The 55,488-nt window shown below is 68.9% G+C and carries 55 protein-coding genes and 1 tRNA gene (2 of these 56 cut by a window edge); 34 read left to right on the plus strand and 22 right to left on the minus strand.

Annotated elements, in window-relative coordinates:
* Positions 1–622, minus strand: partial view of a metallophosphoesterase gene (locus EVU97_RS07830; RefSeq protein WP_240730159.1) — the 5' portion only. The gene continues 524 nt to the left of window position 1, outside the view; the window shows 622 of its 1,146 coding nt (coding positions 1–622); its start codon is at positions 620–622; its stop codon lies beyond the left edge, outside the window.
* Positions 623–658: 36 nt separating this feature from the next.
* Between EVU97_RS07830 and EVU97_RS07835 the strand changes: the two genes are divergently transcribed.
* A complete protein-coding gene (locus EVU97_RS07835) occupies positions 659–1,114 on the plus strand; it encodes a GatB/YqeY domain-containing protein (protein WP_047312495.1) in 456 nt (151 codons plus the stop codon).
* A 67-nt stretch (positions 1,115–1,181) separates the two neighbouring features.
* On the opposite strand, the gene EVU97_RS07840 is transcribed toward EVU97_RS07835, so the two are convergent.
* Entirely contained in the window at positions 1,182–1,511 is a 330-nt protein-coding gene (locus EVU97_RS07840) for a WhiB family transcriptional regulator (protein WP_047312494.1), read from the minus strand.
* Between the two features lie 211 nt (positions 1,512–1,722).
* On the opposite strand from EVU97_RS07840, the gene EVU97_RS07845 reads away from it, so the two are divergent.
* The 5 genes from EVU97_RS07845 (at position 1,723) to EVU97_RS07865 (ending at position 6,487) form a co-directional block, all read left to right on the plus strand.
* A complete protein-coding gene (locus EVU97_RS07845) occupies positions 1,723–4,086 on the plus strand; it encodes a transglycosylase domain-containing protein (RefSeq protein ID WP_052947110.1) in 2,364 nt (787 codons plus the stop codon).
* A gap of 84 nt (positions 4,087–4,170) precedes the next feature.
* The gene (locus tag EVU97_RS07850; RefSeq protein ID WP_118914533.1) at positions 4,171–4,326 is read left to right on the plus strand and encodes a DUF4177 domain-containing protein; all 156 of its coding nucleotides are present in this window, start codon (positions 4,171–4,173) and stop codon (positions 4,324–4,326) included.
* A gap of 6 nt (positions 4,327–4,332) precedes the next feature.
* Positions 4,333–4,797, plus strand: coding sequence for a RidA family protein (locus EVU97_RS07855; protein WP_129664873.1), 465 nt, complete (start codon positions 4,333–4,335; stop codon positions 4,795–4,797).
* On the plus strand, positions 4,797–5,657 hold the full coding sequence (locus tag EVU97_RS07860) for an NUDIX domain-containing protein (RefSeq protein WP_129664875.1): 861 nt from the start codon (positions 4,797–4,799) through the stop codon (positions 5,655–5,657). Before EVU97_RS07855 ends, EVU97_RS07860 begins: the two co-directional genes overlap by 1 nt.
* A complete protein-coding gene (locus tag EVU97_RS07865; RefSeq protein WP_129664877.1) occupies positions 5,654–6,487 on the plus strand; it encodes an MBL fold metallo-hydrolase in 834 nt (277 codons plus the stop codon). Before EVU97_RS07860 ends, EVU97_RS07865 begins: the two co-directional genes overlap by 4 nt.
* Positions 6,488–6,566: 79 nt before the next feature.
* Here the strand turns inward: EVU97_RS07865 and EVU97_RS07870 are convergent, their stop codons facing one another.
* A complete protein-coding gene (locus EVU97_RS07870; RefSeq protein ID WP_047312491.1) occupies positions 6,567–7,244 on the minus strand; it encodes a Crp/Fnr family transcriptional regulator in 678 nt (225 codons plus the stop codon).
* A 129-nt stretch (positions 7,245–7,373) separates the two neighbouring features.
* Here EVU97_RS07870 and nth point away from each other — a divergent pair, with 129 nt between their 5' ends.
* Both nth and EVU97_RS07880 read left to right on the plus strand, forming a co-directional pair.
* Positions 7,374–8,246, plus strand: coding sequence for an endonuclease III (nth, locus tag EVU97_RS07875; RefSeq protein ID WP_129664879.1), 873 nt, complete (start codon positions 7,374–7,376; stop codon positions 8,244–8,246).
* Complete coding sequence (locus EVU97_RS07880) at positions 8,243–8,896, plus strand: CoA pyrophosphatase (RefSeq protein WP_129664881.1); 654 nt, start codon at positions 8,243–8,245, stop codon at positions 8,894–8,896. The genes nth and EVU97_RS07880 overlap by 4 nt, the downstream gene beginning before the upstream one ends.
* An 88-nt stretch (positions 8,897–8,984) precedes the next feature.
* Here EVU97_RS07880 and EVU97_RS07885 read toward each other — a convergent pair whose 3' ends face one another.
* From EVU97_RS07885 to acs, 3 genes are all read right to left on the minus strand, one after another.
* On the minus strand, positions 8,985–9,389 hold the full coding sequence (locus tag EVU97_RS07885) for a phage holin family protein (RefSeq protein WP_047312490.1): 405 nt from the start codon (positions 9,387–9,389) through the stop codon (positions 8,985–8,987).
* 135 nt (positions 9,390–9,524) lie between these two features.
* The gene (gene nhaA, locus EVU97_RS07890; RefSeq protein ID WP_129664883.1) at positions 9,525–10,901 is read right to left on the minus strand and encodes a Na+/H+ antiporter NhaA; all 1,377 of its coding nucleotides are present in this window, start codon (positions 10,899–10,901) and stop codon (positions 9,525–9,527) included.
* Between the two features lie 169 nt (positions 10,902–11,070).
* A complete protein-coding gene (gene acs / locus EVU97_RS07895; RefSeq protein ID WP_129664885.1) occupies positions 11,071–13,017 on the minus strand; it encodes an acetate--CoA ligase in 1,947 nt (648 codons plus the stop codon).
* Between the two features lie 154 nt (positions 13,018–13,171).
* Here acs and EVU97_RS07900 point away from each other — a divergent pair, with 154 nt between their 5' ends.
* The 8 genes from EVU97_RS07900 to EVU97_RS07935 all read left to right on the plus strand — a co-directional run bounded on the left by EVU97_RS07900 (position 13,172) and on the right by EVU97_RS07935 (position 18,750).
* A complete protein-coding gene (locus tag EVU97_RS07900; RefSeq protein WP_129664887.1) occupies positions 13,172–14,014 on the plus strand; it encodes a Fic family protein in 843 nt (280 codons plus the stop codon).
* A 381-nt stretch (positions 14,015–14,395) separates the two neighbouring features.
* Complete coding sequence (locus tag EVU97_RS07905; RefSeq protein WP_129664889.1) at positions 14,396–15,202, plus strand: hypothetical protein; 807 nt, start codon at positions 14,396–14,398, stop codon at positions 15,200–15,202.
* Positions 15,193–16,317, plus strand: coding sequence for a TadA family conjugal transfer-associated ATPase (locus EVU97_RS07910; protein WP_240730160.1), 1,125 nt, complete (start codon positions 15,193–15,195; stop codon positions 16,315–16,317). Before EVU97_RS07905 ends, EVU97_RS07910 begins: the two co-directional genes overlap by 10 nt.
* Positions 16,314–17,015: a type II secretion system F family protein gene (locus EVU97_RS07915; protein ID WP_129664891.1), complete on the plus strand. Its 702-nt coding sequence runs from the start codon at positions 16,314–16,316 to the stop codon at positions 17,013–17,015. The genes EVU97_RS07910 and EVU97_RS07915 overlap by 4 nt, the downstream gene beginning before the upstream one ends.
* A 119-nt stretch (positions 17,016–17,134) precedes the next feature.
* On the plus strand, positions 17,135–17,554 hold the full coding sequence (locus EVU97_RS07920) for a type II secretion system F family protein (protein WP_129664893.1): 420 nt from the start codon (positions 17,135–17,137) through the stop codon (positions 17,552–17,554).
* A 95-nt stretch (positions 17,555–17,649) separates the two neighbouring features.
* Positions 17,650–17,862, plus strand: coding sequence for a DUF4244 domain-containing protein (locus tag EVU97_RS07925; RefSeq protein ID WP_052947104.1), 213 nt, complete (start codon positions 17,650–17,652; stop codon positions 17,860–17,862).
* A 61-nt stretch (positions 17,863–17,923) separates the two neighbouring features.
* Positions 17,924–18,280, plus strand: a complete 357-nt coding sequence (locus EVU97_RS07930) for a TadE family type IV pilus minor pilin (RefSeq protein WP_129664895.1) — start codon at positions 17,924–17,926, stop codon at positions 18,278–18,280.
* A 71-nt stretch (positions 18,281–18,351) separates the two neighbouring features.
* Positions 18,352–18,750, plus strand: coding sequence for an Rv3654c family TadE-like protein (locus EVU97_RS07935; RefSeq protein WP_255417460.1), 399 nt, complete (start codon positions 18,352–18,354; stop codon positions 18,748–18,750).
* 113 nt (positions 18,751–18,863) lie between these two features.
* On the opposite strand, the gene EVU97_RS07940 is transcribed toward EVU97_RS07935, so the two are convergent.
* Positions 18,864–21,281, minus strand: coding sequence for a DEAD/DEAH box helicase (locus EVU97_RS07940; RefSeq protein WP_129664898.1), 2,418 nt, complete (start codon positions 21,279–21,281; stop codon positions 18,864–18,866).
* Between the two features lie 138 nt (positions 21,282–21,419).
* Between EVU97_RS07940 and EVU97_RS07945 the strand changes: the two genes are divergently transcribed.
* Together EVU97_RS07945 and EVU97_RS07950 are read left to right on the plus strand one after the other, a co-directional pair.
* Entirely contained in the window at positions 21,420–21,746 is a 327-nt protein-coding gene (locus tag EVU97_RS07945; RefSeq protein ID WP_052947129.1) for an STAS domain-containing protein, read from the plus strand.
* A 44-nt stretch (positions 21,747–21,790) separates the two neighbouring features.
* Positions 21,791–23,311: a methyltransferase gene (locus EVU97_RS07950; RefSeq protein WP_129664900.1), complete on the plus strand. Its 1,521-nt coding sequence runs from the start codon at positions 21,791–21,793 to the stop codon at positions 23,309–23,311.
* 84 nt (positions 23,312–23,395) lie between these two features.
* Here EVU97_RS07950 and EVU97_RS07955 read toward each other — a convergent pair whose 3' ends face one another.
* Together EVU97_RS07955 and EVU97_RS07960 are read right to left on the minus strand one after the other, a co-directional pair.
* Positions 23,396–24,052 (minus strand): hypothetical protein, encoded by a 657-nt coding sequence (locus EVU97_RS07955; protein WP_129664902.1) that lies wholly within the window; start codon positions 24,050–24,052, stop codon positions 23,396–23,398.
* A 217-nt stretch (positions 24,053–24,269) separates the two neighbouring features.
* Positions 24,270–25,085, minus strand: a complete 816-nt coding sequence (locus tag EVU97_RS07960; protein ID WP_047312483.1) for a dioxygenase — start codon at positions 25,083–25,085, stop codon at positions 24,270–24,272.
* A gap of 174 nt (positions 25,086–25,259) precedes the next feature.
* On the opposite strand from EVU97_RS07960, the gene topA reads away from it, so the two are divergent.
* Positions 25,260–28,085 (plus strand): type I DNA topoisomerase, encoded by a 2,826-nt coding sequence (gene topA / locus EVU97_RS07965; RefSeq protein ID WP_129664904.1) that lies wholly within the window; start codon positions 25,260–25,262, stop codon positions 28,083–28,085.
* A 74-nt stretch (positions 28,086–28,159) separates the two neighbouring features.
* On the opposite strand, the gene EVU97_RS07970 is transcribed toward topA, so the two are convergent.
* A complete protein-coding gene (locus EVU97_RS07970; protein WP_047312481.1) occupies positions 28,160–28,720 on the minus strand; it encodes a dienelactone hydrolase family protein in 561 nt (186 codons plus the stop codon).
* 56 nt (positions 28,721–28,776) lie between these two features.
* On the opposite strand from EVU97_RS07970, the gene EVU97_RS07975 reads away from it, so the two are divergent.
* From EVU97_RS07975 to EVU97_RS08005, 7 genes are all read left to right on the plus strand, one after another.
* Complete coding sequence (locus tag EVU97_RS07975; RefSeq protein WP_129664906.1) at positions 28,777–29,460, plus strand: hypothetical protein; 684 nt, start codon at positions 28,777–28,779, stop codon at positions 29,458–29,460.
* Entirely contained in the window at positions 29,444–30,049 is a 606-nt protein-coding gene (locus tag EVU97_RS07980; protein ID WP_129664908.1) for a hypothetical protein, read from the plus strand. Before EVU97_RS07975 ends, EVU97_RS07980 begins: the two co-directional genes overlap by 17 nt.
* 53 nt (positions 30,050–30,102) lie before the next feature.
* Entirely contained in the window at positions 30,103–30,894 is a 792-nt protein-coding gene (locus tag EVU97_RS07985; protein WP_129664910.1) for a MerR family transcriptional regulator, read from the plus strand.
* A gap of 193 nt (positions 30,895–31,087) precedes the next feature.
* Positions 31,088–31,789, plus strand: coding sequence for a dTMP kinase (tmk, locus tag EVU97_RS07990; RefSeq protein WP_129664912.1), 702 nt, complete (start codon positions 31,088–31,090; stop codon positions 31,787–31,789).
* Entirely contained in the window at positions 31,786–32,970 is a 1,185-nt protein-coding gene (locus EVU97_RS07995; protein ID WP_129664914.1) for a DNA polymerase III subunit delta', read from the plus strand. The genes tmk and EVU97_RS07995 overlap by 4 nt, the downstream gene beginning before the upstream one ends.
* A gap of 17 nt (positions 32,971–32,987) precedes the next feature.
* Entirely contained in the window at positions 32,988–34,541 is a 1,554-nt protein-coding gene (locus EVU97_RS08000) for an alpha/beta hydrolase (protein WP_129664916.1), read from the plus strand.
* 137 nt (positions 34,542–34,678) lie between these two features.
* A tRNA-Thr gene (locus EVU97_RS08005) sits at positions 34,679–34,752 on the plus strand.
* A gap of 78 nt (positions 34,753–34,830) precedes the next feature.
* On the opposite strand, the gene EVU97_RS08010 is transcribed toward EVU97_RS08005, so the two are convergent.
* The 9 genes from EVU97_RS08010 to EVU97_RS08050 all read right to left on the minus strand — a co-directional run bounded on the left by EVU97_RS08010 (position 34,831) and on the right by EVU97_RS08050 (position 43,523).
* Positions 34,831–35,481, minus strand: a complete 651-nt coding sequence (locus tag EVU97_RS08010; protein ID WP_129664918.1) for a LysE family translocator — start codon at positions 35,479–35,481, stop codon at positions 34,831–34,833.
* Between the two features lie 19 nt (positions 35,482–35,500).
* Positions 35,501–36,046 (minus strand): helix-turn-helix domain-containing protein, encoded by a 546-nt coding sequence (locus EVU97_RS08015; protein WP_129664920.1) that lies wholly within the window; start codon positions 36,044–36,046, stop codon positions 35,501–35,503.
* Between the two features lie 158 nt (positions 36,047–36,204).
* Entirely contained in the window at positions 36,205–37,923 is a 1,719-nt protein-coding gene (locus EVU97_RS08020; protein ID WP_129664922.1) for an AMP-binding protein, read from the minus strand.
* Between the two features lie 81 nt (positions 37,924–38,004).
* On the minus strand, positions 38,005–38,613 hold the full coding sequence (locus tag EVU97_RS08025; protein ID WP_129664924.1) for a response regulator transcription factor: 609 nt from the start codon (positions 38,611–38,613) through the stop codon (positions 38,005–38,007).
* Positions 38,610–39,770: a sensor histidine kinase gene (locus tag EVU97_RS08030; RefSeq protein WP_129664926.1), complete on the minus strand. Its 1,161-nt coding sequence runs from the start codon at positions 39,768–39,770 to the stop codon at positions 38,610–38,612. Before EVU97_RS08030 ends, EVU97_RS08025 begins: the two co-directional genes overlap by 4 nt.
* 38 nt (positions 39,771–39,808) lie before the next feature.
* The gene (locus EVU97_RS08035) at positions 39,809–40,618 is read right to left on the minus strand and encodes an ABC transporter permease (RefSeq protein WP_129664928.1); all 810 of its coding nucleotides are present in this window, start codon (positions 40,616–40,618) and stop codon (positions 39,809–39,811) included.
* Positions 40,615–41,571 (minus strand): ABC transporter ATP-binding protein, encoded by a 957-nt coding sequence (locus tag EVU97_RS08040; protein WP_129664930.1) that lies wholly within the window; start codon positions 41,569–41,571, stop codon positions 40,615–40,617. Before EVU97_RS08040 ends, EVU97_RS08035 begins: the two co-directional genes overlap by 4 nt.
* Before the next feature lie 146 nt (positions 41,572–41,717).
* Positions 41,718–42,479: a YoaK family protein gene (locus tag EVU97_RS08045; protein ID WP_129664932.1), complete on the minus strand. Its 762-nt coding sequence runs from the start codon at positions 42,477–42,479 to the stop codon at positions 41,718–41,720.
* 36 nt (positions 42,480–42,515) lie between these two features.
* On the minus strand, positions 42,516–43,523 hold the full coding sequence (locus EVU97_RS08050; RefSeq protein WP_240730162.1) for a bile acid:sodium symporter family protein: 1,008 nt from the start codon (positions 43,521–43,523) through the stop codon (positions 42,516–42,518).
* A gap of 128 nt (positions 43,524–43,651) precedes the next feature.
* Between EVU97_RS08050 and EVU97_RS08055 the strand changes: the two genes are divergently transcribed.
* Complete coding sequence (locus EVU97_RS08055) at positions 43,652–44,992, plus strand: nitrate/nitrite transporter (protein ID WP_129664934.1); 1,341 nt, start codon at positions 43,652–43,654, stop codon at positions 44,990–44,992.
* Between the two features lie 11 nt (positions 44,993–45,003).
* On the opposite strand, the gene EVU97_RS08060 is transcribed toward EVU97_RS08055, so the two are convergent.
* Complete coding sequence (locus EVU97_RS08060; protein WP_129664936.1) at positions 45,004–46,182, minus strand: CapA family protein; 1,179 nt, start codon at positions 46,180–46,182, stop codon at positions 45,004–45,006.
* A gap of 168 nt (positions 46,183–46,350) precedes the next feature.
* Positions 46,351–46,941, minus strand: a complete 591-nt coding sequence (locus tag EVU97_RS08065; RefSeq protein ID WP_129664938.1) for an inorganic diphosphatase — start codon at positions 46,939–46,941, stop codon at positions 46,351–46,353.
* An 83-nt stretch (positions 46,942–47,024) separates the two neighbouring features.
* Between EVU97_RS08065 and dacB the strand changes: the two genes are divergently transcribed.
* Positions 47,025–48,425 (plus strand): D-alanyl-D-alanine carboxypeptidase/D-alanyl-D-alanine-endopeptidase, encoded by a 1,401-nt coding sequence (dacB, locus tag EVU97_RS08070; protein WP_129664940.1) that lies wholly within the window; start codon positions 47,025–47,027, stop codon positions 48,423–48,425.
* Between the two features lie 36 nt (positions 48,426–48,461).
* Here the strand turns inward: dacB and EVU97_RS08075 are convergent, their stop codons facing one another.
* Positions 48,462–49,538 carry a hypothetical protein gene (locus EVU97_RS08075; protein ID WP_129664942.1) on the minus strand — a complete coding sequence of 359 codons (1,077 nt, stop codon included), beginning with the start codon at positions 49,536–49,538 and terminating at the stop codon, positions 48,462–48,464.
* Between the two features lie 173 nt (positions 49,539–49,711).
* Between EVU97_RS08075 and EVU97_RS08080 the strand changes: the two genes are divergently transcribed.
* From EVU97_RS08080 to folP, 6 genes are all read left to right on the plus strand, one after another.
* The gene (locus EVU97_RS08080; RefSeq protein ID WP_129664944.1) at positions 49,712–50,767 is read left to right on the plus strand and encodes a zinc-dependent metalloprotease; all 1,056 of its coding nucleotides are present in this window, start codon (positions 49,712–49,714) and stop codon (positions 50,765–50,767) included.
* Between the two features lie 10 nt (positions 50,768–50,777).
* Complete coding sequence (gene tilS / locus EVU97_RS08085) at positions 50,778–51,845, plus strand: tRNA lysidine(34) synthetase TilS (protein ID WP_129664946.1); 1,068 nt, start codon at positions 50,778–50,780, stop codon at positions 51,843–51,845.
* Positions 51,846–51,910: 65 nt separating this feature from the next.
* Positions 51,911–52,462 (plus strand): hypoxanthine phosphoribosyltransferase, encoded by a 552-nt coding sequence (hpt, locus tag EVU97_RS08090; RefSeq protein ID WP_129664948.1) that lies wholly within the window; start codon positions 51,911–51,913, stop codon positions 52,460–52,462.
* A 129-nt stretch (positions 52,463–52,591) separates the two neighbouring features.
* Positions 52,592–54,634, plus strand: a complete 2,043-nt coding sequence (gene ftsH / locus EVU97_RS08095; RefSeq protein WP_129664950.1) for an ATP-dependent zinc metalloprotease FtsH — start codon at positions 52,592–52,594, stop codon at positions 54,632–54,634.
* Positions 54,627–55,220 (plus strand): GTP cyclohydrolase I FolE, encoded by a 594-nt coding sequence (gene folE / locus EVU97_RS08100; RefSeq protein WP_129664952.1) that lies wholly within the window; start codon positions 54,627–54,629, stop codon positions 55,218–55,220. Before ftsH ends, folE begins: the two co-directional genes overlap by 8 nt.
* Before the next feature lie 5 nt (positions 55,221–55,225).
* Positions 55,226–55,488: the 5' end (the start) of a dihydropteroate synthase gene (folP, locus tag EVU97_RS08105; protein WP_225911341.1), read on the plus strand. Its footprint extends 637 nt past the window's final position; only the first 263 of its 900 coding nucleotides appear in the window; it begins with the start codon at positions 55,226–55,228; its stop codon lies beyond the right edge, outside the window.

The following is a 55,488-nucleotide window of genomic DNA, read 5'->3' on the forward strand; positions in this document are numbered from 1 at the left end:
GGCGCGACGCGGCCTCGGCGGACACCGTGTCGTACTCGTCGTACTCAAGATGCGGATCGTCGACGCCGACGAGTTCGAGCGGAACCCCCGCCACCTCGACTCGCTCGCGTCGATGGGTGAGGTCGAGCCATCCGCCCCCGGTGAACCCGGAACGCAGCGGCTCGACATCGAACCTGCCCACGCCCATCTCCTCGCCCTTCGCGTGCGAGTCGTCGAAGTAGCGCAGCGGGTTCTTCAGCTTCGGGTAGAAGTAGTCGTTCGAGCCGAAGACGAACGCGCCGGGGAACGCCATGAGCGGTTCCATCGCGCGCAGCGCCGATGGGATGGCGTCCTCGTCACTGAGGTTGTCACCGGTGTTGATGACGAAGTCGGGCTCCAGACGGGCCAGCTCGCGCACCCACTGAATACGTCGCTCCTGACGCGGCACGATGTGAAGGTCGCTCACGTGCAGCACCCGTAGCGGAGCACTGCCGGGCGCGAGCACCGGCATCTCGAACCGGCGCAACGCGTACCAGTTGCGCTCGACGAGCGTGCCCCACGCGAGTGCCCCGACGCCTGCGGCCACCGCGCCTGCGGCGGTGCGGAGGGCGGCGTTCGAGGTCGAGGGGCGGTGAAAACTCATGCCGGGATTCTCTCACCGGGGTGAAAGAATGGCCCCATGAGCGAATCCTTCAAGGCCCGACTGCAGAGCGACCTCACCGACGCGATCCGTGAGCGGGACGGCGTGCGCAGCTCCACCCTGCGGATGGTCCTCACGGCCGTCTCGAACGCGGAGGTGGCTGGCAAGGAGCACCGCGACCTCACCGACGACGAGGTCATGGCCGTCGTCGTCAAGGAGGCGAAGAAGCGCCGCGAGGCCGCCGACGCGTTCATCGGCGCCGGGCGCACCGAGCTCGCCGAGAAGGAGCAGGCCGAGCTCGCCTGCCTCGAGGGCTACCTGCCCAAGCAGCTGTCCGACGAGGAGATCGACGCCGTCGTGGCCGAGGCCGTCGCCGCCACCGGAGCGTCCGGCATGAAGGACATGGGCAAGGTCATGGGCGTCGTGAAGCCCAAGATCGGCGACCAGGCCGAGGGTGGTCGCGTCGCTGCCGCCGTCAAGAAGGCTCTTGCCTGACGCACGCTCCTGGATACGCGCGAAGGCCCCGCACCGATCGGTGCGGGGCCTTCGTGGTTTCGGCCGGTCAGGCGCTGCGGTTGATGCCGGCAGCGACCTCGTCGGCGCGAGCCATCTTGAAGAGCGTGGTCCACGACTTCACGTCAGGGCGACGGCGCAGCAACGCGCGACGCTCACGTTCCGTCATGCCGCCCCAGACGCCGTACTCGGTGCGGTTGTCGAGCGCGTCCGCGAGGCATTCCGCGACGACCGGGCAACGCTGGCAGATCACCTTCGCCGTCTGCTGAGCAGCCCCCTTGGCGAAGAGATCGTCCGGCGCGGTGGCCGCGCACTGGGCGCGAGCCGCCCAGTTCTCGTCCCAGACGGGCGTCTGGGTTTCCTCGGTCATGATCGTCATCTGTGCCTCCCCTGTTGGTGCGGATGACGCTGTGGCGTAGACCACGTCGTTGTTGAGCTATACGCAGACTAGGCAAAGTTACTGACGAGTTTCCATATTCTCGGTGTGCTAAATCGAAGTAGTACATCCGTGACGGGCCCCCTGGGATCGGGTCGGGCACGCCGCACCTGCCTCGCCGAGATTCTCAGGTGACCCCGATACTCTGGCCGGTATGCGTGGAAAGCCCTCTGCCGCAGCGGTCCGTCCGGCTGCGAAGAAGAAGCGCCGGAGCAATTCGACGACGAGCAACGTCCTCAGTCTGCTCGGCGCCTTCGTCGCGACCTCTGTGGCCCTCGGTCTGCTCCTGGCAGGCGTTCTCCTGCCGGTCACCGGCATGGGTGGCGCGGGCGTCAAGAGCGGCGTCAAGATGTTCAACAACATCCCGTCCGAGTTCGCCGAGAACGCTCTGAGCCAGCAGTCCAAGATCCTGGCGAAGGACGGCAGCGTCATCGCGACCCCGTACGACGAGAACCGCATCGTCGTCGCGAGCAGTGCCATCCCGAAGGTCATGAAAGACGCCCAGGTGGCCATCGAGGACGAACGCTTCTACCAGCACGGGGCCCTCGACAAGAGAGGTATCGCGCGAGCCATCGCGTCGAACCTGTTCTCCTCGAGCACCCAGGGCGCCTCGACCCTGACGCAGCAGTACGTCAAGGTGGCGGCCCAGCGTCAGGCGCTGGAAAGTGGTGACAAGGAGGCCGCCAAGGAGGCGGTCGCCCAGAGCGGTGCGAAGGCTTACATCCGCAAGCTCAAGCAGCTCAAGTACGCCGTCGACCTCGAGAAGACGCACACCAAGGACCAGATCCTCACGAGCTACCTCAACCTCGTCTACTTCGGTCAGCTCCAGTACGGCGTCGAAGCGGCATCGCGCCACTACTTCGGGCACCCGGCCAAGGACCTGACGATCGCCGAAGCGGCCACGCTCGCCGGTGTCGTCAACCTGCCGGACGCCACCAACCCCGTGAAGAACCCCGAGGCGGCCGTCAAGCGTCGCAACATCGGTATCCAGAAGATGATCGACCAGGGCTTCATCACGGAGGCACAGGGCCGCAAGGCGATCAACTCGCCGCTCAACCTCAAGCTCAAGGAGAACTCCTCGGGTGGTTGCGCCACGAGCAAGTACCCCTACTACTGCGACTACGTGACGCAGTGGATTGCGCAGCAGCCTGCCCTCGGCAAGACGCGCAAGGAGCGCCTCGGCAAGCTTCGTACCGGCGGCCTCGTCATTCAGACGTCGCTCGACCCGAAGAAGATGGCCGCGCTCGACTCCAACCTCAAGAAGCGCGTGCCCGTCGAGAACGGCGCCGACGTCCAGGCCGCCGGCGTCATCATCGAACCCGGCACGGGTTACGTCGAGGCCATGGCGCAGAACACGAAGTACTCCGTCGCGGGTACGGATTCGTTCAACACCTCGGTCAACTATCCGCGCTCCGGGTTCCCGATCGGATCGACGGCGAAGATCTTCGCCATCGTCGAGGCCATGCACCAGGGCCGCGCGGTCGACTCGACGGTCAACGTTCCTCGCATGAACAGCACCAAGGAAGGGCGCCCGGTCTACAACTTCACCTCGCAGAACTTCCCGGGCAAGTGCGGTCAGGGCCGCGGCGTGTGGTCGGTCGGCAACGACCACCAGGTGCCCGCCGGTCCGATGTCCTTGTCCAAGGCCACGGCTGAGTCGGTGAACACGGCGTTCGGTGTGCTCGTCGCTCAGCTCGGTCCGTGCAATGTCCGCGACGCCTACAAGCGTCTCGGCGTCTATGCGTCCGACTTCAAGAGCGGCGGCTGGTCCGAGATCAACCCCGACCCCTCCTCGATCGTGCTCGGCTCCGGTTCGTCGAGCCCGGTCATGATGGCGAACGCCTTCGCCACTGTCGCGGCCGACGGCAAGTACTGCGCACCGCGCCCGGTCATCTCGATCAAGCAGGCGAACGGTCGCCCGGTGAAGCTCGCGCCGAACCCGTGCAAGCAGGCCATGCCGGCCGAAGAGGCGCGCGGAGTCGCCAAGATCTTCAAGTCGGTTCTCGGCCCGGACGGTACGGCCAAGTCGGCTGCTCTTGCCGAGGGGCGTCAGGCCTTCGGCAAGACGGGTACCGTCGACGGCTCGTTGCACACCTGGTTCGTCGGTTCGACCCCGCAGTACTCGACGGCGATCTGGGTCGGACGCGGTGGCGAGAACACCAACCCGATCAAGAACGTCACCATCGGCCCCAAGCACGTCGGTAACTTCCTCTACGGTGGCGACATCGCCGCGCCGGTGTGGAAGGAAACGATGGACGCCATCAGCAAGGGTCTTCCGAAGAAGGCGTTCCCCGAGCCGGGCTCGGGCGTCATCAAGGGCGATCAGATCACCGTCCCGCAGCTCAAGGGCCGCAGCGAGGCGGATGCGAAGGCCGAACTCGCGCGTCTGAAGCTGCAGACCACGGTGGTCAAGCAGGACTCGGGCGAGGTCTCTTCCGGCCAGGTCTGGAAGACCGATCCCGCAGGTGGTCAGAAGATTGGCGAGGGCAAGAAGGTCACTCTGTACATCAAGCCCTGACCGGCACGAGCGAAGCCCGCTCCACACGAGATGTGGGGCGGGCTTCGTCGTCCCCGAACAGGGTCTGCGGGCTACGGTGGGGGCATGCAGAAATGGGAATACTTCACCGCGCCGATCATGATTCACGCGACGCAGCAGATCCTCAACAACTTCGGTGAGGACGGCTGGGAGCTCGTTCAGATCGTTCCCGGCCCCGACGGCAACGGCCTCGTCGGCTACTTCAAGCGTCCGAAGGCCTGACCGGCGATGGCTCAGGTCGAGCAGAACCTCGCGAAGCTCGGGCTGGAGGTGCCCGAGGTTGCCAAGCCGGTGGCTGACTACGTCCCCGCGCTGCGCGAGGGCAACCTCGTCTACACCTCGGGTCAGCTGCCGATGGTGGCGGGCAACCTCGCCGCCACGGGCAAGGTCGGTGCCGACGTCACGCCCGAGCAGGCCGCCGAACTCGCGCGCACGTGTGCCCTCAACGCCATCGCCGCCGTCAAGAGTGTCGTCGGTGACCTCGACACGGTGACGCGCGTCGTCAAGGTCGTCGGCTTCGTGGCCAGCGACCCCTCCTTCACCGGTCAGCCCGGTGTCATCAACGGCGCCTCCGAGCTGCTCGGTGCGGCGTTCGGTGACGCCGGTGTCCACGCCCGTTCGGCTGTGGGCGTCGCGGTACTCCCGCTCGACGCGCCGGTCGAGGTCGAGATCACGGTCGCCGTCGCCGACTGATGAGCGACATCCCGAGGCAGCCTCGCGACTTCCCGATCGGTCCCTTCGCCGAGGCAGCCGAGCGCTGGTTCGACGACACGCAACCGCGCCCGGAGCCGACAGTTCCGGCGCAGGCCGCCACCGTCCTGTTGGTGCGCGGTGAGCCCGTCGAGGTCTTCATGATCGAACGCGCCGCGACGATGGATTTCGCGCCGTCCACCTGGGTCTTCCCGGGTGGACGCGTCGACCCCGCCGACCTCGGCGTCGACGACGCTCCGGCGCACCGCCTGCGCAGCCCCGCGGGTGGCGAGCAGGCGTGGGCCGATCGGCTCGGCGTCGGGCACGACGAGGCGCTCAGTGTGCTCGTGTGCGCGTTGCGCGAGCTGTTCGAGGAGGCCGGAGTGCTTCTCGCGTCCGAGGGGGACGGCGACGCGATCGTCGATGTCGCCACCGACGAGTGGAGGGCGCGCCGCACTCAGGTCGAGGCTCACGAGGTCTCGTTCACCGAGGCTGCTGCGGGCCTGACGCTGCGTGGAGACCTCGTCGAGGCCGTCGACCGGTGGATCACGCCCGCGTTCGAGAGCCGCCGCTTCGACACCTGGTTCCTCACGGCGCTGCTGCCGGACGGTGCCACTGCCGATGCCGTGTCGCGTGAGTCGCAGCGAGGTCAGTGGGTTCGGCCCGAAGCCATGCTGGCAGAAGCCGAGGCTGGGCGAGCCCGCCTCCTGCCCCCGACGCGCACGGCGCTCGAGCGCCTCTCCCGGGCGACGAGTGCCACCGAGGCGCTCGAGCAGGCACGCGGCTTCCACTTCCTCCCCACGCGCCCCGAACTGCTGAAGGGCCCCGACGGGCCCTACCTTCACGCGGAGGTGAACCTGTGACCGATCAACTCGACCGACTCCCCGGCAGTGTGCGGCACCTGCGCTGCGACAACCCCGGCCCGATGACGCTCAGCGGCACGAACACGTATGTCATCGCCCTGGAGGAAGCTTCGGGCGGGGACGGCTCGCTCGTCGCCGTCGTCGACCCGGGGCCCGAGGACGCCGGCCACCGTGACGCGATCATGGACGCCGTGCGGGGCGCCGAGGCCACGCGTGTCGTCGTGCTGCTCACCCACCACCACGACGACCACGAGGGCGGTGCGAGCGCGCTCGTCGAGGCGCTTCGTGGGCGCGGCCTCGCGGTCGCGTTGCGTGGCGGCTCGGGTGGCGACGCCTTCACCGACGGCGAGATGATCGGCGACCTCCAGGTGCTGCTCGCGCCGGGCCACACGCGCGATTCAGCCGCCTTCGTCCTCCAGCGCGACGGCGTCGGCGTCCTCTTCAGCGGCGACACGATTCTCGGCGAGGGCAGCAGCTTCGTCGCCTACCCCGACGGCGATCTCACGGCCTACCTCGCCACGCTCGACGTCCTCATGGCGCTCGTCGCGCAGGCGGGGGAGCGAGTCGTCGTCCTGGCGCCGGGGCACGGACCTGTCGGAGCCGACGCCGCTCCCGTCGTCGAGCGATACCGCGCCCACCGTCAGGAGCGCCTCGACGAGGTGCGGACCGTGCTGGCCGACGTCGACTCCGAGAATGGCGACTCGCCGGCGCAGGGTGACGAGCTCGTCGGCCCCGTCGTGGACGGCGCCTACAGCGACATCGGCCCGCAGCTGCGCCCGGCGGTGGAGGCCGTCGTCAAGGCGCAGCTGGCCCATCTCGGCCGCCTCTGAGAACAGCCCCACGACACAGCGAAGCGCCCGTCCCCCGCAAGGGACGGGCGCTTCGCTGTCAACCGAGGTGAGTGCGGCCTCAGCGGGCGCGGCGCTGAAGGCGCTCGACGTCGAGCAGCGTCACGGCGCGGGCCTCGAGCTTGAGCCAGCCGCGGCTGGCGAAGTCGGCCAGAGCCTTGTTCACGGTCTCGCGGGAGGCGCCGACGAGCTGAGCCAGCTCCTCCTGCGTGAGGTCGTGCGCGACGAGGACCCCGTCGTCGACCTGACGCCCGAAGCGGCTCGCGAGGTCGAGCAGAGCCTTGGCGACACGGCCGGGAACGTCGGTGAAGACGAGATCGCCGAGCGCTTCGTTCGTGCGACGCAGGCGGCGAGCGATGGAGCCGAGCATCTTGACGGCCACGTCGGGGCGCGACGAGACGAACTCGGTGAGTTCGGTGTGACCCAGCGCGACGAGGTCGGTGCCGGCGACGGCCGTAGCCGTGGTCGTGCGGGCGCCCGGGTCGAAGAGGCTGAGCTCGCCGAACATCTCACCGGGGCCGAGGATCGCGAGCAGGTTCTCGCGACCGTCGGGGGAGCGGCGGCCGAGCTTCACCTTGCCGGAGGTGATGATGTACAGGCGATCGCCCTCCTCCCCTTCTTCGAAGAGGATGTCGCCGCGCTCGATACGGGCGCGCGACATGCGCTGCAGAAGAGCCTGGGCGTCTTCGTCCGTCAGCGCGGCGAAAAGGGGAGCTTGACGCACTACTTCAATGTCCACGCCTCCATCCTGCCACGTTTCGGGTGACGCTCCACACAGTTCACTCCCAGGAAAGCGCGGAAAAAGGCGCTCGTTCGTCCAGCAGATGAGGTGCTCGGTGGTGTCGGTGGGGCGTTCTAGGGTGTGGGCATGACCTCCGAAACCGTGACGCCGCCGAAGCGGGCCGCGCGCGTGCCCGAGACCGCCACGGGGCGGGTGCGTCAGGCACGCCGCATCTACCGCAGACTCGTGGAGCAGTACCCGTACGCGCGAGCCGAACTCGACTTCGAGTCGCCGCTCGAACTCCTCGTGGCCACCATCCTCTCGGCGCAGACCACAGACGTCGGGGTCAACAAGGTCACGCCGGTGCTCTTCGGTCGCTACCCGGACGCTGCGGCACTGGCGTCGGCGGAGCCGAGCGAGATGGAGGAGATCCTGCGTCCCACCGGGTTCTACCGGGCGAAGACGCGCTCGGTCATCAAGCTCGGTCAGGAACTCGTCGAACGTTTCGACGGCGAGGTGCCGGGCAAGCTCGCCGACCTCGTGACGCTGCCGGGCGTCGGACGCAAGACGGCCAACGTCGTGCTCGGCAACGCGTTCGGTTTTCCGGGCATCACGGTCGACACCCACTTCGGGCGCCTCGCGCGCCGCTTCGGCTGGACGACGTCGACCGACCCGGTCGCTGTCGAGGCCGAGGTGGGCGAGATGTTCCCGCGCAAGGACTGGACGATGCTCAGCCACGTCGTCGTCTTCCACGGCCGACGTATCTGCCACGCCCGCAAGCCCGCATGCGGCGTTTGCCCGGTGGCGCAGTGGTGCCCGTCCTTCGGTGACGGCGAGACCGACCCGGACAAGGCGCGCGCCCTGCTCAAGTACGAACTCGCGGCCCCGAAGGGTGGTGAGGCGCCGGTGCCGCTGCTCGTCGACGGGGGAGTGCCCGACGCCTCCTTCTCGACTGGGCATCGAGGAACGCCGGTCGTGCCACGTCACTCCGGTGCAGGGGCGCAGGGCGAGGCCCGATGAGCGTGCCGGTGGGCGACGCCGCGCCTCCGCCCTGGCTGAACACGGTGCTCGACGCCGGTCGCCGCGGCGACCTGTGCGCGGGGTGGCCGCGTCCCGAGCAGGGCTCCAAGGCCTCTGCCATCCTCATGCTCTTCGGCCCGAACGACGACGGCGGGGAAGACGTGGTGCTCACCGAGCGAGCCACCAACCTGCGCAAGCACGCGGGGCAGGTGTCCTTTCCCGGTGGTGGGGTCGAACCGCAGGACGTCACGTTCACCGACACCGCGCTGCGTGAGGCCAACGAGGAGATCGGGCTCGTGCCCGAGGGCGTCCACGTCATGGGTGAACTGCAGCCGGTCGCGTTGCCCGTGACGAACTACGAGGTCTGCCCCGTGCTCGCCTGGTGGAACGTACCGTCCGACATCTCGGTGCTCGACCCCGTCGAGGTCGCTCGCGTCGCGCGCATCTCCGTCCGCGATCTCGTGGACCCGGCGAACCGCCACACGGTCACACACCCGCGCGGCTTCAAGGGGCCGGGGTTCGAGGTCGACGGTTTCTACATCTGGGGCTTCACGGCGTTCGTGCTCGACGCGGTCCTGACCACCGGGGGCGTCGCGCGCTCGTGGAACCGCGACGACGAGCGTCAGGTGCCCGATCGCTTCCTCAGCTGAACGCCCGGCCGGGAACAGGAGGAAGGCGAACATGACGAAGGCGGCCCACCCTCGAGGGTGAGCCGCCTTCGTGCGGCAGGTCAGAACGTCACTTGGCGGGCTTGATGGCCGCGACGGTCTTCTGCGCGTTGTCGATCGTCTTGACCGGCTTGCCCTTGACCTTCTTGATCGACTTGATACCGACGAGGGCGAGGATTCCGGCGACGAGCGCGAGGATGCCCGCGACGATGAGGAAGCCGGCCCAGTTCGGCCAGTCGAGAACCTCCGAGATGGCCCAGGCGAGGGCCGTCAGGAGGAAGCCGACGAAGAACAGGGCGACGACACCGGCGGCAGCGAGCATGCCGCCACCCTTGCCGGCCTTCTGCACGTCAGCCTTGATCTCGATCTTCGCCAGGTCGATCTCGCCCTTGACGATGTTCGAGAGGTCAGCGGAAGCGTCCGAAACGAGCTGACCGAGCGTGCGCTCGGAGCCCCGGGGGGTGTTGAGGGCCATGGTTATCTCCTGTTCAGCAGGCGGCGTCACCTCGTCGAGGTGACGGCCGTCCGTCGCATCACACGTTTTCTATTCGATGGACACACTACCGATATCGGCCGATTCGCGCCTACCGGCTCCTCGGTTCGGTGCGGTTCAGGCCGGTTCGGGGCGCTGGTAGACGTCCGGCACACCGTCTTGGTCGGCGTCGCGCGTCTCCTCTTCCTCGATGCGGCGGTAGATGCGGTTGCGGCGTCCGAGCACGATGCTCGCGAGGAGCGCGGACAGGAGGCTGCCGAGCAGCACGCCGACCTTGACGTGGTCGTCCTTGACGCTTCCGGTGCCGAACGCGAGCTCGCCGATGAGGAGGCTGACGGTGAAGCCGATGCCACCGAGGAGGCTGAGGCCGAACACGTCGGCCCACGAGAGGTTCTCGTCGAGCTTGGCCTTCGTGAACTTGCTGACGAGGAACGTGCTGCCGAAGATGCCGACGACCTTGCCGAGCACGAGGCCGGCGATGACGCCGAGCGTGACGGCGTCCGCAAGCGTCTCGGTGATGCTCGTGCCGACGACGGTGACGCCGGCGGAGAAGAACGCGAAGACCGGCACGGCGAACCCTGCCGAATAGGGGCGCAGACGGTGTTCGATGCGGTGGGCGAGGGCGTGCTTGCCCTTGACCGGAACGACGAGGCCGAGCAGCACGCCAGCGATCGTGGCGTGAACGCCGGACTTGTACATGAAGACCCACGCCACGATCGCGAGCGGCGCGAGGATCGCCCAGTGCTTGATGCCGCGCTGGGTGAGGAAGCCGAAGACTGCGACGACCGCGATCGAGGCGAGCAGCCAGCCGAGCGAGAAGCCCTTGCTGTAGAAGATCGCGATGATCGTGATGGCGATGAGGTCGTCGACGACGGCGAGCGTCAGGAGGAACGAACGTAGCGCCGTGGGCAGGTGCGAACCGATGACGGCGAGCACCGCGAGGGCGAACGCGATGTCCGTGGCGGCCGGGATGGCCCACCCCTTGAGCCCTTCGCCGCCGGCTGCGGCGTTGATCGCGACGTAGACGAGCGCAGGCATTGCGACACCGCAGACGGCAGCGATGACGGGCACTGCGGCGGCTGCCGGGTTGCGCAGGTCGCCGGCGACGAACTCGTGCTTGAGTTCGAGCCCGACGACGAGGAAGAACAGGGCGAGCAGGCCGTCGGCGGCCCAGTGCGCCACCGACATGTTGAGCCCGAGGAAGTCGGGGCCGATGTGCGCGTCCCGCAGGGCCTCATAACCGTCACGCCAGGGCGAGTTCGCCCAGACGATCGCGGCGACCGCAGCGGCGAGCAGGATGAGGCCGCCGATGGTCTCGGTGCGCAGCAGTTCCTTGACGCGCTGGGCCTCGGGCCACGTGCCGCGGGTGAAGAGGCGGCGGGTCAGCCGTCCTGCGACGGCGACGGGGGCGACGTGCGCGGCTTCCTTGAACTCTTCGAAGCTCGGCTGTTCGTCCTTCATCGGCGGAAGGCTGTTCTTGTGGCGCTTGGCCATGGTGAATCTCCTCGGGCAGGGGTGGTCGTCGTCATCCGCGCCTCACGCGAACGGCCGACCAGACTTCCCGGCACACCGCCCGCGATTTTACCGGCTGTCGTCGTTCTCGCGAAAAGATGCGCGGGCGGGGCGCCTGCCCCACCCGCGCATCGTCGGATCGCTCTGCTGCTTACTTCTTCAGACCTGCCTGGATCTTCTCCATGACGCTCGGGTCGGCGAGCGTCGTCGCGTCACCGGCCTCGCGGCCCTCGGCGACGTCCTTGAGCAGGCGGCGCATGATCTTGCCCGAACGTGTCTTCGGCAGCTCGTCGACGACGAGGATCGTCTTCGGCTTCGCGATGGCGCCGATCTGCTTGCCGACGTGCGTGCGCATCGCCTGGACGAGCTCCTCGCGCCTGTCGTCGTCGGCGGCCTGGTCGCGAGCCTCCTCGCGCAGGATGACGAAGGCGCACACGGCCTGACCGGTCGTCTCGTCGGCGGCACCGACGACTGCGGCCTCGGCGACGGCGTCGTGCGAGACGAGTGCCGACTCGATCTCCGAGGTCGACAGGCGGTGGCCCGAGACGTTCATGACGTCGTCGACGCGACCGAGCACCCAGATGTTGCCGTCCTCGTCACGCTTCGCGCCGTCACCGGCGAAGTACATGTTCTCGAAGCGCGACCAGTAGGTGTCCTTGTAGCGCTGCAGGTCGCCCCAGATGCCGCGCAGCATCGACGGCCACGGGTCGCGGATGACGAGGTAGCCGGTCTCGCCGTTGCCGACGGACTTGCCCTCCTCGTCGACGACGTCGGCCGTGATGCCGGGCACCGGCGCCTGGGCCGAACCGGGCACGAGCGACGTGACGCCGGGCAGGGCCGACATCATGATGGCGCCCGTCTCCGTCTGCCACCACGTGTCGACGATCGGGGCAGAACCGGCGCCGATGTTGTCGCGGAACCACATCCACGCCTCGGGGTTGATCGGCTCCCCGACGCTACCGAGCACGCGGATCGTGGACAGGTCGTACTCGGCGGGGATCTCCTTGCCCCACTTCATGCAGGTGCGGATGGCCGTGGGCGCCGTGTAGAAGATCGAGACCTTCTTGTTCTGCACGATCTCCCACCAGCGGCCTTGGTGCGGGCTGTCCGGCGTGCCTTCGTAGAGCACCTGCGTGACGCCGTTGGCCAGCGGGCCGTAGACGATGTAGCTGTGGCCGGTGACCCAGCCCACGTCGGCGGTGCACCAGTAGACGTCCTCGCCCGGGTGCACGTCGTGGACGACGGCGTTCGTGTACGCCGCCTGCGTGAGGTAGCCACCGGTCGTGTGGAAGATGCCCTTCGGCTTACCCGTGGTGCCGGAGGTGTAGAGGATGAAGAGCGGGTGTTCTGAATCGAAGGTGTCGAAGTCGACCGCGGGTGCGGCGGCCTCGAGTGCCTCGTCCCACCAGACGTCCTTGTCGGTCATCTCCGTCTCTTCACCGGTCCGCTTGACGACGATGACCTTCTGCACCGTCGTCTCACCGCTGACCGCCTCGTCGACGGCCGGCTTGAGTGCGCTCGGCTTGCCGCGGCGGAAGCCGCCGTCGGCCGTGATGACGACCTTGGCCTCGCCGTCGGCGATGCGGGTGCGCAGGGCGTCGGAGGAGAACCCGCCGAAGACGACCGAGTGGACGGCGCCTAGACGCGCGCAGGCCAGCATCGAGATGACGGCCTCGGGGATCATCGGCAGGTAGAGGGCGACGCGGTCACCCTTCTCGACGCCCGCGGCCTTGAGCGCGCCGGCGGCCTTCTGCACGAGCTCGGTGAGCTCGGCGTACGTGATGTCGCGCTCGTCGCCCGGCTCGCCGACGAAGTGCAGCGCCACGCGGTCACCGTTACCGGCTTCGACGTGACGGTCGGCGCAGTTGTAGGCCACGTTGAGCTCGCCGCCCACGAACCACTTGGCGACGGGGGCCTCGCTCCAGTCGAGCACCTCGTCGAAGTCCTTGGCCCAGGTGAGGCGCTCGCGCGCCTGCTTGGCCCAGAACGCCTCGCGGTCGGCGTCGGCCTCTTCGTAGAGCGACTTCTGCCCGACGGCCTCCTGGCTGAACTCCGGGCTCGGCGGGAAGGGGCCGTACTCTTCGGCGGTCTCGGACATGTCTTGTCTTCCTTCCGTCGGCTTCGACCACGCCGAAACGAGGCGTAGGTCACAACACTTGGCTGCTTTTCTACCCCATCGTCGCGTGGGGTTGGGAAGTCAGGGGTGGATACTCGCCGGTAGTTTCCGTCGGCGTCCAAGTACGCTGATGCCCATGCCCGGCACCCTCGAAGCTCTGCAATCGCTCGCGACGATCCCCGAGGTCGAGGCGGGCCTCACGCGAGCCCGCGAGGCGTGTACCCAGCTGCGCTGGCACAACGCGTTGCGCCGACGGACGGCGCAGGCCGCCGCCGAGTCGCGCGTGCGTGGCGCCCGGGCCGGCGCGGCGCTGGAGGGCGCCGAGGTCTCCGTCGATGTCGTGCGTGAACTCGTCATGGGGATGACCGAGTGGCCGCCCGAGCCCGACCCGCTCGAGCGAGTGCTTCGTGCGAGTGTTCAGGGGACGCTCGAGAGTGAGCACGTTCGTTCGATCATCCTGTCGTCGCCCGCGCAGGCGTTGGCGCGTCTGCACGTGGCCGCCGGTTCGCAACTGCTCTCCGCCGACGAGGTGGGGCGCCCGCGGTCGCCGGGGGAGACGTGCGAGGAACTCGTCGAGGCCGGCCCGGCGTGCGACCCGCTCGACCTGCCGGGGCGTCTGGCCGGGCTCTACGAGGTGGTGGCGTGCCACGAGAAGGTGCCGGCCCTCGTCGTCGGGGCCATTGCACATGCGGAGATCGCCGTCATGCGTCCGTTCGCGCGCGGAAACGGTGTGGTGGCAAGAGCTTTCGAGCGTGCGCTCGTCCAGTCGTGTGGGCTCGACCCGACGGGTGTGGCCGTGCCCGAGGTGGGCTACCTGCGTGAAGCGAGCGCGGGATATGCGGGCGCCCTGGCCGCCTATGCCTCGGGAACGCGCGACGGCGTGGCCCTGTGGCTGCAGTTCAGCGCTGGGGCGCTGGAGCGGGGCGCCGCCGAAGGAGGCGCCATTTCGGACGCCGTTTTGGCCGGCCGCCTGCGATAAGAACAAATAAAAAACGTCCGGCGAGTCGGATTCTCATTTGTCGAACCGTTGCTACTGTATTGGCCGGGTATGTGCGGGCCGGTTGCAACGTGTGGCCACTCATGGCACATTAGGGGCGTGCGCTCCCTTCGGGTCGAGCGCTGACGTGCATACCGCACCCCCAAGGGTATGCACGTAAAGACAGCCCCCACCGTCCCCCCGGTGGGGGCTGTCGTATGTCCTGCACCTACTCCCGTGCGGCCGCGGTGGCCCCCGGCACGGGGGCCGTCGTCCACATCTGCGACGCGGTGAGCGCCGTTTCGGTAGTTCAGGCGGCCCCGTCCACAAGGTCGTCCGACGCGTCGTGGACGGTGTCGAGGTTGTGGGCCGACGCTGGCGTGCATGGACGAGTTCGACGCCGACTTCTTCGGCCCACCAGCCCCCGACGAGGTGGGCAGCGAGCGCGGCGAACTGCGCCGTATCGGGGTGGTCTGCCCCGATTCAGCCGCCGACGCCGCGTACTTCGCCTGTGCCGTGGCACGGCATCTCGCACGGTCTCCAGGTACGGATCGAACGGCGCAGGACCGCGGCCCGGTCGTCCTCGTCGACGGACAACCGGGCACAGGTGGTCTCGACGTCGTCCTCGACCTCGACCGTGAGGCGGGCGCACGCTGGGACGCGCTGCGAGGCGCCGGCCCCGACATCGACGCGCAGAAGCTCCTCGCCGCACTGCCGGAACGTGACGGGGTCCGGGTGCTCTCGCACGGACGAGGTGCACCCCGTGTTCACGATCGCCTCGTGCGGAGCGCAGTACTCGGGGCGCTCGCGGGCGAAGCGGCCTGGTCGGTCGTCACGTTGGCGCCCCACGAGCCGGCAGAACCGAGGGAGTGCGACGTCATCGTCCTCCTCGTACGCGGAACCGTGTGCTCCATGGCAGCCGCCCAGCAGTACGTCGACAAGCTGGACGGAGAGCTCATGCCGGTGCTCGTCACGCTCGAGGCCGACGCCCGGGCTCGTGTGGCACTCGGCGAGTCGCTCGATCTGGAGGTCGTGACGTCCGGGCCCACCCGGTGGCGTCTGGGGCACCGAGCAGCCGACGACGTGCTGGCCGGTCGCTGGCCGGGCGAGGGCGAGCGGACGATGACTCGCCTCGTTCAGGATGTCGTCATCTATGTCCGCTCGCGAGGTCGGAGCATGGCATGGGCGTAGCAGAAGGCATGTGGAAGGAGATCTACGCCGGACGGGCACCGAGTGCTGCGGCGCTCGAGGCGATCGTCGATGCGGACGCTCCCGTGTACTCACGAGCGCAGACCTCCGTGCTGGGTGAGCGCCTCGGAGCTGACGTGCTCGGGGCCGGACCGCTCCAGGGGGTCATCGAGATTGAGGGAGTCACCGACGTCCTCGTCAACGGTTGTGACGGGGTGTGGATCGACCGCGGAGAAGGTCTCGAGGAAGTCGGGGTCGACCTCGGGGACGCGGAGGCGGTGAGGCGTCTCGCGGTACGGCTCGCCGCAGTGGCCGGGCGTCGGCTCGACGACGCGAGCCCGTTCGTCGACGCCGTACTGCCCGGCGGTGCTCGGTTGCACGCGCTGCTGCCACCGCTCGTCGAAGGCGCTGCCCACCTCAGCCTGCGTGTGCCGGCGAATGAACGACCGCTGCTCGAGGACCTCGTGCGGCTCGGGAGCGTTTCCCCCGAGGTCGAGAGCCAGCTCACGCGACTTGTGACGAGCCGAACGGCCTTCGTCGTGAGCGGAGGCACGGGAACCGGCAAGACGACACTGCTGGGCGCAATGTTGGCCCGCGTGCCGATCTCGGAGCGCATTCTGCTCGTCGAGGACGTCCGTGAACTGTCGGTGGCTCACCCTCACGTGGTGCGGCTCGAAGCACGACGTCCGAACGTCGAGGGCGTCGGCGAGGTCAGCCTCACCACGCTCGTGCGCCAATCGTTGCGGATGCGCCCGGATCGCATCGTCGTCGGCGAGGTACGTGGCGCGGAGGTGCGCGAACTCATGTCTGCGCTCAACACCGGCCACCAGGGTGGATGCGGCACCGTGCACGCCAACGCGCCACGTGACGTCCCCGCCCGGTTCGAAGCGCTCGGCGCGCTGGCCGGGTTGAGCCCCGAGGCCGTGCGTACGCAGTTGCGCTCCGCGCTCCGGGTCGTGGTGCACCTCGAGCGATCCGGCGGGCTACGTCGGGTGGGGAGCATCGGGGTCCTCGACGGCGATCACCGCGGCCTCACGGTGCGCAGCGCCTGGAGAGGTGGGCGCCGTGGTGAGGCGTGGGACGAACTCGGCGCGCTCATGGACGGAGCGGCGTCATGACGTGGCCGTCCGACACCGCCCTGTGGTGGTGCGCGCTCGCGCTCGCAGTCGCCGTTGGGCTGTGGCCCGCCCCGAGATGGCTCGCGCTGACGCCCACCCCGCGAACCGGGTCGCGCTTCGGTCTGCTCGCTCGTAGTGATCCCCAGGCCGAATGTCTCGCCGTTCTCGATGCGCTCGGTGCCGTTCTGCGAGCCGGTGCTCCTACGTCGAATGCTGTCGAGCTCGTTGTCGCCCCCTACGCAGACGGGGGCACCCACTCGAGCCAGGGGTGGCAGCGGTTGCGTCACGCGGCCCGCTCCGGTGGAGATCTCGCGGACACCTGGCGCGAACTGGGCGTCATGTGGAGGCTGCCGGCGTGCGCTGACATTGCGGCGGCGTGGGAGATGTCCGATCGACACGGGTGTCCGCTGGCCGACGCCGTGACGAGTGCGGCAGCGGACCTACGGGCACGCCGTCGCCACGATCGAGCCCTGGAGGCAGCGACCGCGGGCGCCAAGGCCACGATGGGTGTCCTCGTCCTCCTGCCAGTTCTGGGCATGGCGCTCGCGTGGATGCTCGGCGTGGATGTCTTCGAGATCTACAGCGGCACATCGGGCCTGCTCACCCTGTGGCCCGGGTTGGCCCTCTTGTGGGCCGGCGCCACCTGGTCGCAGCGCATGGTTGCCTCGGCTCTCAAGCCTCCGGCGGTGACGCCGTGATCGCCCTCGCACTGGTTCTTCTCGCCGTTGGCGTCTGGCCCGCTCGGCCCCTGACCGAACGTGCCTTCGGTGCATCCCGACGGGAGGCGAAGCAACGCGACACGGTCGAGGAGTCGCCGATGGTCGTCGCCCACGCGATGGACCTGCTCGCCCTGGCGCTCGCGGGTGGAGCCCCCACCGTCGCAGCCCTCGAAGCCGTGTCCGCGGCAACCGGGCCGGGCGTCCGCGAGCCGCTGGCCCGTGTGGCTGCCGCGATGCGCTGGGGCGTCGACGGAGACGGTGCCTGGGCCGGCGCCTCCTCGGCCTGGCGTCCGGCCGCAGGAGCCTTCGCGCTCGCTGCTCGGGCGGGAGCTCCGCCGTCCACGCTTCTGCGGCGGGCCGCTGATGACCTGCGCGTCGGCGAGAGCGAGCGCATCGCTGTCGCCGGAGCGAAGGCCGGAGTCCGCATCGTCCTGCCGCTCGGTTTGTGTTTCCTGCCCGCCTTCGTCCTGCTCACCGTCGTCCCCCTCGTCATGGGTCTCGTCGAACCCCTCGGCTGACACCTGGCATCGGGCACCCCCGAACCCCGCCGGAACCCCGGCGGCGCGCCCTCCGGCGCACCACTCGAAAGAACTCAACCCCTGAGGAGATCGCCATGATCGCTGTGACCCGTCGTACCCGTAATGCCCTGCTGCGCCGCTGGCAAGCGGCCGCCGAACGCGCCGAGGCCGGCATGTCTACGGCCGAGTATGCGGTGGGCACCATCGCCGCGGTTGCTTTCGCGGCCGTGCTCATCGCCGTCGTGAAGTCCGCGACCGTGCGCTCGGCCCTCGAGGGCATCATCTCGTCGGCTCTCTCGACCCGCTGACGTGACGATGACACGAGCGCGCCGCAGGCACGGAACGCACGAACGTGACGGCGAATCGGGCATGGCAACAGCCGAATTCGCCGTGGCCTTGCCTGCGGTTGCGCTCGTGCTCGCCTTCGTCGTCGGTCTTGCCCAGTTGCTGCTGCTGCACCATCGGGCGTGGCATGCCGCGTCCGTGGGCGCGAGGGTTGCCGCCCGGGCCGAGAGCGACGATGCCGTGCGCGTGGCCGTCCGCCAGAGCGGTGTCTCCGGAGCCACGTCGATCACGCGGAGCTCGCAATGGGTGCGCGTGGCCGTCTCCGTTCCCGCTCCACGCGGGTTCGGGTGGGCGCTCGGCGACATCACCGCCGGCGCGGTGGCTGCCGCAGAACGCGGGGACGAGGGTGACGCTGCGAACAGCTCGGGAGGCTCGCCGTGACCGGGTGGTCCGCGCGGGGTCGCACGCGTCCACTGCGGGCTCGTGAACGCTGGTTGAGCCGACTCGGCCGGGTGCGAGACGGTCACGTCGGGGGAGGTCAGGGATCTCCGAAGGCCCGGAACGACAGCGGCTCGGTCACGGTGACGATGCTTGGCGTCATCGTCGTGCTCGTCCTGCTCGCCGGTGTGATCGTCACGTACGCGCGCACCGCGATCGACACCGAGCGCACCCGCCTCGCGGCCGATCAGGCAGCACTCGCCGCGGCCAGTGTGCTGCTCGGCTCGTCGGCGCAACCGGGGTCGTCGCCCTGCGCCCTGGCCGCCACGACGGCCGAGCGCAACGGTGCGCGCGTCACGTCGTGTGTCGTGCGCTCGACGTCGGTGCAGGTCGCGGTCACGCGCGCCGCGCCGCTCGGACGCGAAGCACGCGGTCTCGCCCGCGCCGACGCCCCCGAGGGGCGTGGACCATGACGGGCGCAGCGAATCGACGCCAAGGTGTGAGTTTCGGCCCGGTATGTGACCGGCGCCGCTCACAGATCGGACCAGAGCTCACATCCTGCGTCGAGCACGGGGCCAGCCACGCGTCAGTTGGCCGGGTCGTCGTAGGCGTCGCGCAACAGCAGGTCGAGCAGAGCGATCGCACCGTGCTTGTCGAGGGGGCTGTTGCCGTTGCCGCACTTCGGCGATTGGATGCACGCCGGGCAGCCCGACTCGCACGCGCACGTCTCGATCGCTTCCTTCGTCGCCGTCAGCCACTCCGTGGCCCGCGCGTAGGCGCGCTCGGCGAAGCCCGACCCTCCGGGCAGGGCGTCGTAGACGACGACCGTCGGCATGTCCGTGTCCGGATGCAGCGCCGTCGAGACGCCGCCGATATCCCACCGATCACCCTGCGCCACGAGCGAGATGAGGCCGATCGAGCAGTGCTCGGCGGCGTGAAGGGCCCCCGGGGCCACGTCGGGGGTGATGCCTGCATCGGCGAGCTCGTCCTCGGGCAGGGTCCACCACACGCCCTTCGTCACGAGGGTGCGCTCCGGCAGATCGAGCGGGTGCTCGCCTATCACCTCACCCGACGGCAGACGCCGCAGGAAGGACGTGACGCGCGTCGTCACCCGGATGTCGCCGTAGTGCAGTGTCGCAGCGCCCCACGCACGGCTGGCGCTCGAGCCGATGATGTCGAACGCGCTGACGGAGCGAGCGGCCGTCGACCAACCGGGGTTGCCGCGCACGACGTGCGCGCTGCCGTCCTCGAGGTCCAACTCCGTGGAGACGTACGAGACGCCCTGGTGCACGTAGACAGCGCCCTTGAAGACGCTCGAGAGCGCCCGTTTGCCGTCGACCGTTCCGAGCACTCGGCCGGTGCGCGATTCGACGATGCGCACGTCGTCGCCACCCTCGCCGCGCAGCGACACGTGGTCGCCGGGGCGGTCGTCGCGGGCCCAGTACCAACCGGTCGGGCGCCGCCGCAGGACGGCGCGCTCCACGAGCGAGTCGACGAGCGGCCACATACCCGGCCCGAAGAGGGCCTCGTCGTCCTCGGTGAGAGGCAACTCGGCGGCCGCGCACGCGAGTTGCGGAGCGAGGACGTACGGGTTCGTCGGGTCCATCACGGTGGCCTCCACCGGTCGGCCGAAGAACACGTCGGGGTGGTGGACGAGGTAGGTGTCGAGCGGGTCGTCGGCGGCCACGAACAGGGCCAGGGCGTCTCGCCCCGAGCGTCCGGCCCGGCCCGCTTGCTGGTGCAACGACGCCACAGTGCCCGGCCAACCCGCGAGGAGCACGGCGTCGAGCCCGCTGACGTCGATGCCGAGTTCGAGCGCGCTCGTCGCGGCGATGCCCCGCAACGTTCCCGTGCGCAGTCCGCGCTCGAGGGCGCGGCGCTCCTCGGGCAGGTATCCGCCGCGGTACGCGGCCACGAGGGATTCGTCGAGCCCCTCGTTCCACAGCCGCTGACGGGCCATGTCGGCCACCACCTCGACGCCGACCCGCGAGCGCGCGAAGGCGAGCGTCTGTACCCCGGAACCGACGAGCGCGCCGAAGAGGTCACCGGTCTCTGCCACGGCGCTGCGGCGGCCGAGATCGTCCGTGACGTCGGCTGAGGAATCGGCGGGGTCATCCGAACCACGAGCTCCGTCGAGTGCTGAGGAAACCTCGTGCTCGGCCTCCGCGCCGGGCGGAGGCCCGGGCTCCCACAGGCCGAACGTCAGCGCCGGGCGCGGCGAGCCGTCGTCCGTGACAGCGGTGACGTCGAGCCCCGTGAGCGCGCGAGCGTGCCTGGCAGGGTCGGCTGCTGTCGCCGAGGCGAGCACGAACGTCGGCTCGGCCCCGTAGCGGGCCGCGATACGCCGCAGCCGTCGCAGCACGCCGGCCGTGTGCGCCCCGAAGACACCTCGGTAGATGTGGCATTCGTCGATGACGACGAGTCGCAACGAGCGCCAGAACATCGACCACCGTTCGTGCGCGGGCAGCATCGAGTGATGGAGCAGGTCAGGGTTGGTGAGGATGACGTTCGCGTGGTCGCGGATCCAACGTCGTTCGTCGGGAGGCGTGTCACCGTCGAGGGTGGCCAGGCGCGCGCCCGGCACGGCCAAGGCTTCGAGGCGGGTGCGCTGATCGGCTGCCAGCGCCTTCGTCGGCGACAGGTAGAGACTCGTCGCGCCGCGCAGCGAGGCGAACATCGACGGGGTAGCCGGGTCGTGCGCACCGGTGGCGGCGGACAGCATCGGCACCTGGTAGGCGAGGGACTTTCCCGACGCAGTGCCCGTCGCGACGACGACGTGCTCACCGGCCATCACCCGAGCGATGGCCTCACTCTGGTGCGACCAGAGTTCGTGGATTCCGGTGCCCTCGAAAGTCGACCGCACGAGAGCCGGAACAGAGTCCGGCCACGGCGCCGTCACGGTCTCGCGAGCGGGCCGTCGACGTACGTGACGCAACTCCCCGGTGCCCTGCCCGGCGAGGATGTCGAGCATCTGATCCGGGGAGCACCGGGCGTCGTACGTCATCGCGAGCGTCCCTCCCCAGGGCCCAGAAGCGGTGCCGGGCGTTGACTTTCGGTGGCCAGATGACAAACTAACGCTCGACGCACCCCTGCCAGACCACGACCGAACAGGAGGGTCGCGCACGTGGACCTCAAGGTGAACATGCATCGCGAAGGTGACGTGGTCGTCGTTGCCTTCGACGGTGAGGTCGACGTGTACACGGCACCCACGGTGCGTGACGCGATCTCGAAGGTACTCGCGGCCGGGCACCACAACATCGTGGCCGACCTGCGTGACGTGGGCTTCCTCGACTCCACCGGCCTCGGCGTCCTCGTGGGACGCCTCAAGGCCGTCCGTCTGCTCGAGGGACAGATGCGCGTCGTCATCACCAACCCCCACGTGCTGCGCAACTTCAAGATCACCGGCCTCGACAACATCTTCGCCATCGACACGGACGTCGATTCGTCGGTCGCCGCCATCTCGGCCTGAGCCGCGCCGCGTTCGACCGGAGACGGCAACGCCATACTGGGGGCATGTCTTCCCGGATGCCCGTCCCCGACGCAGAAGCCACCGACCTCGTCGAAGCGCTGAGAGACGACCTCGTCGTCGCCGATTACACCGTCGAGCACGTCGCAGAGCTTCTCGGCCCGGGCGCGTCCGCCGCGTTGCACCGGGAGCAGCCTCTTCCCGCGCGTCGTGCCCTCGCAGGCAGCGACGACCCGGTGGCCACGATGGTCCGCTTCTTCACCCTCGGCGAGACTCACACCCTCGACGCTCTCGACGCGGCCTTCCCGTCGCTACGGGCCAAGGGACTCGAACGTCTCGGTCTCGCGGTTCCGGCAGACTCCGGGCTGCGCTCGGCCGTCGACCTGCGCCCCTACGGCGACGAGAACTCCTCGTGGTGGCTCGCCTCCGACCTGTCGGAGCTCGCGACGGGCAGCGTCCTCGCCACCGATCACGTGCTCGGCATCGGCGGTGCGTCCACGACGCTCGCGCGTTGGACCCCGCGCCGAGAGGTGGCCGCTGCTCTCGACCTCGGCACTGGCTGCGGCGTCCAGGCCGTTCACCTCGCGGGGCACGTGCAGCACATCGTCGCCACCGACCTCGCGACGCGCGCCCTCGACTTCGTTCGTTTCAACGCCGCCCTCAACCGCCTGCCGCTCGAAGTGCTCGCCGGCTCGATGCTCGAGCCCGTCGCGGGCCGCCGCTTCGACCTCGTCGTGAGCAACCCGCCCTTCGTCATCACGCCACGCGCCGAGGGCATGCCCGGCTACGAGTACCGCGACGGCGGCGCTGTGGGTGACGGCGTCATCCGCGACCTCGTGCGTTCCGTGGGTGATCACCTCGAGCCCGGCGGTATCGCACAATTCCTCGGTAACTGGGAGATGCGCGAAGGCCACGGGTTCGAGCAGGTTTGGACCGAATGGCTCGAGGGCACCGGACTCAACGCGTGGGTCGTCCAGCGCGAGGTTCAGGATCCGTTCGAGTACGCCGAACTGTGGGCCCGTGACGGCGGTGCCGGCGTCAACTCACCCGAGTACGGTGCCATGTACGCGGCATGGCTCGACGACTTCGCGGCACGCGGAGTCGAGAGCATCGGATTCGGCATCGTGACGCTGCAGCGGCCCGAGTCCGAGCGCGATCCCTTCGTCGACCTCATGGACGAGCGCGGCCCGGTGGCATCGGCCATGGGCCCGACGATCGACGCCGGGCTGCGAGCCCGCTCCTGGCTGGCCCTGACGAGCGACGACGACCTCCTCGACGGCACGTGGCGGGCCGCACCCGACGTCACCGAGGAGCGCCACACGAAGCCGGGCGCGGACGACCCGAGCGTCATCATGATCCGTCAGGGCGGTGGGCTGGGCCTCTCGATCCAGGCCGACACCGTGCTCGCGGCGTTCCTGTCGGTCTGTGACGGCTCGATGAGCGCCCGCACCGCGCTCGTCGCCATCGCCTCACTCGTCGGTGTGCCGGACGACGAGGTCATCGCCGGGACGCTGCCGTTGCTGCGCCGGCTCATCGCCAACGGGATGCTCGAACGCGTGGAAGGCTGACCGGCCGCGCCGAGAGCCCGCAGGACGAGCGACGGCCCCGCCCCTCGATGTGAGGAGCGGGGCCGTCGGCCGTGCTTGAGGTGATCAGTCGACCGAGACCTTGACCGACTTCTCGGCGATCTGGGCGCCGTTCTTCTTGTAGGTGACCTTGTAGTCACCCGAGACGCGCATCGGGACGTAGACGGCGACCGTGGCGCTGTCTCCGTCGTTGAGGTTGCTCGACGGGAGCGACTTCGTCTGCGACTGCTGACCGTTCGAGACGGTGTAGCTGTACGTGGCGCCCTTCTCGTACTTCGTGGCCAACGTGACCCACAGCTGCTGACCCTTGTAATCGGCCGTGATGTCCTCGTGGTCGGAGCCGCAGAAGCGGGCCGTGCCGTTGTAGGCAATGTCCTTGATGGCGCAGGCGCGGACGGCGTTCGTCGAGGCGTAGTTGCCGAGCTCGCTCGACGAGAGACGCTTCGACGACGAGGAGCCGTCAGAGCTCGGGCTGTCAGAGGAGCTGGGGCTCTCGGACGACTCTTCCGACGACTCCTCGGAGCTCGGGCTCTCGGTGGAGCTGGGGCTCTCCGACGACTCTTCCGACGACTGCTCCGACGAGCTGGGCGACTCGCTCGACGTCTGGGACTGAGTGGACGAGCCGGAGCTCGACTCGCCCTCGGAACCGACGTTCATCGTGCAGCCGGAAAGGCCGACTGCAGCAGCGAAGGTGAGCGGCAGTGCCTTGCGAATGAGTGACATGGGATTCCTCCTTGTGGGCGGTGTCAACTGCTCTTGTGACGGAGCCCAGAGGCGTTCGGTTCCATGTTTCTTCGAGGCGTTCACCCTGCACCTCGGAAAAAGTTCTGAATCCCCTGGACATCTGAGAAGAACAGTACGTCCTCTCGGGTGCCCCGGGTGTGGTTTGCCACCCAATGTTCTTGCGGAAGTTCGAGGTTCGTCGCCCACCCGCCGCACCTCAGTCGAGCTGCCAGCTCCGCTTGCTCAGCCCGTGCCAGAAGCCGTCGATGCTCGTGCGTGATGTGGCGCTCGCGGCTCCGTCGGGGTTCGCCGCGCCGAGGGCGACGTAGAGCGGTGCCCAGTGCTCGGTGCGCGGGTGCGCCTCGTGAGCAGCCGGGGCCTTGTGGATGAAGTCGAACAACGCGTCGAGGTCGCCGCTCGCCATCGTCTCCGCAGCCCAGTGGTCGAACTCGACGGACGGCGAGGGGGCGGGCCAATCCGCCACGGGGTTGAACCACGACAGGTTGTGCGTCGTGAACCCCGAACCGACGACCAGGGTGCCCTCGTCACGCAGCGGCGCGAGCTTGCGCCCGAGCTCGAAGAGCTCACGCGGGTCGAGCGTCGGCATCGACATCTGCAGGACGGGAACGTCGGCGTCTGGGAACATCTCGACGAGCGGCACGTAGGCGCCGTGGTCAAGGCCGCGCGAGGTGTCCTGGTAGATCGGGGTGTCGGGCGTGCCGAGGAGGCGCGCCACGGATTCGGCGAGCTCCGGCGCCGCAGGCGCGTCGTAGGTGACCTCGTAGTACTTCTGCGGAAAGCCCCAGAAGTCGTAGACGAGGGGTGCACCGGTCGTCGAGGAGACGGTGACGGGGGCGTTCTCCCAGTGCGCCGACACCATGAGGATCTGCTTCGGCTTGGTGAACGCGCCTGACCACGAAGCCAGTTCGCGAGTCCACGTCGCGTCGTCGGCGAGCGGGGGAGCACCGTGGCTCAGGTAGAGGACGGGCGGTCGTGAGTCGGAGGAGGGCGGCGTGGCCACGGGCGATGTCATCACGGTGCAACACCGTTGAGCCTTCAACTGTTCCACCCTCAGGCAGGGAACGGCGTGTCGTCCGGGCGATCGGCCTGTTCGGGCACTCGGAGGCGTCGGGTACGGTCATAGCGATCGCACTGGGGCGGCGCCGACGAATCCGGCGCCCCGCGATCGACAGCAAAGGAGCAACACGTGTCGTCAGGCCGCAAACTCGTCATCGTCGAGTCGCCGAACAAGGTCAAGAACATCGCCGCGTACCTGGGGGACGAGTACGTCGTCGACGCCAGCGTCGGTCACATTCGTGATCTGCCCACGCCGAGCGAACTCCCGGCCGACATGAAGAAGGGGCCGTACGGCAAGTTCGCCGTCGACGTCGACAACGGCTTCGACGCGTACTACGTCGTCGACGCGGACAAGAAGAAGAAGGTGGCCGAGCTCAAACGGGCCCTCAAGGACGCCGACGAGCTCTACCTCGCCACCGATGAGGACCGCGAGGGCGAGGCCATCGCGTGGCACCTGTACGAGACGCTGAAGCCGAAGGTGCCCGTCAAGCGCATGGTGTTCCACGAGATCACCAAGGAAGCCATCCAGCGTGCCGCGAACAACACGCGCGACCTCGACATGCAGATGGTCAACGCGCAGGAGACGCGCCGCATCCTCGACCGCCTCTACGGCTACGAGGTCTCGCCGGTGCTGTGGCGCAAGGTGCGCCGCGGGCTGTCGGCCGGTCGTGTGCAGTCGGTCGCGACGCGCATGGTCGTCGAGCGTGAGCGCGAGCGCATGGCGTTCCGCGCAGCGTCCTACTGGGACGTCGAGGGCGAGTTCGAGGCCAAGGCCGGCCAGTCGTTCGTCGCCAAGCTCAGCTCCGTCGACGGCGAGCGCGTGGCCTCCGGCCGCGACTTCGGTGACGACGGTGTGCTCAAGAGCAAGGGCGTGCGCCACCTCGACGGCGCTGCCGCCGAGAAGATCGCAGAGTCGACGCGTTCGTCGCACGCGAGCGTTTCCGCCGTCAGCGAGAAGCCGTACTCGCGCAAGCCGAGCGCGCCGTTCATCACCTCGACGCTGCAGCAGGAGGCGAGCCGCAAGCTGCGCCTCGGCTCGAAGGACACGATGCGTGTCGCGCAGCGCCTCTACGAGAACGGCTACATCACCTATATGCGTACCGACTCGGTGACGCTGTCGGAGTCGGCCATCAGCGCTGCGCGCCAGCAGGCACGCGACCTTTACGGCGCCGAGTACGTGCCGGACGCGCCGCGTCGCTACGCGGGCAAGGCAAAGAACGCGCAGGAAGCCCACGAGGCGATCCGTCCCGCGGGTGACCGCTTCCGCACGCCGGCGCAGGTGGCCGGCCAGCTGCGCGGCACCGAGTTCGCGCTCTACGAACTCATCTGGAAGCGCACCGTCGCCTCGCAGATGGCTGACGCCAAGGGCTCGACGGCTTCGGTGAAGCTCACCGTGCCGGTCGAGAGCTCCGGCGTGGCCAAGCAGGCCGAGTACTCGGCCAGCGGCACCGTCATCACCTTCCGCGGATTCCTCGCCGCGTACGAGGAGGGGCGCGACGCCGACCGTTACTCCAACGATTACTCGGAGCGTCGCCTGCCGAAGCTCTCCGAGGGCGTTTCCCTCGACGTGCTGCGCGCCGAAGCGCTCGGCCACGAGACGTCGCCGCCGGCTCGTTTCACCGAGGCCACGCTCGTCAAGGCGCTCGAGGAACGCGGCATCGGCCGCCCCTCGACGTACGCCGCCACCGTCGGCACGATCCAGGACCGCGGTTACGTGCGAACGCGCGGCAGTGCGCTCATCCCGACGTGGCTCGCGTTCGCCGTCACGAACCTGCTCGAGACGCACTTCCCGAGCCTCGTCGACTACGACTTCACCGCATCCATGGAGGAGGGCCTCGACCGGATCGCCGGCGGTGACGAGGAGCGCGCCCGCTGGCTGTCGCGCTTCTACTTCGGTGACGAAGGCGCATCGGCCGAGGGCCTGCGTCAGCTCGTCGACGACCTCGGCGAGATCGACGCCCGCGGCATCTCGACCATTCCGATCGGTGAGGGCTACGTCGTGCGCGTCGGCCGTTACGGGCCGTACGTCCAGCAGGACGTGCCCGAGGGCGTCGACCCGGCCACGGGCGAGGTCAAGGACGGTGCGGACGCGCAGGCCGCTGCGTCGGCGACGCCGCGCCGCGCGTCGATCACCGACGAGATCGCGCCGGACGAGATGACGCCGGCGAAGATCCGCGAACTGCTCGAAGCGGCCGACGATGACGGTCGCGTGCTCGGACAGGACCCGGAGACGGGCCGCGACATCGTCGCGAAGGCCGGTCGTTACGGCCCGTACGTCACGGAGGTGCTGGCCGACGAGGCCCCCGCCGCCGACGAGAAGCCGAAGAAGAAGGCTGCCAAGCCGAAGCCGCGCACGGCGTCGCTGTTCAAGGACATGGACCTCGCGACGATCGACCTCGAGACCGCGCTCAAGCTGCTCTCGCTGCCGCGCGTCGTCGGCGTCGTCGAGGAGAAGAAGACGGCTGACGACGGCACGGAGAAGACCGAGAAGGTCGAGATCACCGCGCAGAACGGCCGGTACGGCCCCTACCTCAAGAAGGGCACCGACAGCCGCTCGCTCGAGACGGAGTCGCAACTGTTCTCCATCACGCTCGAGGAGGCCGAGGCGATCTACGCCCAGCCGAAGCAGCGTGGCCGCGCGGCTGCGAAGCCGCCGCTCAAGGAGTTCGGCGCCGACCCTGCGTCGGGCAAGCCGGTCGTCGTCAAGGACGGTCGCTTCGGTGAGTACGTCACCGACGGCGAGACCAACGCGACGCTGCGCAAGGACGACGACGTCGAGACCCTGACGGCCGAGCGGGCTTTCGAGCTGCTCGCCGAGAAGCGGGCGAAGGGGCCGACGACGCGCAAGAAGGCAGCGAAGAAGTCGACCAAGAAGACCGCCAAGAAGACGACGGCGAAGACGGCCACGAAGAAGACGGCCGCCAAGAGCACGTTGAAGACGGCCAAGAAGGCCTGAACCGAACGTCACGACGAAAAGAGGTCGCCTCCCCGCTCGGGGAGGCGACCTCTTCGTTCGCTCTGACGGAAGGTTCAGCCGTTGAGCAGCGCGGCGATGCGTTCGAGCGAGGTACGGGTGGCGTCAGCGTCGCCGTCCGGGGTGCCGGCGTCGGTGAACAAGTGACCGCGGCCGGGCACAACGATGTCTTCGAAGGACGCCCCCGAGGCCTCCACCGCGTCACGCAGCGCCGCAACGTCGGGTTCGTCGATCCAGTGGTCCTCGGCGTAGCGGTGCACCTGCACGGGCACACCGTTCCACTCACCCTGGGGCGGAGCCACGCTGTGCAGGAGGAGAGCGGCGCGGGCGTCGGGCCGTTTGGCAGCGAAAGCCTGTGCGAAGAACGCTCCGAGGGAGAAGCCGCCGAGAACGGCGTCCTCAGGCAGCCCGTCGAGGTAGCCCTTTGCCCGCTTCATCAGCGTGGGAACACCGACCTCGTCGCGGTAGGCAATGCCGTCGCGTTCGGAGTCGAAGACGTGGCCGTCGTAGTAATCGGGGGTCTCGACGGTGTGCCCGAGGTCGCGCAGGTCGGCAGCGAACTCGTGGACGGCCGAGCGCAAGCCGAGTGCGGAGTGCAGGAGCAGGACGTGTGCCATGCGTTCACCGTGGCACATTCGGGCACCGCACAGGCGGATGTGACAGAACGAGGCGCATGGACACCGGGGAACGAACCGAGACGGCGGGCGCCACGCGCAGGGCCGATCTTCTGCTCGCCGGAGCGGCTGCCGTCGCTGCGGTCGGGTGGGACGTCGTGGCCGTGACGGTCGTGGGCTTCACCCTCGGCACGGACTTCGGCCTCGGCACTCAGGCTGACGGGCGCTTTTCCGGGGGTGAACTCGCCCGCTCGGCGCTGTGGGTCGCCGTGCCTTGCGCACTGGTGGCGTGGGTTCTCGGATTCGTGTCGCTCCGCTCCACCCGCGGTGCGAGCGCGGGCGGACGCGTGCTGTCGATGGTGCTCTGGACGGCGGCGAGCCCGGTCATCTGCGCGCTCGTGTTCACCGGGTGGCTCGCGACCGGATCGTCAGACGGAGGAGGCCTCACGGCGATCGGTCTCGGGATCGGGATGAGTGCTGCTGGGGTGGCGATGTGGTGCGTCACCCTCGCACCGCTCGTCGTCGCGTTGGTGGTCCGGGGATCGGTCGAATGGCTCTGGTTGGCATCGCCTTCCGGCGAGGCGTTCGGATGGCTCGGCTGCGCCCGGGGCGGACGGTGGCGTCCCCTCCGACGTGCGTGTCTGAACGAGCCGCGGCGGCTGTTCGTCACCGAACCGTTGTGGAAACGCACTCGTTCGGCCTTCGTCGACGGTGAACAATGTCGCCGTGGGAACGGGAACTAAGACCGAGCAGCAGACTGCTCGCACGGCGCCGCTGAGTGCCGACCTGACGAAGGCGGCCGCCATCGGTGTCGGCACCGTGGCGGCGAGCAGCGTCGTCGGGGTGCTGTGGCTCCTCGTCGTCCTCCTGGCGGGGCAAGCGGGGGCGTTCGGCGACGGCCCGTCGGGTGACGGCTGGAGCGCCGGCGCGGTCTTCATCGCTGCGGCCTGGATCGTCAGCGTGCATGCCCTCGCCGCAACGGGCCTGGCGCTGGTGGCGCTTCGGCGTTCGGCCGGGTTGTCGCTCGGCGACCGTGTCACGGCGTGCCAGCTGTGGTGCGCGCTGAGTCCCGTCGTCTGGACGCTCGTGTCGGTGGTTCGCCTCGGCCTCCGGGACGGCGCGTGGTCCGCGGCCCTCATGTTCGGTGTCATCGGAACGATCGGCAGCATCATGCTGTGGTTCTTCGTGCTCGCACCGATCTTTCTTCACGCCATCGCCAAGCCACTCCTGCGGCGCGATGCCGCGACCGGCGTGACGCCTCCCAGCTACCGGGGGTCGGTCTACGGCCTCGACGAGCAGGCCGAGGACGCCGAGATCGGCTACGCGCAGTGACTTTCCGCGCCCGTGTTTGACCCTCACGCTGCGTGAGGCGGTGGGGTGGTGACATGACCGACGACCTGTTGACGGTGGGCCAAGTGGCCGAACGCTTCGGCATCACGGTGCGCACCCTGCACCACTACGACGCGATCGGCCTCGTCACGCCGAGCGAGCGCAGTTGGGCCGACTACCGGCTTTACTCGCCGGGCGACGTGCAACGTCTCGCCCGCGTCGTTTTGCTGCGGCGTCTCGAGATGCCACTGGCGGACATCGGCGCCGTGTTGGCGGACGACGATGCGCTCACCGAGCAGCTTCGCCGACGCAGGGAGGCGGTCATCGCCAGGCTCGACGAGCTGAACGGGCTCGTGCGGGCCATCGACACCGCACTGACGAGGGAGGAACCGATGAGTGACTACGCCATCACCGAAGGCGAGATGAAGGAGATCTTCGGCACCGGCTACGACGAGAGCTACGACGCGGAAGCCGAGGCCCGCTGGGGCGAGACCGACGCGTACAAGGAGTCGCAGCGCCGCGCGAAGTCGTACACGAAGGAACAGTGGGTTCGCATCAAGGCCGAGGGCGACGCCGTCATGGAGCGGTTCGCGCAGGCCAAGCGTGACGGCGCGGAACCGGGCTCCGAGCAGGCGGACGCCGCGGTCCAGGCGCACCGCGACCACATCGAGACGTGGTTCAACGACGTCCCGCTGCCGATGCTGCGCGGCATGGGTGAGATGTTCAGCGCTGACCCGCGGTTCGCGAAGACCTACGACGACGTCGAGCCCGACCTCGCGCCGTACGTCACCTCGGTGATCACGGCCTACTGCGCCAAGCGGGGTGTGGACGAGAACTGCGGTTCGTGAATTTCTCGGGCGCGGGGTGAGGGCGGACCTCCGCAGGCGTCGGGTGCGGGCGGGGCGCGGCGGCACCTTGCGTCCCGAATCGGGGTGGTTGAGGTGCCGACGAGGCCGTCAGGCGCGTTGTGTCCTGACGCGTCGGGCCGCCGCGACCGAGCGGCGATCCGGCGTTGTCGGTGCGCCTCGGTAGGGTGTGCGCATGGCTGACGACGTGCGTGACGAGGAACTGCTCGCCCCCGTGCCCGGCGCGGCCCGCGATGGTGTCAGTGGCAGCGCACGCGCAGGTCTTTTCGTCACGTTCGAAGGCGGCGACGGCGCCGGCAAGACGACGCAGATCGCGCTCGCCCAGGCCTGGCTCGAGGAGCAGGGCCACGCCGTCGTCACGACGCGCGAGCCGGGCGGCACCGAACTCGGAGTCGCGATCCGGCAGCTCATCCTCCACGGCGACCACGTCGCGCCCCGCGCCGAGGCGCTGCTCTATGCGGCCGACCGGGCCCACCACGTCGAGACACTCGTGCGCCCGGCGCTGGAACGCGGCGACGTCATCCTGCAGGACCGGTACATCGACTCGTCCATCGCCTACCAGGGCGCGGGCCGCGCGCTCGACGCCGCCGACATCGAGTCCATCTCACGCTGGGCGACCACGGGCCTCACGCCCGAGCTCACGGTGCTGCTCGACGTCGACCCGGCTGACGGCCGCGCCCGCCGTGGTGGCCGCGGCGGCGAAGACCGGCTCGAACGTGAAGCCGACGACTTTCACGCGCGCGTGCGCGAGCACTTCCTCGCACTCGCCGCTCGCTACCCCGAGCGCTACCTCGTCCTCGACGCTTCGCTGCCGCGCGAGGACATCGCAGCTGCGGTTCGCACCCGACTCGAACAGACCTTGGCGGCGCGTCGATGAGCGTGCAGGCACCCGAGGTGCGCTCCGTTCCGGGCATCGGCGAAGGCGTGTGGCGCGATCTCGTCGGCCAGGACGATGCCGTCCGCACGCTCTCGGAGGCTATCGCCGACCCCCGCCGCATGACGCACGCGTGGCTCCTCACCGGCCCGCCCGGCTCGGGGCGCTCCAACGCGGCCCGCGCGTTCGCCGCCGCGCTCGAGTGCCCACAGGGCGGGTGTGGTGAGTGCCGCGAATGCCGCACCACGTTCGACGGTTCTCACGCCGACGTCCAGATCGTCTCGACGAAGGGTCTGACGATCCAGGTCCGCGAGGCCCGCGATCTGGCGCTCGCGGCACAGTCGTCGCCGTCGGTGGGGCGCTGGCGCGTCATCGTCATCGAGGACGCCGACCGCCTCACCGAACGCGCCGCCGACGCCCTGCTCAAGGCCCTCGAGGAGCCTGTGCCGCGCACCGTCTGGCTGCTGTGTGCGCCGAGCGTCGAGGACATCATCGTCACGCTCCGCAGCCGGTCTCGTCACGTGCGCCTGCGCATCCCTCCGGTCGAAGCCGTGGCCGAACTTCTCGTGCGCCGCGACGGAGTCGACGTGGCCATGGCCACGTACGCGGCCCGCGCCGCGCAATCGCACATCGGCATCGCTCGCCGACTCGCGCGTGACGAAGGCGCTCGGATCCGCCGACGGGAGACCCTCCTGCTCGCCCTGTCCATCCGCGGGCTCGGTGACGCGCTCAAGGCCGCCGCCGACCTCGCGTCGATCGCCGAGGACGAATCCGGCGCGTCGTCGGGGGAGCGCAACGCCCAGGAGAAAGCGAAGCTGCTCGAGCAGTTGGGCGCCGACACGTCGGCGAGAACCCAACCCCCGCACGTGCGTTCGGCGATCAATCAGCTCGAGAAGGAGCAGAAGACGCGGGCCACGCGATTCGCGCGTGACGTCGTCGACCGCGCCCTCATCGACCTCGCCTCGACGTACCGCGACGCCATGGTCGTGCGCTGGGGTAAGCCGGTCGACCTCGTCAACGCCGACATCGTCGGTGAGGTCGAACAGCTCGCGCGGGCGCTGACACCCGAGCAACTTCTGCTCGCCCTCGACGCCATCGCCACCGCACGCGAACGCATCGCCGCCAACGTGCCGCCTCTGCTCGCGCTCGAAGCCATGTGCATCGCGCTCGAACTTCCCCTGTAACGCCCCGAGGAGACCCCATGACCCGACGTTCCACCTCCCGCTCGCTGCGCGTGGCCCTCGCGGCGGCCGGCGCGCTGACGCTGGTGGCCGGTTGTAGCTCGTCGTCGTCGCACTCCGAGGCAACCGGGGCGGGCAGTGCCACCACGTCGGCATCGAAGGCCGGGCCTGCTCCGTCGGGTCTGCAGTCGTTCTACTCCCAGAAGCTCAAGTGGGAGAAGTGCGACGAGGGTGAGTGCGCGAAACTGCGCGTGCCCATCGACTACGCCAAGCCGAGCGGTGCCACGATCGAGATCGCGGTCAACCGCCAGAAAGCCACCGGCACGAAGAAGGGGTCGCTCGTCGTCAACCCGGGTGGACCCGGCGCCTCGGGTGTCGACTATGCCGCGGCCGCCGACAGCATCGTCAGTTCGGGCGTGCGCGAGAGCTTCGACGTCGTCGGCTTCGACCCGCGGGGCGTTCAGCGTTCGGCGGCCATCACGTGCGTCGGCGACGCCGAGCTCGACGATCTTCTCGGTGCCGATCCGTCACCCGACAACGCGGCAGAGCAGAAGGAACTGCTCGCCGCCGACAAGTCCTTCGCCGACGCCTGCAAGAAGAACGCCGGCCCGCTGCTCGGCCACGTCTCCACCGAGGAGGCGGCCAAGGACATGGACGTTCTGCGCGCGGCCCTCGGCGAGGACAAGCTCGACTACCTCGGAAAGTCGTACGGAACGTTCCTCGGAGCCTCCTACGCCGAGCAGTTCCCGAAGAAGGTCGGGCGCATGGTGCTCGACGGCGTGCTGCCGCCCGACCTCACGATGGCCGAGCTCAACGCCGGACAGGCCAAGGGATTCGAAACGGCACTGGACGCCTACCTCGCCTCCTGCACGAAGGAATCCGACTGCCCCCTCGGTTCGGAACCGGCGGCCGGCAAGAAGAAGCTCCAGGAGTTCCTCGCGGGCCTCGACGACAAGACCGTTCGCGCCGAGGGTGACTCGCGCATCGATCGACTCACCGAGGGGTGGGCCGTCAACGGCATCGCCGCGGGCCTCTACGACGAGGCCAGCTGGCCGGGCCTGACGGATGCGTTGCGCGGGGCGATGAACGGTGACGGGACGCTCTTACTCGCCTCGGGCAAGCAGTACGCCGAGCGCAACGACGACGGCACCTACAACGGCAACATCATGCAGGTCATCAACGCCGTCACCTGCCTCGACCGCCCGGCCCCGACGGGCGGCGTCGCGACGTACGAAAAGGAAACGAAGGCGCTCGCCAAGGACGCCCCGACCTGGGGCTCGCAGCTCGCCTGGGCCGGCGCCATCTGCGCGGACTGGCCGGTCAAGGCCACGGGTGAGGCCAAGTCGGTCAAGGCGGCGGGCTCCGGACCGATCGTCGTCGTCGGCACGACCCGCGACCCGGCCACGCCGTACGAGTGGAGCGAGCGCCTCGAGAAGCAGCTCGAGAACGGGCGTCTCGTGAGCTACGACGGTGACGGTCACACGGCCTACGGCCGCGGCTCCGAGTGCGTCGACTCGGCCATCGACTCCTACCTGCTCGAAGGCAAGAACCTTCCGGAGAAGACCACCTGCTGAGGGCCGTCCTCCGGCTCTTTTCGCGACACCCGTTCGACGGGTGGGCGAGCGCGTGGAGGGCCCCCGCAATTCGCGTTCGCCTGCGTCCTCGTGTAATGTCTAGCCTCGCTGCCGGAGATTCTCCGAGCCCCAGCGGTGCCGCTTTAGCTCAGTCGGCCAGAGCGTCTCACTCGTAATGAGAAGGTCGTCGGTTCGATTCCGACAAGCGGCTCAGCGCACGAAAGCCCCCAGGTCTCACCTGGGGGCTTTCGTCATGTCGGGGCAACCGCCTCCGTCCCTGCGGCGAAGCTCACGCCTTCGCGGCGAGCGAGACGCCGATGACGGTGAACACGCCACCCACCGCGCCGTCGATACGGCGGGCTGCGCGGCGATAGCCGTTCGCGACGCGTTCGCCGGACGCAATCCACGCGAGGCTCGCGAACCACGCGAACGCGACGCCGACGATGGTGGCGAAGACCTCGAGCTGGGCGAGCAACGGCGAACCGTGCGGCACGATCGAGGCGAGCAGGGCGCCGAAGAAGACGAGGGCCTTCGGGTTGGCGACGTTCGTCACGAGGCCGATGCGGTACGCCTTCCACACGCTGCGGGTCGCGAGGGGTGCTGACGCAGCAGCCGCATTGGCCGCGGGAGTCTCGTCGTCATTGTTGCTGCTGCGGCGCAGGCTCCACAGGATGCGCAGGCCGTACCCGATGAGGAACGCCGCGCCCAGGTAACGCACGACCTTGTAGGCGGCCTCGTACTGGGCGAAGACCACGGCGAGGCCGGTAAGGGCGAGCACGACCCACAGGGCGATGCCGGTCGTCACGCCGGCGGCGACGAACAGCCCTTTACGGCGACCCGAGGTTGCCGAGGTGCGCATGACGGCGAGGAAGTCGGGCCCGGGGGAGGCGACGGCGACGATCCAGGCCGACAGCAGGGTGAGCCAGGTGGCGAGGGACAAGGGTGCTCCTTCTGGGTGATCAGCCGAGCGTGGGCGTGGCGAAGACGAAGTGCATGTCGGCCCCCTCGGGGCCGGCGATGTAGCGGTGGGGTGCGTCCCCGGGGAACGCGACGAGGTCGCCGGGCTCCAGATCAACGGGGGCGTCCGTGGGGCCGGCCCGCAGCGAGCCGCTCACGAGGATGACGTGTTCGACCGTGCCGGGAGTGTGCGGAACGCCGTCGAAGACGTCGCCGGGCGGCATGTGCAGACGCCAGATCTCGAGGCTGCGGCCTCCGCCGACGCGCGCGAGGAACTGACGGGTGAACTCGTCGTGTGGTGCGGGTTCGGCGCGCACGACGGTGACCTGGCCGGTGGGCTGAACCGTGAGCAGGTCGGTGAGCGGGATGCCGAGGGCTCGCGCCAGGGCGTCGAGCGTGTCGAGCGTCGGGTTGCCGCGCCCCGCCTCGAGATTCGACAGGGTGCCCTTGCCGAGATCAGCTCGTCGCGCGAGCTCGGTGAGGGAGAACCCTCGCTGCTCGCGGCGCAGCTTGATCTGCGCTCCGACGCGTTCGCTCAAGTAGGCCATGTGTTCACTTTAGCGAACGTTTCGTTCGGCGGATAGTGCGATTTGTGTGTGATGGGTCTCGTCATGTGGCGCGTTGGCACCTCAGTCGGCGCCGGGCATAAAGCGACCCTCCCCCGAGCCGTCATCCGTGGCCCGGGGGAAGGGTCGCCGCAGCGCCGTCAGCCGCGCAGGCTGGGGAAGTCCTCGTCGCGGAACTCGCCCTCGGGCCGCTCGTGGGCGTCGGCCAGCTCGTTCTCGCGGCCGCGTAGTTCGACGCGTCGGATCTTGCCCGAGATCGTCTTCGGCAGTTCGGCGAACTCGAGGCGACGCACGCGTTGCCACGGCGCCAGGCGCTCGCGGGCGAACGCGAAGATGCTCTCCGCCGTCGCCTCGTCACCCTCCTGCCCGTCGACGAGGACGAGGTAAGCCTTCGGTACGGCGAGGCGGACGGCGTCGGGGGCCGGCGCGATGGCTGCCTCGGCCACGGCCGGGTGTTCGATGAGCACCGACTCCAACTCGAACGGGCTGATCTTGTAGTCGCTCGCCTTGAACACGTCGTCGGTGCGCCCGACGTAGCTGATGTAGCCCTCGTCGTCGATCGTCGCCACGTCACCCGTGTGGTAGAAACCGCCCTCCAATGCCTCGGCGTTGCGCTTCTCGTCGCCGAGGTAGCCGGTCATGAGCGAGAGCGGCCGGTCGGACAGGTCGAGGCAGATCTCGCCCTCGCCGGCGCCCTCGACGCGCTCACCCGTCATCGGGTCGACGATGACGACCGGGATGCCCGGCAGCGCCCGGCCCATGGACCCCGGCTTCACCGTGGAGCCGGGGGTGTTGCCGACGGACGCCGTCATCTCGGTCTGGCCGTAGCCGTCGCGGATCGTGAGACCCCACGCCTTCTCGACGCGGGAGACGACCTCCGGGTTGAGCGGCTCGCCCGCGCCGATGAGTTCGCGCAGCGATCCCTTGCCGCCCGAGAGGTCGGCGTTGATGAGCATGCGCCACACCGTGGGAGGCGCGCAGAACGTCGTCACCTCGCGGCTGCGCAGCTGCTCCAGCAGGGCGCCGGGGGAGAAGCGCGTGTAGTTGTAGACGAAGATCGTCGCCTCTGCGATCCACGGCGCGTAGAAGCACGACCACGCGTGCTTGGCCCACCCCGGACTGGAGATGTTGAGGTGCACGTCGCCCGGTTCGAGACCGAGCCAGTACATCGTCGACAGGTGGCCCAGCGGGTACGAGGACTGCGTGTGCTCGACGAGCTTCGGCCGGCTCGTCGTGCCGGACGTGAAGTAGTAGAGCAGCGGGTCGCTCGGCGCGGTGCCCGGGTGATCGAGCGGGGTGGCGCCCTCGACGTTCGCGTAGGCGGCGCGCATGTCCTGCCAGCCCTCGCTCTCGCCAACGGAAATGCGCGTGTACGTGCCGGGCACGGAGGAGAACTTGTCGGTGTCCGCAGCGTTCGCGATGACGTGCTTGACGCCGCCGCGCTCGATGCGGTCGACGAGATCGTTCGGCCCGACGGCCGTCGTCGTCGGCATGATGATGGCGCCGAGCTTCATCGTGGCGAGCATGATGTCCCACAACTCCACCTGGTTGCCCAGCATGACGATGACGGGATCGCCGCGCGTGACGCCCTGCTCGGCGAGCCACGCACCCACCGCGTCGGAGCGGCGCGCCATCTCGTCGAACGTCACCTCCTGTGAGGAGCCGTCCTCCTCGACGATGACGAGCGCCTTCGCGTCCTTGCCGCGCGCAACGACGTCGAACCAGTCGTGGGCCCAGTTGAACCGGTCGCCCAGGTCGGGCCACGTGAAAGAGGCGACGGCCTCCTCGTGCTTGCCGCGCAGGGCGAGTAGCTCGTCGCGAGCCTGGCGATAGCGGGTGGTGGCTACGTTCTCGCTCATGTGCGGCACCTTGCCAAAGCGGGCGGGGGTTACGGGCGAGTACGAGTCAGTGCGCGTGAGGTGGGTCACAGCGCTAGGCGCTCAGAGCCAGCCGTTCTCGTCGGCGATGCGCAGGGCGTCGGCTCGCGTGCGCCCACCGGTCTTGCCGATGATCGACGACAGGTGGTTGCGCACCGTTCCCTCGGAGAGGTGGACGCTTCGCGCAATGTCGGCCACCGTGCCACCGTCCGAGGCCGCCTTGAGGACCTCCGCCTCACGAGCGGTCAGCGGCGACTCACCGAAGGCCAGGCTGTCCGCCGCGAGCTGCGGATCGACGACGCGCAACCCTTCGTTGACGCGGCGCACAGCGTCGGCGAGCTGCGTAGCCGGGGTGTCCTTGACGACGAAGCCCTGCACGCCGGCCTGCATGGCGCGGCGCAGGAACCCCGGCCGTCCGAACGTCGTCACGACGAGAACCCGCACCTCGGGCATGGCCCGGCGCAGCGCGGCGCTCGCGGCGATGCCGTCCATGCCAGGCATCTCGACGTCCATGAGGACGACCTCGGGTCGGTGCTCCCGGCAGGCGTCCACGACCTCGTCACCGCGTCCGACCTGCCCGACGACCTCGAGGTCGTTCTCGAGGTCGAGCAGGGCGGCGAGTGCGCCGCGCACCATGGCCTGGTCGTCGGCGATGAGCAGGCGAATCGTCATCGGGTCTCTCCGTTGTTGCGGGGTGGGGCGCCGACGGTGAGTCGGAACCCGTCGGACGTGTCGACGGCGACGCTCGCGCCGACGGCCTCGGCGCGTTCGCGCAGCCCGGCGAGGCCGTTGCCCGAGCCGGCAGCAGTGCCGGGTGTCGCGTCGGAACCGCGTCCGTCGTCGGCGACGACGAGTCGGGTCGGTTCGATCGTCATCGTGCACCGACTCGCGCCGGAGTGGCGGATGACGTTCGTCGTCGCCTCCCGAACCGCCCAGGCGAACAGTTCACGCAGGTCGGGGGAGACGGCGTCGACGCTCATGGGCATGTCGGCGCGAACTCCGGCGTCGGTGAGTGCCGTTCGGGCGCGGGCGATCTCACCCGAGAGAGACATCTCCCGGTAGCCCGAGACGGTGGTGCGCACGTCGGCCAGAGCGCTGCGCGAGAGCTGCTCGAGTTCGGCGATCTGTTCCTTCGCCTTGGCGGGGTCGAGGTCGACGAGCTTGCCGGCGAGTTCGGCCTTCATCGTGATGACGGTGAGGGAGTGGCCCAGGATGTCGTGCAGATCGCGGGCCATCCGGTTGCGTTCCTCCTGCACCCGCAGGAGCGCGACGTCCTCGCGGGCAACCTCGGCCTCACGCCCGCGCGCGGCGGAGAACGCCCCGAGGCCGGCTGCCGCGCCCGAGGCGAGGGCGGCGAAGAGCAGTCCCGTCTCGAGCGGCTTGCCGGTCAGAGACGGCGACAGCGCGTACGTCGCCGCGCACAGGGAGAGAGCCAGCGTGGCACCCACTTTGATGGCGCTCCCGAGCGCGAGCACCACCACGCAGTAGGGCAGGAGGGCGAACGCGCTCTGACCGAGCAGCGGCGCGGCGGCGAGCATTCCGCCCGTCATGACCATCGCGACGAGGCCGGTGATGCTCTGTTCCGTCGTCGTGAGGGGGCGCCCGCTCCACATGCGCCGCATGATGCGGGTTGTCTGAACGCCGTAGAGCAGGCCTCCGGCGATGAGGATGAACGCTCCTGCGGTGCGTCCGCCCCCTGCGGTGATGTTCGAGGTGACCGGCTGGACGAGGAAGATGAGCCAGAAGACGACCCACAGCCAGGTCGTCGCGCTGAGGCGTTCGGACCGCGGGCGCGACGGTTTCTGCGTCGTCGCTTCGGGCGTCGTCACGCCGTCCTCCTCGCTCGTCACCTCGGACCGTCGGTGGCTCACACGCGCTGGGTGTCGCGTCGGAAGCACCACGCGTCACCGAACACGAACACGCAGGCCCACACGACGAGGCTGATCGCCCACGAGGCGTGGAACGCGGAGAAGCCCCCCGCGTGGTCGAGGCTCAGCGGCCACTGCGCGGCCTTGCCGAAACCGTACATCGGGGTGAACGACGCGATGCGGTCGAACGTCGTGCCCTCGTCGATCGGGAAGAAGATGCCGCCGAGCATCGACATGAGCACGAGTAGCCCGCCGAGGTACTGCATGGCGCTGTCGCTGGGCAGGAGGTAGCCGATGAGCAGACCGAACGCGGCGAACACGAGCGAGCCCGCGACGACGACGGCCCCGGACAGAGCCCAGGACATCGGGTCGGCCTTCGCCATACCGGAGATCGCGCCGGTCGCAAACGTCACGCCCGTCGCGATGGTCGACATGACGAGCGCCGCGAGCATCTTGGCGACGATGTAGCTCACGGGCCGCAGTGGCGTGAGGCGCAACTGACGACTCCACCCGAGGTCACGCTCGACGGCGACCGCCGCACCCGCGCTCGTCGCGGCCATGATCGCGCCGTAGAGCGCCATGTTGACCATGACGCTGGCGCTCACGTTGGCCGTCATGTCGGCGCCGAGCTTCTGGCTCTTCTGCGGGATCGAACTGGAGATGAACAGGAACATCGCGATGGGGAAGACGAGGGTGAAGGCGATGCTCTGCTTGTTGCGCAGAACGCGCAGGAACTCGAAGCGCATCAGCCCAAGGTCGAGAAGGCGCGCCCGTGCGGGGCGCCGTCCTGTGATGTCGAGGGTTGTCATGACGTGGCTCCCTGGGTTCGGTTCGACTCGGTGGATCGAGCGTCGGTTTGCGAGGACGTGAAGGAGACGAAGGCGTCCTCGAGGCCGCGTGCGGTGATTTCGAGGTCGTGGGCGTCCGTGTTCGCGAGGAGGTGACGGGCTGTGGCGTCGGAATCGCCCGTGACGAGGTGGAAGCGCTCCCCGGTGCCTTCGAGCGTCGTGACGCCCGGCAGGGCGCGCAGCGCGGCGAGGGCGTCGTCGCTCGCCTGCGGCAAGGTGAAGCTGACGCGGCGTCCGCCGGCCCGGGCGCGGATCTCGGCGGCACCCCCGTCGGCGACCACTTCGCCGTCACGCACCATGACGACACGGTCGGCCCAGTCGTCGGCCTCCTCGAGGTAGTGCGTCGCGAACAGGATGGTGCGGCCCCGTTCGGCGTCGGCGCGGATGGCCTCCCAGAACGAACGACGCGCGTTGACGTCCATGCCGGTCGTCGGCTCGTCGAGGATGAGCAGTGCAGGATCGGGCACGAGCGCCATCGCGAAGCGAACCCGCTGCTGCTCGCCGCCGGAGCACTTGCCGACCCTGCGGTCGGTGATGTTCTCGATGCCCGCGGTGGCGAGGACCTCGTCGACGGGGCGCGGCTGCGCGAACAGGTTGGCGGTGTAGGCGACGGTCTCGCGGACGCTGAGGTCCTTGAGCAGCCCACCCGTCTGCATGACGGCGGAGACGAGGCCGCGCGCCACGGCGTCGCGGGGCTCCAGGCCGAACACCTCGGCCGTGCCGGACGTCGGTTCGGCGAGGCCGAGGATCGTATCGATGGTGGTGGTCTTACCCGCCCCGTTCGGGCCGAGGAAGGCCACGACCTCACCGGGACGGACGTCGAGATCGAGCCCGCGGACGGCCTCCACGGGGCCGTTATTGCCGCGAAACGTCTTCGTGACCTCGCGCAACGTGATGGCTGAAGGTGTGCTCACGCCTCCAGGCTGTCGCGAGCAGGGCGAACCGCCTTCGCCCGAACGTCACGAGGTGCCCGTGACAACTGTCATGACGCGCCGTGGCCCGCGACGTGTGAGTGACGGCCCGGTCTGTGACCGGCGCAGCTCACACAGCAGGCCGGAGCTCACAGATTGTGCGTTGTTGTCGCCACGGACCGCCCGCGCAGGTCAGCCATGATCGGCGGCGCCGCCGCGGCCAGCAGGACGAGCGCGGGCACGAGCAAGGAACGGAACCCCGCGACGCCGTAGAGCGCCACCCCGAGGACGCCCCCGACGAAGAACGCCGTGACGACGCTGAGGTGGAGGCGCAGCTTGCCGGTGTCGGCGCGCACCGGCTCGGGGTCTCCCGGCGTGTTGCGGTAGAGCAGTTTGCCCAGGGCGATGCCGATGTCGGTCACCATGCCCGTCACGTGCGTCGTGCGGATCGTCGCGTTCGACATCTTCGTGATGACGGCGTTCTGCAGCCCCATCGTGTAGGCCAGCACGGCGATGAACACCTGGGACCGCAAGGAGCCGTGGAGGAATTGCGCAAGCGTCGCGAAGATGAGCACGAGCACCGCCTCGAAGGCGAGGATGACGGCGAACCGGCTGCGCAGGCGCCGTCGTCGGGCCCAGTTGAAGGCGATCGCCGTCGACGCCGCGCCGAGAACGAAGAGCGTGAACGCCTCGAAGCCGAGTGCCACCAGCCGCCATTCGCCCCGCGCGACCGAGTGCGAGATCGCGGCGGTGATACCCGTCATGTGCGAGGTGTAGACGTTCGTCGCGATGAAACCGACGCCGTTGAGCATGCCCGCCATGAGCGCGAGGAGCAGCGCGAGGTCGCGGTTCGCCCGATCCGTGCGTTCGGGGCCCGCGGCCCTCGCAAGGACGCGCAACAGACCGGGCATGCTCGCCAGACTAAGGGCCGAAGGGGAGGCGCGCGTTCAGTCGCGCACCGGACGGCGTGCGAACCAGGCGGCCAGCACGGCGCCGGAGACGTTGTGCCACACCGAGAACACGGCGGACGGCAGAGCGGCCAGCGGCGAGAAGTGCACCTTGGCGAGTGTCGCGGCGAGCCCCGAGTTCTGCATCCCCACCTCGAAGGCGAGTGCGCGCCGGGCCTTCGCGTCGGGGCCGGCGAGACGTGCCGCGAGGTAGCCGAGGCCGAGGCCGAAGCCGTTGTGCAGCAGCACGGCGAGGAACACGATGCCGCCGACGGACGCGAGCTTGCCGGCGCTGCCCGCGACGACGATGGCGACGATCCACGCGATGACGACCGCGCTGATCCACGGCAGGGCCGGCGCGATGGCGCGCACACCGGCGTCCTTGATGACGAGGCGCACGACGACACCGAGCACGATCGGCACGAGCACCGTCTTGACGATATCCACCACCATCGAGCCCGCGTCGACGTGGAGGTAGGAACCGGCGAGCAGGGCCGTCAGCGCGGGCGTGACGACGGGCGCCACGAGCGTCGAGACCGTGGCCACCGAAACGCCGAGTGCAACGTCACCCTTCGACAGGAACGTCATGACGTTCGAGGCCGTACCGCTCGGCGCGCAGCCGACGAGGATGAGGCCGACGGCCAGTTCGGGGGAGAGCGACAACGCGTGCGCGATGACCCACCCAGCGCCCGGCATGATGACGTAATGCGCGGCGAGGCCGATGAGCACGGCCCAGGGGCGGCGCAGCACGGCCGCGAAATCCTGCGGCGTGAGGGTGAGACCCATCGTGAACATCACGACGCCGAGCAGGTAGGGCACCCACTGCGCGTGCGGCGTGAAGATGTCGGGCTGGTTGTAGCCCCACAGCCCCGCGAGGACGACGACGATCGGCAGAGCCGTCACCGCGATGAGCGCCGCACGACGCTGCTTCGGCGTTTCGACGGCCTCGGCTCCTGACGTGGAGGCCGTCGAGGACGGTGCTTCGCTGCGGTCGGAGACCATCGTCATCCCATCGGTTGTCGGGGCCCGCCCCGAAGCGGCGTGCGCTGATGGCGTCGGGAGCACCTCCCGAACGTGCCGGGCGCGGTGAGACGCCGACGCGAGAATATCGGAAGCCGAATTAAAGTGAAGGCGTCATGACGAGCACGCCCGCCTCCGCACCCCGCCTTCTCGCGCCGCTCGGCGGACGCCGCGCATGGGCGATCTGGACGGCGGCCGTCGCCGTCTACGTGCTCGCCGTCTTCCACCGCACGTCGCTCGGGGTCGCCGGCATCATGGCGGCCGAGCGCTTCGGCATCAGCTCCTCGCAGCTCGCCACGTTCGCGATGGTCCAGCTGCTCGTCTACGCCGCGATGCAGGTGCCGGTCGGCGCGGCGCTCGACCAGTACGGCTCACGCATCCTCCTCGCAGCCGGCGCCCTGACGATGACCGCCGGCCAGGCCGCGTTCGCCTTCGCCCACACCTTCGCCGCGGGCCTCGGCGCTCGCGTTCTTGTCGGCATGGGCGACGCCATGATCTTCGTCTGCGTGCTGCGCATCGCAGCCTTGTGGTTCCCGCCGATGCGGGCGCCGCTCGTCACGCAGATCACTGGTTTCGCGGGCCAGATCGGTGCGTTGCTCGCGGCCGGTCCGCTCGCAGCAGCATTGCACTCCGTGGGATGGGAGACGACGTACCTGGTCGCCGCCGGCCTCGGCATCGTGCTCGGGCTCGTCATGTGGTTCGTCGTCGTCGACAGCCCGAACCTCGACGAGGAGCGCGACGCCGTGCGCCTGCGCGCCGTCACACGGGCACTCGGTGAGGTGTGGCGCGAACCCGGCACGAAGCTCGGGCTGTGGAGCCACTTCACCTCACAGTTCGCCATGAACGTCTTCGTGCTCCTGTGGGGCTTCCCGTTCCTCACCAAGGGCCAGGGCCTCTCGGAGGCCACGGCGAGCACGCTGCTGTCGCTCATGGTCGTGACGATCATCGTCGCCAGCCCGATGCTCGGCATGTTCACCGCGCGCCGCCCGCACCGCCGCTCGGTGGCCGTCATGGTGCTCATCGGCGCCGCCATCACGCTGTGGACGGTGGTGCTCGTCTGGCCCGGACGAGCACCGCTGTGGCTGCTCGTCCTGTTGTGCATCGTCGTCGCGCTCGGCGGCCCCGGGTCGATGGTCGGCTTCGACATGGCTCGCTCGTTCAACGCGCCGACGCGTCTCGGCAGTGCGAACGGCATCGTCAACGTCGGCGGGTACGTGGCGTCGGTGACGTGCATCGTCGGTATCGGCATCGTGCTCGACCACGTCGCCCCGGGCGGCCCGGCCACCTACGACGTCGATTCCTTCCGCGCCGCGATGAGTGTGCAGTACCTCGTGTGGGCGTTCGGCTTGGCCATGATGTGGCACTACCGCAGGCGCACGCACGACGTCGTCCTCACCGACGACGCGTACACGCACCTGCGCGCGGGCGTGCCGCGCAAGCGTCGCGAACGCGACTGAACCTCAACAGATCAGTACGCGGGCTTCGCGTCGCATTTGTCGCCGAGCGCGCTCATCGTCTTCGTGACGCGCTGGTAGGCCTCGGGGTTCTGCGTCGGCGTCGCGAGCTGCACCTCGTAATCGCCGAGGTGGACGTGCGTGGGCTGGTAGGTGAGCTTCTGCGCGAGCTTGCCGTCCGAGCCGCGGCTGAAGGCGACGTCGACGATCATGCCGTCCTGGGTCGCGGGCTTGAGGTCCGGGTTCTGGTCGTGGCTCTGGTTGCTGATGAAGTTGCCCATGCCGTAGACGACGTACTTGCCGTTGATCTTCTCGCAGGGTTGGGCGACGTGAACATGCGTGCCGAGGATGAGGTCGACATCGGGGGAGTCGAGGAGCTTCTTCGCCAGCTCCCGCTGCTCAGGGCTCGCCTCGGAGCTGTACTCCGGCCCCCAGTGCATGCTCAGCACGACGGCGTCCGCGCCTGCCGCCTTTGCCTTGCGGGCGTCTGCGCGGATGCCTTCGGCCTTGACGATCGGGAACTGCCAGTACTTGAACCAGGGCATGTCCGGCGGCACGTTCGTGTTGGACGCTGCCTCGTTGCCCGTCGTGTACGAGTACGCGAGATGAGCCACCTTGAGGCCCTTGACGTCGTGGATCACCGGCTTCTGGGTGTCCGTCGTATGGGGCGAGGGCCCCTGGTTCTTCAGCCCCGCGTCGTCGAGAACCTTCTTCGTCGACGCGACGCCGGCGAGGCCGCGGTCGACGACGTGGTTGCCGACGCGGTCGCACCCGTCGAACCCGGCGCGCTTGAGCGAACCCGCGACCTCGTGCGGCACGTTGAACGACAGCGTGGCCGGGACGGACAGGTTGGTGTTGTCGGTCGAGAGCGGCGTTTCCATGTGACAGAGCGCGAGGTCGAGCTCGCTGATCGGCTTCTTCACGGCGGCGAACATCGGGTCGAAGTCGTACCCTGAGCCGCCCGCGTTGGCCTTGGCTCGATCACGCACCGGCGTGTGGACGAGAATGTCGCCCGACCCTCCGATGTGAACGACCTGACCCTCTTTCAGTGCCGAGCCGGGTGCTGACGACGATGCGGACGTCCGGCCGCCTGACGGCGTCGCGCCGCCGGTCTCGTCGTCACCGGAACTGCACCCTGTCGATGTGACGAGCAGCGTCGTCGCCGTGATGATGCTCCATAGCGTTCTCCCCATGAGGCCACGGTAGGTCGCCGCCCCGCGGCCATGACGGTTTGCGCATCCCCGTTTGCGTGATCGTCATCTTGGGGATGGCATCCTCGAACGGAGCGCCGGACGCGACGACGCCGGGCCGCCCCTTGCTCAGGGGACGACCCGGCGTCGCCAGCGCTGCCGACCGGTAGCTCAGGACTCCGGCTTGTCGGCCTGGCTGTCGCCCGGCGCCTTGTCGATCGAGCGCTCGGTCTCGTGGGCGCCGTGACCCGGCATCGCCCAGCGGGCCGTCGTCATGCCCTCGGCCTTGGCGCGCTCGAGAGCGTCCTCGACCGTCTTGGCAGCCTCGTCGGAACCGACCCAGTGCGAGCCCTCCTCGACGGACTTGCCCGGCTCGAGCGCCTTGTAGGTCTCGAAGAAGTGCTGCATCTCGCTGAGCGTGAAGTCCGAGATGTCCTTGATGTCCGTGACGTGGTCCTGACGCGGGTCACCCGCGGGCACGCACAGGATCTTGTCGTCGCCACCGGCCTCGTCGACCATCTTGAAGACGCCGATCGAGCGGGCACGCACGACACAACCGGGGAACGTGGGCTCGTCGATGAGCAGCAGCGCATCCAGCGGGTCGCCGTCCTCGCCGAGGGTGTCCTCGATGTAGCCGTAGTCGGCCGGGTAGTGCATCGCCGTGAAGAGGATGCGGTCCAGACGGATGCGACCGGTCTCGTGGTCGATCTCGTACTTGTTGCGCGTGCCGCGCGGAATCTCGATGGTGACGTCGAACTCCATGGTTCGTGGCCCTCCGATAGCTGGTGTAATAGTCCCCTCTCAGTGTTCCGTACTGGGACGGCGAATGGGAAACGAGGGTGTCGATGTCGGCGAAGAAGTGGGCGAGCGCTGGGCTCGTCGTCGCACTTCTCGGCGGGTACGCCACTCTGGACGCCTTCGATGTGGCGCCTGGCGTCCTCACTCTCGAGCGTGGCAACGAACCGCGCACCGTCACCCACGAGGGCACGACGTACGAGCCGGTGCGCGGCGTCTCGTCGGCGCCTGCGCTGCCCACCGCCGCGAACGGCCCGGCGCCGTCGGCCGATGCGGTCAAGAGGAGCGTCGAGACGTCCCTCAAGAGCACGTGGTTGGGGCCGACGACGGCCGTCACGGTGCGGGACGCCGACACGGGTGAGGTTCTCTACGAGCACGATTCGAACAAGGCGACGACGCCCGCGTCCGTGACGAAGCTGGCGTCGGCGTTCGCCGTCGCTCACAGCGACCTTCCCCTCGAGAAGGGGCTGAAGACCCGCACCACACTGAGCGGGACGACCCTGACGCTCGTCGGCGGCGGCGACATGGTTCTCGCGCCGGGTGCGGGCGACGGCTCCAAGATCGCAGGGCACGCGGGGCTCGGCGATCTCGCTGCGTCGACGGCGGCGCAGCTGAAGAAGCGCGGCCTGACGTCGGTCACCCTCGACACGAACACCTCCTACGCCGACGGCCCCGACACGGCGAAGGGGTGGGAGGAAGGTTTCCTCTCCTACGGGTTCACCGCCCGCATCTCCACGCTCGCGCTCGCGGACGACCGCGCCGACAACCGCACGCCGGCCGTGGCCGACCCGACGAAGAACGCCGCCGACGCGTTCACGCGTGAACTCTCGAAGCGCGGCATCAAGGCCACCTACGGCACGAACGTGAAGACCGCGACGAGCGGCACGGAGCTCGCGTCCGTGGAATCGGCTCCTGTGCTCGACCTGCTCGGGCTCGCACTGCAGGACTCGGACAACGCGATGACCGAATCCCTCGCGCGCCAGGCCGCGGCAGCCGAAGGAGTCCACGGCGACAGCACGGTTGTCGGAACCTGGGTGACGAAGAAGTTGAAGGACGAGGGTGTCGACGTCTCCGGCATGAAGCTCGCCGACGCGAGCGGTCTCTCCAAGGGGACGACGCTGCCGGTGCGCATCATCGGCGACATCCTGTCGCGAGCCACGAGCGGCAAGGACGCGAAGTACGCGGAGGTCGTCTCGCGGCTGCCGGTGTCGGCGTGGAACGGAACGCTGCACGACCGCTACACGCGTACCGAGTCCGAGGCCGGCGCAGGCCTCGTGCATGCGAAGACGGGCTCGTTGACGGGCGTCTCGTCGCTGGCCGGTGAACTGCGTACGGTCGGTGGTCACCGTCTCGTCTTCGCCGTGACGACGAACGGTGACTTCCCCGAGGGGCCGGTGGGCGCGAAAACGGCCGTCGACCACCTCGTCGCCCAGTTGACGACATTGAAGTGATCGACGGCCGTTCGTGCGTGGCCCTCGAGGCGAGGGTCAGCCGCGGCGGCGGCGAGTGGCGAAGGCTCCGGCTCCGATGAGACCGGCTCCGGCGAGGGCGCCGACGCCCCAGACCGTCGAGTTGTCACCGTCGTTGTAGTCGGTGTTCACCTTCGGGCCCTCCGAGGCCTTCGGCGCGGAACCCTGCGCGGGGGCAGCGCCCGACTTCGTCGGCGTCGAACCCGTGGGGGCCTGCGGCGTCGTTGTCGAGCCGCCGTTCGTGGCACCGGGGATCGTCACGTTGACTGATCTGCTGATCTGCTGACCGGCGCCGCCGGTGCAGACGGTGGCGTTCAGCGTCACCTTGTAGGTGCCCGGGCCGGCGAAGCGGAAGGTGGCGGGGTCACCGGTCAGCGCCGACGTGTTCACCGGCACCGAACCCGATGTCGTGCAGGCGGCAACGCCGCTGTCACCCGCCGCATTGCCGGTGATCTGGGTCGCACCCTTGGGCGCCACCAGGTTGAAGCTCATGGGCAGGGCCACTCGTTCGCGCTTTCCCCCGATGAGCATCTCGTGCTGGGTGCCGGTGAGGTAGGGCGTGAGCGTCGCGGTGTTGCCCTTGACGGTGTAGCGGATGTGTGGGGTCACGCCGACCTTGGCCGGCGTGGTCGTCGTCGTACCGTCGGCTCCGACGGTGACCTTGTACTTCTTCGTCAACCCGTCGTTGCCCGTGGTGCCGCAGTAGTAGCCGGTGACCGTGATCGTGTACGTTCCCGGCTTCGCGTAGGTGTGCTTGAGGCCCGTGACCTTGTCCTTGAACGTGGTCGTCTCACCGGACGAAGCGCAGGTCGAGCCGCCCATGCCGTCGCCTCCGGTGACCGGCGTACCGTCGCCGTAATCGATGTCGAAGCCCGCGGACTCACCGTCCGAGTAGGCCTTGCCGTCGGCCATCTTCATGAACTGGGAGCCCTCGCCGAGGTAGGTGAGGGTGACGGTGTTTCCGCTGACCTTCGTGGTGACTTCCACGTTGATGCCGGGAACGTTCGTACCTGCGTGAGCCGGAGCGGCGAGGGCCATGATTCCCATGGCGGACGCGGCAGCGACGGTGGGGGCCATGCGCGATGTGCGGAACATGATGACTCCTTGGGTTGGGAGCGGCGCCTTGTGCGTCGGCTACAGGAGTGAGACGTGGATCACCTCCGTCGAGGTTCCGCCGATTGACGATCTTCTTTCCCATAATCGATCGACACAGACCGGAAACCTGTGTGATTCCGGGGGTGTCGGGGGTTGGCGCTAGCCTGAGATTCATGGCAGACCGCACCTATATCGACTGGCGATTCGCGCGATCGTCGGGCCGCCGACTGAGTACGGCAGGGCCCCGGCTCGAGGCGAACGAGATGGCCGAGGTCGTTGCCGAGCTGCGTGACGCTGCCGTGCGTGCGCACGATCCGGTAGCCGAAACGGCGCAGCTCGGCACAGATGGTGACCTGGGGCCGGTGCACATCGTCGACAGGGCCACGTGGATCGACGTCAATGTCGTCTCGCTCGAGGGCATGCTGGCGCCGGTCGTCGACAAGATTACGGCCAAGCGCCTCGCCGGACCGGTTTCCCGCGCGGTGACGGCGAAGGTCAGTGGCGGCGAACTCGGCGGCCTCATGGCGTTCATGTCGAGCAAGGTGCTCGGCCAGTACGACATTGCACCGGGTGGCACGCCGTCACTCATGCTCGTGGCCCCGAACGTCGTCGCGGTGGAACGCGAACTCGATGTCGACCCCCACGACTTCCGTCTCTGGGTGTGTCTGCACGAAGAGACCCACCGGGTTCAGTTCACGGCCGTGCCGTGGCTGCGCGAGCACGTCGTGAGCGGAGCCCGCGATCTCCTCGTCGAGATGGCGCCCACGCCCGAGGAGATGGCCGAGCGTGTCGGCGAGATGGCCAAACGGCTGCCCGAGGTTTTCCGCGAGGGCTCGATGGGCCTCACGGATCTGTTCGCCACGCCGGAGCAGCGTGAACGTATGGCCCAGCTGACGGCCGTCATGTCGTTGCTCGAGGGGCACGCCGACGTCGTCATGGACGACGTGGGTCCGCAGGTCGTGCCGAGCGTCGAGACCATCCGTGCCCGGTTCGGTGAGCGTCGTGACGGACTCGGCAATGTCGATCGCCTGCTGCGCCGCCTCATGGGACTCGAAGCGAAGATGCGTCAGTACAAGGACGGTGCGGCGTTCGTGCGATCGGTGCAGAGCAAGGTCGGTGTCGATGGATTCAACGCTGTGTGGGCAGAACCGGTCAACCTGCCGACGCCCGCGGAGATCCAGCGCCCGCAGCTGTGGGTCGAGCGCGTCCACGGCTCCCTGTTCAAGTAGGTCATCTTCCATGCCCGGCCCCCATCCCGCTGTCGCGCTGACGCGCCTCGCCGTTCGTCACGGGCTGCGGCGCACTTTCGCGCGTCACAACCCGCGCCACGGAGTGCCGCGCGTCGTCGTGGGCGTGAGCGGGGGAGCCGATTCCCTTGCGCTGGCAGCGGCGCTCGCGTTCGAGGCGCCCAAGCAGGACGTCGAGGTCGACGTCGTCATCGTCGATCACGGGCTGCAGAAGGCTTCGGCCGAGGTGGCAGCTCGAGCGGCGAACGCGTGCACCGAGAAGCTCGGGTACGCGCCGGAGCGGGTGCGTGTCGTGCGGGTCGAGGTCGACGCATTGTCCGCTGACGGGCCCGAGGCCGCCGCCCGCATCGCTCGTCACGAGGCGCTCCTGAGCGTGGCCGACGAGGTCGGTGCCGCGCGCGTCGTCCTCGCTCACACGGCCGACGACCAAGCCGAACAGGTGCTTCTTGCGCTGTTGCGGGGCAGCGGAACCACCGCCCTCGCCGGCATGCGCCCCGACCGTGACGGTCTGCTGCGCCCCTTCCTTCTCGGCTCCGACGTCGTGCCCGGCGGCCCTGTCACCCGGGAACACACGGAAGCGGCCTGCGTGGCACTCGATCTCGAGCCGTGGCACGACCCCCACAACGACGACCTGCGCTACGCCCGCGTCCGGGCCCGGCGAGCACTCGGCCTGCTCGAACGCGACCTCGACGCCCCGACGCTGCGCCGCAGTCTCTTCCGGAGCGCGGCCGCGGCCGGTCGGGACGCCGACCTGTTCACCCGCCTCACCGACGAGGCCCTCACCCGTCTCACGGGAACCCCGGACGAGACGCAGTGGCCCGCGCACTGGCCGGTCGAAGCGCTCGGCGCACTCGACCCCGCGCTGCGCATCCGTGCCCTGCGTCGGTTGCTCGTGCTGCACGGTGCACGCTCGAGTGAGCTCGCTCAGCATCACCTCGCCGACGTCGAGCGGCTGCTCGTCGCCTGGCACGGTCAGGGCCCGATCGACGTGCCCGGCAACGTCGTCGTCAGCCGAATCGGGGGCGAGGTCGTCATCGGCCCGCGCAATGTCGGACAATGACTGGAGCACGCCACGTGGGCGTGCCCGCATCGAGCATGAGTCGCCACGAGCACAAGGAGCCTTCGATGGACTCTTCCCACATGGGAAACGACCTCGAGAACGTGCTGTTCACCGAGGAGCAGATTCACCAGCGTCTGGACGAACTCGCCCAGGACATCTGGCGTGACTACGAGGGCAAGGACGTTCTGCTCGTCGGCGTGCTCAAGGGCGCCATCCTCGTCATGGCCGACCTCATGCGCGCCCTCCCGGGCAGCGTTCCCATGGACTGGATGGCCGTCAGCTCCTACGGTTCCGGCACGAAGAGTTCCGGGGTCGTGCGCATCCTCAAAGACCTCGACACCGACATCACGAACAAGCACGTGCTCATCGTCGAGGACATCATCGACTCGGGCCTGACGCTGAGCTGGATCCGCAGCAACCTCGAGTCGCGCAGCCCCGCGTCCGTCGAGGTCTGCACGCTGTTGCGCAAGCCGGAGGCCGCGAAGGTCGAGATTGACTGCAAGTACGTCGGTTTCGAGATCCCGAACGCCTTCGTCGTCGGCTACGGCCTCGACTTCGACGAGAAGTACCGCAACCTGCGCGACATCGGCACGCTCGCCCCGCACGTCTACTCCTGACCTGCGCATCCGATCGACCCGTCCGCCGGCATCGGTGTGCGCATGTTCGGAACAACCGGCGCACACCACACGTTGACGACGTGTTGACACGCATTCTCGACGAGAGGATCGGGGCCCGCCCCGCATCACATGAACGGTAAGAAGCTCCTCCGGGCCCCCGGCCTGTGGATGATCGTGGCGCTCGGTGCTGCCCTGCTCTTCTACATGGCGAGCAACATCGGCGGGTACTCGCGCATCGACACGTCCCAGGCTGTGTCGCTCATCAACAGCGACAAGGTCGAAAGCGCCAAGGTGACGCCCGACAGCGTCAGCCTCACGCTGAAGCAGAAGCAGGACATCGGCAGCCTCAAGGGCGTCGAGCGGGTCGAGGCCGACTACGTCGACGCTCGTGGCGAGCAGATCGTCAACGCGCTCAACGCTCACCAGCCGCCCAAGGGCTTCACCGACGACCCGCAGCGCCAGGGCATCTTCGTCAGCCTGCTGATGAACCTGCTGCCCATCCTGCTGCTCGTCGGTCTGTTCTGGTTCTTCATGAGCCAGGCGCAGGGCGGCGGCTCCAAGGTGATGCAGTTCGGCAAGTCGAAGGCCAAGCTGCACAGCAAGGACATGCCGACGACGAAGTTCGCCGACGTCGCCGGTGCCGACGAGGCCGTCGAGGAACTCAAGGAGATCAAGGACTTCCTCGCCGACCCGGAGAAGTACGAGCGCATCGGTGCCAAGATTCCGCGCGGTGTGCTGCTCTACGGTCCTCCCGGAACGGGTAAGACGCTCCTCGCGCGCGCCGTTGCCGGTGAGGCCAACGTGCCGTTCTACACGATCTCCGGCTCCGACTTCGTCGAGATGTTCGTCGGTGTCGGTGCGAGCCGTGTGCGTGACCTGTTCACGCAGGCCAAGGAGAACTCGCCCGCGATCATCTTCGTCGACGAGATCGACGCCGTCGGTCGTCACCGTGGCGCCGGCCTCGGCGGTGGCCACGACGAGCGCGAGCAGACGCTCAACCAGCTCCTCGTCGAGATGGACGGCTTCGACGACCGCACGCGCGTCATCCTCATCGCCGCGACGAACCGCCCCGACATTCTCGACCCGGCGCTGCTGCGCCCGGGCCGCTTCGACCGTCAGATCGCCGTCGAGGCCCCCGACATGGGCGGGCGCCACCACATCCTGCAGGTGCACGCACAGGGCAAGCCGATGGCCAAGGACGTCGACCTCATGTCGGTCGCACGCCGTACGCCGGGCTTCTCCGGTGCGGAGCTCGAGAACGTGCTCAACGAGGCCGCGCTGCTCACGGCGCGCACGAACGGCACGATCATCACGAACGAGGCACTCGACGAGGCCATCGACCGCGTCATGGCCGGCCCGCAGAAGAAGTCGCGCCCGATGAGCGCCAAGGAGCGCAAGGTCACCGCGTACCACGAGGGTGGACATGCGCTCGTCGCCGCGGCGATGAACAACACCGACCCGGTCAGCAAGATCACGATCATGCCGCGTGGCCGCGCCCTCGGTTACACGATGGTGCTGCCCACCGACGACAAGTACTCGACGACGCGCAACGAGCTGCTCGACCAGCTCGCCTACGCACTCGGCGGTCGCGTCGCCGAGGAGATGGTCTTCCACGACCCGTCCACCGGTGCGAGCAACGACATCGAGAAGGCCACGAGCATTGCCCGCAAGATGGTCACGCAGTTCGGCATGAGCGAGAACGTCGGCGCGGTGCACCTCGGCAACTCCGGCGGTGAGGTCTTCCTCGGTCGCGACATGGGCGGCAACAACCGCGAGTACTCCGAGGACATCGCTTCGGTCATCGACCGTGAGGTCCGCAAGCTCATCGAGGCGGCGCACGACGAGGCGTGGCGCGCTCTGGGCAACAACCGCGACATCCTCGACGCGCTCGTGCTCGAACTGCTCGAGAAGGAGACCCTCGAGGCCGAGCGTCTCGCCGAGATCTTCGCGAACGTCCGCAAGGAGCCGAAGCGCGACGTGTGGCTCTCGAGCGCCGACCGTCACGTGAGCACCCGTGGCCCGGTCATGACGCCTGCCGAGGAGCGTGCGCTCGCGGCGGGCAAGAACATCGACGACAACGAGCCCAAGGACGAGGTCACCCTCTACCCGCCGCAGCCGCCGGCCGGCCCCGGAACGCAGGGGCCCACGGACACGGATCCGGGTCTTGGCTGACACGAACGCCGTGCCGAGCGGCGAGGTCGACCTTCCGCGGATCGAGGCTGCGGTTCGGGAGATCCTCGCCGCCGTCGGTGAGGACCCGGATCGTGAGGGTCTGCTCGACACTCCGGCCCGCGTCGCCCGCGCCTACGCGGAGACCTTCGTCGGCCTGCGCCAGACGCCGGCCGACGTCCTCGACAAGACGTTCGACGTCGAGCACGAGGAGCTCATCCTCGTGCGGGACATCGAGGTCTACTCCACGTGCGAGCACCACCTCGTGCCGTTCCACGGCGTCGCGCACGTCGGCTACATCCCGTCTCCCTCGGGGCGCGTGACGGGCCTGTCGAAGCTCGCACGCCTCGTCGACGTGTACGCCAAGCGTCCGCAGGTGCAGGAGCGCCTCACGACGCAGATCGCGGACGCCCTCGTCGAGCACCTCGACGCGCAGGGCGTCATCGTCGTCATCGAGGCCGAGCACCTGTGCATGTCGATGCGCGGTATCCGTAAGCCGGGTGCGCGCACCATCACGTCCGCGGTGCGCGGGCAGCTGCGCAACACGGCCACGCGCGCTGAGGCAATGAGCCTCCTCATGGGCAAGTGACGACGATGTACTCGTTGCCACGACCGGGGGCGTCCGGGCGCCCGCTCGTCATGGGTGTCGTCAACGTGACGCCCGATTCGTTCAGCGACGGCGGGCGCTGGTTCGACACCGCGGCCGCCGTGGCGCACGGGCAGGAACTGCTCGAGCAGGGCGCGGACATCCTTGATGTCGGCGGTGAGTCGACGCGCCCCGGCGCGAAGCGCCCCGACGAGGACGAGGAACTGCGCCGGGTCGTGCCGGTCGTGCGTGAACTCGCGACCGCGGGTGC

It is taken from the genome of Dermacoccus sp. 147Ba, from assembly GCF_004151355.1.
Taxonomy (GTDB): domain Bacteria; phylum Actinomycetota; class Actinomycetes; order Actinomycetales; family Dermatophilaceae; genus Dermacoccus; species Dermacoccus abyssi.

Excerpts from the sequence above, each read along its gene's own strand:
- EVU97_RS07920 (WP_129664893.1), top strand. The coding sequence starts at position 17,135 with ATGGTCGTCGCCCACGCGATGGACCTGCTCGCCCTGGCGCTCGCGGGT.
- EVU97_RS08075 (WP_129664942.1), bottom strand. The coding sequence starts at position 49,538 with ATGTTCCGCACATCGCGCATGGCCCCCACCGTCGCTGCCGCGTCCGCC.
- EVU97_RS07925 (WP_052947104.1), top strand. The coding sequence starts at position 17,650 with ATGATCGCTGTGACCCGTCGTACCCGTAATGCCCTGCTGCGCCGCTGG.
- tilS (WP_129664946.1), top strand. The coding sequence starts at position 50,778 with ATGCCCGGCCCCCATCCCGCTGTCGCGCTGACGCGCCTCGCCGTTCGT.
- EVU97_RS07910 (WP_240730160.1), top strand. The coding sequence starts at position 15,193 with ATGGGCGTAGCAGAAGGCATGTGGAAGGAGATCTACGCCGGACGGGCA.
- ftsH (WP_129664950.1), top strand. The coding sequence starts at position 52,592 with ATGAACGGTAAGAAGCTCCTCCGGGCCCCCGGCCTGTGGATGATCGTG.
- EVU97_RS07900 (WP_129664887.1), top strand. The coding sequence starts at position 13,172 with ATGCCCGGCACCCTCGAAGCTCTGCAATCGCTCGCGACGATCCCCGAG.
- hpt (WP_129664948.1), top strand. The coding sequence starts at position 51,911 with ATGGACTCTTCCCACATGGGAAACGACCTCGAGAACGTGCTGTTCACC.
- EVU97_RS07970 (WP_047312481.1), bottom strand. The coding sequence starts at position 28,720 with ATGGCACACGTCCTGCTCCTGCACTCCGCACTCGGCTTGCGCTCGGCC.
- tmk (WP_129664912.1), top strand. The coding sequence starts at position 31,088 with ATGGCTGACGACGTGCGTGACGAGGAACTGCTCGCCCCCGTGCCCGGC.
- EVU97_RS08000 (WP_129664916.1), top strand. The coding sequence starts at position 32,988 with ATGACCCGACGTTCCACCTCCCGCTCGCTGCGCGTGGCCCTCGCGGCG.
- EVU97_RS07880 (WP_129664881.1), top strand. The coding sequence starts at position 8,243 with ATGAGCGTGCCGGTGGGCGACGCCGCGCCTCCGCCCTGGCTGAACACG.
- EVU97_RS07940 (WP_129664898.1), bottom strand. The coding sequence starts at position 21,281 with ATGACGTACGACGCCCGGTGCTCCCCGGATCAGATGCTCGACATCCTC.
- EVU97_RS08055 (WP_129664934.1), top strand. The coding sequence starts at position 43,652 with ATGACGAGCACGCCCGCCTCCGCACCCCGCCTTCTCGCGCCGCTCGGC.
- EVU97_RS07845 (WP_052947110.1), top strand. The coding sequence starts at position 1,723 with ATGCGTGGAAAGCCCTCTGCCGCAGCGGTCCGTCCGGCTGCGAAGAAG.
- dacB (WP_129664940.1), top strand. The coding sequence starts at position 47,025 with ATGTCGGCGAAGAAGTGGGCGAGCGCTGGGCTCGTCGTCGCACTTCTC.
- EVU97_RS07850 (WP_118914533.1), top strand. The coding sequence starts at position 4,171 with ATGCAGAAATGGGAATACTTCACCGCGCCGATCATGATTCACGCGACG.
- nth (WP_129664879.1), top strand. The coding sequence starts at position 7,374 with ATGACCTCCGAAACCGTGACGCCGCCGAAGCGGGCCGCGCGCGTGCCC.
- EVU97_RS07995 (WP_129664914.1), top strand. The coding sequence starts at position 31,786 with ATGAGCGTGCAGGCACCCGAGGTGCGCTCCGTTCCGGGCATCGGCGAA.
- EVU97_RS08025 (WP_129664924.1), bottom strand. The coding sequence starts at position 38,613 with ATGACGATTCGCCTGCTCATCGCCGACGACCAGGCCATGGTGCGCGGC.
- acs (WP_129664885.1), bottom strand. The coding sequence starts at position 13,017 with ATGTCCGAGACCGCCGAAGAGTACGGCCCCTTCCCGCCGAGCCCGGAG.
- EVU97_RS07915 (WP_129664891.1), top strand. The coding sequence starts at position 16,314 with ATGACGTGGCCGTCCGACACCGCCCTGTGGTGGTGCGCGCTCGCGCTC.
- EVU97_RS07840 (WP_047312494.1), bottom strand. The coding sequence starts at position 1,511 with ATGACGATCATGACCGAGGAAACCCAGACGCCCGTCTGGGACGAGAAC.
- EVU97_RS07885 (WP_047312490.1), bottom strand. The coding sequence starts at position 9,389 with ATGGCCCTCAACACCCCCCGGGGCTCCGAGCGCACGCTCGGTCAGCTC.
- EVU97_RS08015 (WP_129664920.1), bottom strand. The coding sequence starts at position 36,046 with ATGGCCTACTTGAGCGAACGCGTCGGAGCGCAGATCAAGCTGCGCCGC.
- EVU97_RS07955 (WP_129664902.1), bottom strand. The coding sequence starts at position 24,052 with ATGTCACTCATTCGCAAGGCACTGCCGCTCACCTTCGCTGCTGCAGTC.
- nhaA (WP_129664883.1), bottom strand. The coding sequence starts at position 10,901 with ATGGCCAAGCGCCACAAGAACAGCCTTCCGCCGATGAAGGACGAACAG.
- EVU97_RS08060 (WP_129664936.1), bottom strand. The coding sequence starts at position 46,182 with ATGGGGAGAACGCTATGGAGCATCATCACGGCGACGACGCTGCTCGTC.
- EVU97_RS08050 (WP_240730162.1), bottom strand. The coding sequence starts at position 43,523 with ATGACGATGGTCTCCGACCGCAGCGAAGCACCGTCCTCGACGGCCTCC.
- EVU97_RS08045 (WP_129664932.1), bottom strand. The coding sequence starts at position 42,479 with ATGCCCGGTCTGTTGCGCGTCCTTGCGAGGGCCGCGGGCCCCGAACGC.
- EVU97_RS07975 (WP_129664906.1), top strand. The coding sequence starts at position 28,777 with ATGGACACCGGGGAACGAACCGAGACGGCGGGCGCCACGCGCAGGGCC.
- EVU97_RS07860 (WP_129664875.1), top strand. The coding sequence starts at position 4,797 with ATGAGCGACATCCCGAGGCAGCCTCGCGACTTCCCGATCGGTCCCTTC.
- EVU97_RS07905 (WP_129664889.1), top strand. The coding sequence starts at position 14,396 with ATGGACGAGTTCGACGCCGACTTCTTCGGCCCACCAGCCCCCGACGAG.
- EVU97_RS07960 (WP_047312483.1), bottom strand. The coding sequence starts at position 25,085 with ATGACATCGCCCGTGGCCACGCCGCCCTCCTCCGACTCACGACCGCCC.
- EVU97_RS07950 (WP_129664900.1), top strand. The coding sequence starts at position 21,791 with ATGTCTTCCCGGATGCCCGTCCCCGACGCAGAAGCCACCGACCTCGTC.
- EVU97_RS08065 (WP_129664938.1), bottom strand. The coding sequence starts at position 46,941 with ATGGAGTTCGACGTCACCATCGAGATTCCGCGCGGCACGCGCAACAAG.
- EVU97_RS07930 (WP_129664895.1), top strand. The coding sequence starts at position 17,924 with ATGGCAACAGCCGAATTCGCCGTGGCCTTGCCTGCGGTTGCGCTCGTG.
- EVU97_RS08020 (WP_129664922.1), bottom strand. The coding sequence starts at position 37,923 with ATGAGCGAGAACGTAGCCACCACCCGCTATCGCCAGGCTCGCGACGAG.
- EVU97_RS07945 (WP_052947129.1), top strand. The coding sequence starts at position 21,420 with ATGCATCGCGAAGGTGACGTGGTCGTCGTTGCCTTCGACGGTGAGGTC.
- EVU97_RS07855 (WP_129664873.1), top strand. The coding sequence starts at position 4,333 with ATGGCTCAGGTCGAGCAGAACCTCGCGAAGCTCGGGCTGGAGGTGCCC.
- EVU97_RS08080 (WP_129664944.1), top strand. The coding sequence starts at position 49,712 with ATGGCAGACCGCACCTATATCGACTGGCGATTCGCGCGATCGTCGGGC.
- EVU97_RS08035 (WP_129664928.1), bottom strand. The coding sequence starts at position 40,618 with ATGACAACCCTCGACATCACAGGACGGCGCCCCGCACGGGCGCGCCTT.
- EVU97_RS07985 (WP_129664910.1), top strand. The coding sequence starts at position 30,103 with ATGACCGACGACCTGTTGACGGTGGGCCAAGTGGCCGAACGCTTCGGC.
- EVU97_RS07835 (WP_047312495.1), top strand. The coding sequence starts at position 659 with ATGAGCGAATCCTTCAAGGCCCGACTGCAGAGCGACCTCACCGACGCG.